The sequence below is a fragment of the Spirulina sp. LEGE 11439 genome (genome assembly GCF_059821285.1).
Genome location: NZ_JCAMRX010000027.1, coordinates 1 through 54,090, shown reverse-complemented (window position 1 = coordinate 54,090; position 54,090 = coordinate 1). Strand labels below are relative to the sequence as shown.

The following is a 54,090-nucleotide window of genomic DNA, read 5'->3' as shown; positions in this document are numbered from 1 at the left end:
GGAACTTTATTTCTTGTTGCTTTAAGCATCAGTTAAGTTTTTAATTTCTCGCAGCATATATTTACCAAAAGCAACACAATCGGAGATATTCAAATGTATACCACCACCAACGAAAACGGCATTCTCAACAACTACTCCAACGAACCGGAAATGTACTATGCCGAGTACCCCAGTCCCGAACAGCAACAACGCTACTCTCTCTTAGGCGGCATCGCCTTTCTCTTCGTCGGAACTTTATTTCTTGTTGCTTTAAGCATCAGTTAAGTTTTTAATTTCTCGCAGCGCAATTTCCAAGGGCATTTCTGCCCTTTTTTTATTGAAAGTGCGATCGCAGTCGTAGGTTATACCAAATTCTTTAAACACTAACCACAGATCGCAAGATTCAAAATCAATAATTTTAAAGAGAAATGATCTGACCCAAAACAGAGAGTTGCTTTTTGTATTAGGAGTAGTAAAGTTCGCGATCGCCGTAGCGATCGCGAGTCATCCCCGTCTAATCAAATCCAGTCATTAATTCTCCTCAGCTTCAACATCAACCGCCTTTTGTTCGATCGCGGCGGCTGTTTTCTGCCGATCTAACTTAAAGTAGAGAACCCCCAAAGGCGGCAAACACAAATCTAGAGAATAAGGCTTATCGTGGAACGACCATTCCTCCGCCCATTTACCGCCTAAATTCCCCATATTGCTGCCGCCATACTTCCCAGCATCACTGTTAAACAACTCCGTATAATATCCTTCCTCATAAACGCCAATACGATAATGGCTGTGAGGTTGCGGAGTAAAGTTGCAAACGCAGATGAGATAATCTTCGGGATCGCGACTGCGACGGATGAAGGAAACAACGCTATGACGACTATCGCTGCAATCGATCCATTCAAAACCCTCTTCCTCGTAATCCTTCTGATACAAAGCTGGCTGGCTCTTGTACATGGCATTGGCATCACAGAAAAACCGTTTGAGTTTTTGGTGAGGCTCGTGTTGCAACAGATGCCAATCCAGATCCCCCCAAATATCCCACTCATCCCACTGACCGAACTCCATGCTCATAAACATAGTTTTCTTACCGGGGTGAGCGAACATATAAGAAAATAGAGCGCGGACGTTGGCAAACTTTTGCCACTCATCCCCCGGCATCTTGCCGAGAGTGCTGCTCTTACAATGAACGACCTCATCGTGAGACAGCGCCAACATATAGTTCTCGCTGTGGTTGTACCACATACTGAAAGTGATATTGTTCTGATGGAATTGGCGGAACCACGGATCCATGTTGAAATAATCCAACATATCGTGCATCCAACCCATATTCCATTTCAGGTTGAAACCCAACCCTCCCACATAAGTCGGCCAAGACACCATCGGCCAGTCCGTGGACTCTTCTGCAATGGAGAGAATACCGGGATAGTAGCTGTAGAGAACGCTGTTCACCTGACAGATAAAATCTCGCGCTTCGAGGTGTTCGTGACCGCCGTATTTATTCGCCGTCCATTCGCCATCCTTCCGGAAATAGTTGCGATAGAGCATTGAGGCGACTGCATCCACTCGAATTCCGTCGATATGGTATTTATCGAACCAGAATAGGGCATTGGAAACGAGGAAATTGCGAACTTCATTACGTCCATAATTAAAAACGAGAGTTCCCCATTCCTTATGTTCCCCAATACGGGGATCTTCGTATTCGTAGAGGTGGGTGCCATCAAAACGAGCGAGGCCGTGACCGTCTTTGGGGAAGTGACCGGGAACCCAGTCCACCAAGACTCCAATGCCATTTTTATGACACTCATCGACAAAATACATGAAATCTTCTGGGGAACCATAACGAGAAGTGGGTGCAAAATATCCCGTTACTTGATAGCCCCAAGAGCCATCAAAAGGATGTTCGGCAACAGGAAGCAGTTCAATGTGAGTGTAGCCCAACTCTTTCACGTAAGGAATGAGACGTTGGGATAGCTCGTAATAGGTCAGGTATCGCGCTCCTTCCTTCTGTTCGTTTGCTTGAATGGAAGGACCTTCTCCCTCGAGATAGCGAGCGGGATGTTTCATGGCTTCGTGCATCCAAGATCCCAAATGAACTTCATAGACCGAAATGGGTTCGTTTAGAGTATCGGCATTGCGGCGCTTTTCCATCCAGTCTGCATCGTTCCACTGATAACGATCTAAGTCAGCCACTATCGAAGCGGTTTTGGGTCTGACTTCTTGCCAAAAACCATAGGGATCGCTCTTTTCGTAGATATGTCCGTCCCAGTTTTTGATTTCGTATTTGTAATGGTCGCCGGCTTTTAAGCCCGGAATAAAGATATCCCACGTCCCGCCATCGAGTTTCCGCATCTGATGATAGCGACCGTCCCACTTGTTAAAGTCTCCTAACACGGAAACGTTACGACTATTGGGAGCCCAAACCGAAAAATAAACGCCTTTGATGCCATTTTGTTCCATGGGATGTGCTCCCATCTTTTCGTAAACGCGGTGATGGTTGCCTTCGCCAAAGAGGTGCAAGTCCAAACCGGTCAGAACTGGAGATTTAAAGGCGTAGGGGTCGTGAATGACGCGCTCGTGTCCTCCTTCGTGAATGCGGAGTTGATAATGAGATAGTTCTTCGGTGTCGATTTTGCACTCGAAAAAATTGGGGTGATGAACTGCCTGCATGAGATATTCTTGGCGCTCGTCGGGGCAAATCACCCAAGCTTTTTCTGCGTTGGGGAGATAGGCGCGGACAACCCAACTTTGCACTTTCCCGTTTTGTTCGAGGGGATGGGGTCCGAGGACTTCAAAGGGGTCTTGATGCTGATTCCAAACGATTTTGTTAACTTGTTCTGGGGCAATCATGTTGGCTTCTATAATAAGGGCTGTTTATCTCAAAGGAGTCGGGTTGGTCGAGAACGCCTTTTGTTTCGATGTTTATTAATATATTGTAATATTTCGACAATTTGCGAAAATTCTCGAATTTTGACTGGATAAAGAGAAATCGGTGCGATCGCATCTCTATTTTCTGCAAGGGTAAAATTTAAGGGAAAGGGGAGTGCGATCGCGCCTTCTTCAGGAGAAAGCTGTATTTTTCCTCTGTGAGTTCAACTCCCGAACGGTTGCTTCGATGCTAGTCTTTAAAAGGGTGTTTATCGTCTATTAGCCGCCCATTATTCAGTTATCGTTCTGGGGAAATGCGGTGATCGTCATAACCTTGTTGCATCCTAGTAAATCTGCCCCGGTTCAAAGTTGGGTGTTTGAGTCCGAGACAGACATTACCCTCGGGCGCGGAAGCAAAAATGATGTTGTTTTGTATAGTGCCGTGGTCTCTCGTCGCCACGCGAAGTTACAACAGATTGACGCGATCGCGGAACGGGATCTCGCTGCCGACAATTCCCATTGGGAAATCGTTAATTTTGGCGCGAATGGCACTTATGTTGATGGAAATGTACTGACAAAAGAAAGGGAAACGATTCCCGTCTATGATGGTACGATCGTGCGCCTTGGAGAAACCGGTCCGAGAATTCGCATTCGTCTCGGTGCAGTCGATCCCAGTACCCTCGGTAAAGTTGTCAGACGGCGGCCTATCTCTACACATTCCGAACCTTCCCCAGAACAAAAAGCGCGCAGTACATTTTTAAGAGCAAAGTCCGAATCTAAACCCCCTGATTCAACAACGAATGTTGAGTAAGCGCTTGAGAGTAACTTACTTTGTAAAGGTTGTTTATTAAAAAAATAAAAAGAAAGGTAGTGAAGCTATCAAGAGAGGTAATGATTTACAGTTAGATACTGTAAATTTGTTTCTACTTGAGTTACTTTATGAGTCACACTTCTTTATCTGAAGTCGATCCAGATGTTTTTGCTCTGGTCAATCGGGAAAACGAACGCCAAAGAAATAGTCTTGAGTTAACTGCGGCTGCGAACTTTGTCAGTCAGGCTATTTTGGAAGCAACGGGATCGATTTTCACGAATAAGGTAGCAGAAGGATATCCCGGTCGTCGCTATTTTAGCGGTTGCGAGAATATTGATAAATTAGAAAACTTAGCGATCGCCCGGGCCAAGGAATTATTTGGGGCGGCTCACGCTAATCTCGAACCCTATACGGGGTCGCAAGCGAATCAAGCGGTTTATCTTGCCGTTCTCAAACCGGGCGATCGCATCCTCGGAATGTCTCTCGGTCATGGAGGACATCTCAGCCACGGGGCAAAATTCACCATGACAGGAAAGCAATATGACTGTCATTTTTACCAAGTCGATCCCGAAACAGAACGTCTTGACTACGATCGCATTCTCACTCAAGCCCAAGAAATTCAGCCTCAACTCATCATCGCCGGGGCGAGTTCCTATCCTCGCAAGATTGATTTCCAACGCTTTCGGGAAATTGCAGATGAGGTAGGTGCGTTGTTGTTAGCGGATATTGCTCATATTGTCGGCTTAGTGGCCACCGGATTGCATCCTTCTCCCCTTCCTTATGCTCACTTTGTCACCACCAGTACCCAGAAAACCTTACGCGGCCCCCGTAGCGGCATGATTCTGCTGGGGGAACACTCCGCCGCAAAATTTGCTCGCAAGATCGATAGTGCAGTCTTTCCGGGGATGCAAGGAGCCGTTCACGTTCATGCGATCGCCGCTAAAGCCGTGATGCTCAAAGAAGCCATGTCCCCAGAGTTTACCCTCTATCAACGTCAAACTCTAGAGAATTGTCAAATCTTAGCAGAAAATCTCACAGCACAAGGATTTCGCCTTGTTTCGGGAGGGACAGATAACCATCTCATGCTCATCGATCTAAGTCCTCAAGGGATTACCGGGAAAGAAGCCGAAGAGCGCCTTGCTCATGTGGGTATTACCGTCAACAAAAATTTACTACCCTACGATACTCAAAAACCGACAGTCTGTAGCGGCATTCGGGTAGGGACTGCCGCACTAACAACCCGAGGTTTTACAGGTCAAGAAATATTGAGCATTGCCGATCTTTTCGCTAAAGTATTGCAAAACGAACCGACCCTTAGCACGATCGCAGAGGTTCGCGAAGAAGTTGCTCGCTTGTGTCGCCTTCATCCTCACATCGATTCAATTTATCCAGAAGATGAAGCAAGATTCACCCTTGAATCGTAGTACCAACTTCACAGTTAATTCTTTTTCTTAATAACCAACGATCCGTACATTTTGAATATTAAGGTACAAGTATTTCCATGACCGCAACAGCCAATCCCGATCGCGCCACAGAACGCGCCAGAGTCCATTATAACAGCGAAAATGCTCGTTATCTCTATGAAATTGCCATTGGCAGCGATACCTTAAATTTGGGGTCTTATGAGGACGATCCCGATCGCCCGATCGCCGATGCCATGGCAAAAACCACAGAATGGATGGCAACGCAAGTCCAGCATCTCAACGCCGATTTTCGCGCTCTTGACCTCGGCTCGGGTTACGGACCGGCAGCCCGGCATTTAGCCAAAAAATATGGCTGTCACGTCACTTGTCTCAATATTAGTGAAGAGCAAAATCAGGAAAATGAGCGGCGCAATCGCGAACAGAATTTAGACAGTCTCATCGAAATTATCCCGGGCAACTTTAAAGCAATTCCTTGTGAGGATGCTCGTTTTGACCTCGTTTGGTCTCAAGATGCTCTCTTCCACACCGACGGGCAAGATCGAGTCATGGAAGAAGCCTATCGAGTCCTCAAACCGGGCGGACAACTCCTCTTTATGGATATTCTCCAAGCAGATGATTGTCCCGATGGCGCATTGCAAGATTCTTTGGGACGAGTCAACATTCATCACCAACGGATCGGATCGTTCCAATCCTATCAGACGAAAGCAGAAAGTTTGGGTTTTGAAACGCTAAATATTATCGATAAATCCGAGCAGTTATGTCTTCATTACACCAAATTGAGAGACTCTGTAGTGACTCATTATGAGGAACTCAGTCAAAAATGCACGGCCGAGTTTTTAGAAGGTACGAAAAAGGGCTTGTATCAATGGGTAGAATCGGCGGAAAAAGGTCTGTTTAAATGGGGATTATTCCATTTTCGCCGTCCTTAAGATTGTAAAAAGCCGATTGCATTGTTTCGAGGAATAAACATTAAGTATGAATGCTGAAAAAATTGTTCAAATTCATGACGATCTTAAATATCAATATAATAACGATATTGCGGACATCTTTGAAGACTACCTACAGACAGATTATCGAAGAGCAGCAGTAGATTTGTTTGTGGCAGCTATTGGTAATGTGAAAGATCAACGTATTCTCGAGATATCTTGCGGAACTGGACCCATCGCACGAAGACTCAAACAGATTTGTCCATCGGCGAAAGTAGTTGGCAGCGATATTAGCAGTGGGATGATTGCTAAGGCAAAAGAAATTGAAAGGGCGGCCTCCTTGGGAATTCAATATGTTCTCAAGGATGCAATAACTCAAGGATGCGTCGATGGCGGCAACTTCGATGTTATAGTTGCCCATTGCTTATTCTGCTATGCCAAAGACAAGACAGAACTGAAAAGTATGGCACAAAACGCTTATGATAACCTCTGCCTTGGAGGTCGTTTGGTTTTTGCGGTCAATAATGACTTATGGACTCGAACCAGTATAAAACGTCCCTACAGAGCGGGGGTTTCGATCTTTCAGACTCCAACGAGCGGTCGCGACCCGGCCGACACTCAAGAGAGCGAACAGTGCATCTGTCGGGTGGAACTGCCAGATGGACGGAGGGAAAGCTCTTGGCATTATCACTGGGAAGAGCAGACCTGCATGCAAATATTGGAAAGCGTCGGGTTTTCTCGAGTTGTCCGAGAACCTTTTACACTGGAACTTGTATCGACTTCTAAGCGGTTCGATCCCGGGTATACCTCCTTTGTGGATTTTCCCTTCTCGACGATTCTCCGTGCATGGCGACCAGAACATTGAAATCAAACTATTGCTTGAGTGCGGGGTAAATAATGAACAATCAAGAAATTGTTAAAATTCATCGCGATCGCGTCTTTTTCTCTTGGGTTCCCCAACAAAATGTCAAAAATCCGATTGTTATGGATCGGGCAGAAGGGGTGTATTTTTGGGACAAAGACGGCAAGCGCTACTTGGATTTTTCCAGTCAGTACGTCAATATGAACATTGGCCACGCTCACCCCAAAGTGGTTGCGGCCATTAAAGATCAAGCCGATCGCCTTGCCTTCGCTCATCCGGGGACAGCCACGGAAATTCGTGCAGCCACCGCCGCTAAATTAGCAGAAATTACCCCGGGAGATTTGAGCAAAGTCTTCTTTACCCTGAGCGGTGCCGAAGCGATCGATAATGCCATTAAAATCGCCAGAATGTATACGGGACGACAGAAAATTGTCACCCGCTATCGCAGCTATCACGGGGCGACCCTCGGGGCGGCCATTGCTGGGGGAGACCCGAGACGGTGGCCCCACGAACCGACCATTAGCGGCATCGTGCGAGTTCACGATCCCTACGCTTATCGCTGTCCCTTCGGTTACGCACCCGAAGGAAATCCCCAAGTTTATATCGATCATGTCATTCAAACCATTGAGTTTGAGGGGCCGGAAAATGTCGCCGCGATCCTGATGGAGACGATTACCGGATTCAACGGCGCAATTATTCCCCCCGATGGCTATTGGCAGGCTTTACGGGAGTATGCCGATCGCCACGGAATCTTACTCATTTGCGACGAAGTGATTGCAGGGTTTGGTCGCACGGGGAAAATGTTTGCGATCGAACATTATGGAGTCGTTCCCGATATTATGGCAATGGCAAAAGGCCTCACCTGTGGCTATGTTCCTATGGGTGCGGTCATGGTTCGTCAACCCATTGCCGATTACTTTGAAACCCATGCTTTTGCCTGTGGCTTAACCTTTAGCGGCAATCCTTTGGGTTGCGCGACGGCTTTAGCAACCATGCAGGTGTATGAGGAAGAGAATCTGGTCGAAAATAGCCGGATAATGGGCGATCGCATGGCGGAAAAAATGCAGGAGATGAAACGCAAACATCCCTCCGTTGGAGATGTTCGCAGCTTGGGACTTTATGGCGCGATCGAATGCGTCAAGAACCGAGAAACGCGAGAACCCTTGGCACCGTGGAACGCTAAACCCGAGGAAATGCAGGTGATGGGTAAAGTCGCCGCTCGTCTGCGAGAATTGGGGTTACATGGTCTCGTGCGCTGGAATCTCGTGTTTGTTTCTCCGCCACTGTGTATCAATGAGGAACAGCTTGAAGAAGGGTTTGCCATCATTGATGAGGCATTAAATATTACCGATGAAGCCTACGAAGGCTGATATTAATTAGCAGAGAGTTCTCATGAAAATTGGCTTTATTGGTTTAGGAAATATGGGGAGTGGCATGGTTGCCAATTTACTCCAGAATGGGTTTGTTGTTGCCGTACACGACATCCAACCCGAAAAAGCAGAAACCTTAATTGCAGCCGGAGCAATTTGGCGCAACTCTCTCCCAGAGGTTGTCAAGGATGTAGATGTTGTCATGACCAGTCTTCCCGGACCGAAACAGTTAGACGCTGTGATGTTGGGGGATGCAGGGGTTATCGCTCATGCTCGTCCCGGTACAATTTGGCTCGATACGGGAACGAATTCCGTTGACATTATGGACAGGATTTCCGCCTTGGCTGAAAAACAGGAAATTTCTGCCATTGCTGCTCCGGTTTCTGGGGGAGCAACAGGCGCTCAAAATGGTACGCTTTCGATGTTTGTCGGGGGAGATGCGGAAATTTTTGTCCAAATTGAGGGGATATTGCAAGCGATCGGCTCGCAAATTTATTATGTTGGCTCTCTTTCCCAAGCGATTTTGGCGAAGTTGTTGATTAATTATCTTTGTTTTATCAATACTAAGGCTCTCGGAGAGGTCTTATCTTTGGGAAGCGAAGCGGGTATCGATGCCAAACAACTCACGGGTATGATTCAAGCGGGTTCGGGGAGTAGCTGGGTTGCAGAAAAGTTGCTGCCTTCGATTTTAGAGGGGAATCCCGGCCCGGCATTTACGTTGAATTTGGCTCATAAAGATGCCTGTTTGATTGATGAACTCAATACGACTTTTAAGACTCCCCTCGAATTCTCCGAGAGACTGTGTGAATTGTTGCAACAGGCTTGCGAGACTTATGGGGGAGAGCAAAGTTTTACGCAGATGATGAATTTGTAGCAGAAAGAAACAATGAATGAGAGTAACTCGGCGATCGCACTTTCTCAAAGAGAGAAAATTGCTCGAGTCCAAAGCGATCGGGAAAAACTATTGGTCTATTGGAGTGATGGTCATTGCAGTACCTTTCACTATCTTTGGCTGCGAGATAACTGTTACTGCCCTGCTTGTGGCGATCCCAGACGAGGGGAAAAGTACATTCGCCTCGTTGATATTCCGGTGGATATCGAACCGCGATCGGTTGATTGGCATCAGGGTAATGTCCTAGAAATTCACTGGAAACCCAATAATCATAAAAGTGTTTACGATGCTGGTTGGTTGCGTCAGCACTGCTATTCTGCACAGGAAAGAGTACATCGCCAACACCGGCACATTCTTTGGGATCGAGATATTTCAGCCAATCTACCGCAGGTTACTGGCAAAGAGGTTCAGAATGGGGACGGGGGGATGCTGCAATTACTCAAACATCTGAGAGATTATGGTATTTGTTTTGTGCGTAATTTGTCCCCCGATCCGGGTCAATTAGAATCCTTTGCTCAGTTATTTGGTCCCCTGTTGGAGACGAATTATGGGCGTATTTTTGAGATTATTGCCGATCTAAAAGAGAGTCAAAAAAGTGTTGCGAATTCGAGTAGAGATTTGCTTCCGCACACGGATGATGCTTATCAAGATGCCCCCCCGGGAATTATTTTTTTCCATTGTCTGATGGCAAGAGAGGAGGGTGGCGGTCAGTCTATTTTTGTGGATGGTTTTCGTATCGCTGAGGAACTACGTCTGCAAGATGCGGCGGCATTTGAGCTACTCTGTCGGTATGAGGTTTCTTTCCGCAAATATTACCGCGATCGCATCGATATGCGATCGCGTTATCCGATTTTCAGTCTCGATAGTTGCGGTCATTTACAATCAGTTCGCATTAATAATCTCTTTGCGGCTCCTTTGGATTTACCCGAGGCAGCGATCGCGCCGTTTTATGCAGCTTACCGAAAACTAATGCAGCTTTATACCGATACGAGGTTTGGGTTGCAATATAGCCTGCAACCCGGGGATCTCGTCATGTTTGATAATTCTCGCATTCTCCACGGACGCAGTGCGATCGCCAAGCAAAACCAATATCGCCATCTGCGCTACTGTTCTGTAGATCGCGACTATTTTCGGAGTTTGTATCGGCTGCTCGAGCAAAAACTCAGCGATCGGGAATAGGTTTTAAATCAGGAATTGCTTGACGGAGTTTGGTAAAAGACCAAGCCCCCTCACGCAAAAGTTGAGCCGGCGATCCCGTAAAATCAACGAGAGTAGAAGGCTGTTGTTCGGGATTGGGTCCCCCATCCAAAACCAGTGGTACTCGTTCTCCCAATTGTGCGGCAACTTCTGAAGCCGTGTCTTGAGTTTTCATTCCTGATACATTAGCACTGGTCACGGCGAGGGGATGACCGACTCGACGGACTAATTCTAAACAGAGTGGATGATTGGGAATTCTCACCGCAACGGTATCTTTACCGGATGTGACAAACAAAGGAACAATTTCCGTTTTTGGGAAAATTCCCGACATGGCTCCCGGCCAAATTTTGCGGAGGGATTCTAGGTTTTTTTCGGGGATTTCGCGGGTGACTTGTTGCAGTTGTGCAAAAGTGGCAACATAAATAATGAGGGGTTTATCGCGCGATCGCGATTTGACCTCAAAAATCTTTTTAATCCCTGATTCCTTCGCAATACTGGCTCCAATTCCATAAATTGTATCGGTGGGAAAGACAACAACATCCCCTTGTTTTAGCAAAGTAACGGCTTGGTCGATCGCGATTTCACTCTCTATTGATAAAATTTGCGTCATAATTCTTTTTTCGATCTCAATTGTTAGAATCGTCTCGATTATTTTATCCGATATAAACTCGAAATAAAAATGATTTAATTTTCCTCTAAACTTTGCTCTTCTTTGATTTTTACTTCACTCTGACTCAGTGTTGCCAAGTATACGCCAAGCAAAATCAAAATGAATGCCAAGATATTAAATAAACTTAATGTTTCTGATAAGATTTCCCAAGCTAGAAATGCTGTCAGTGCGGGATGGAGAAGTAAAATCGTGGCGACTAATCCTGAAGATAATTTTTGTAGACTATATGTTAATAAAAATTTAGCAAAAATTTCAATTGTTCCCATGACCATCACAATGAGCCAGACTCCTCCAGAGTGAGGAAACAAGTCATCACCCATAATTATTAAAATCGGGAATAAGAGAATAGTTTTTAACGGGAAAGTCCATGTTGTGATAGTGTTGATGCTTAATTGAGTTTCTAGTTTTTCTAAAACTAATATATAGCCTCCCCACAACAGAGCAGAAATTAAGGCTAATCCATCGCCTTGTAATTGGTCGAGAGAAATAGAGAAATCATGGGCAGTGAGGGCAATCGAGCCACAAATTGCGATCGCCATTCCAAGCAGAAATTGGCGATCGAACTTCTGACCCAAGAATATCGCTCCAACTAAGGTAATAAACAAGGGAGTTAAACTGTGTAAAACTTCCGAGTTAGCCGCACTGGTTTGCGTTAATGACCAAGCATAAAGGAGTTGTTGACTGACAGAAAAGACTCCAAGCAGGAGCAAAAGTAATAATACATTTCGCTTCCGAGGAAAATTAAGAGCAAGAGAATGTCCAGACCCTTTCTTTTTGAGATTCCAGATTCCATTTCCAGAGAGCAACATTGTCCCTGCGATCCAAGAACGATTGAATACTATAGTATTGGCATCAATTTCATGTTCGCCAATTTTAATTAAAATCGGCACGCAAGCAAAGATAATTAAGACTGGAAATAAAGCGGCTAAGGCTATTACCATTTGCTTTCTGAGCATTAATGGCGATGTTAATTCTAATTGTTCGGTCACAGTGACATTCAGTGAAGACGATTGTTAAAAACGGCCAAGTAATGATAGTCAAGTAATGATAGCCAAGTAGGGATTAAAGCGCGATCGTTTCATCGTCGTTTCCGCCATCCAGTAACTCATCAAGCATTGATAAGTCCGCGACGGGGGCTTCTGGTTCTTGGACGGTGTCATCATTACTATTAGCTGTGGGAGGATAATCCCCAGCAATCACCGTATCATCTTCACTACCAATATTCATGAGAGAATTTTCTGGGGCCGCAAGGGTATCATCTTCATTACCAACATAGGCAACTTTGGATTGAGGCTCGGCAAGGGTCGGAGCATTAGGACTCATGGCAATATCCGCCGCCCTCGGTTCATTCCATTCGCTCGGGAGGAGGGGCTGGCCTTCAGCAATTTCGATCTGAACTTGGGCTTCGGAGTCGGGATAGCCCATTTCATGAGCCAAGAGTTCGGATGTTAGGGTTTGGCTATAATCGTGAAATTCCTGTCGAGAAAAGAAAGCGTTATTTTCTTTAGCTTGACGAACTTGTACGTCGTCTAATTCGACTCCCGATAAACAGGCTTTATGCAGGTTTGTTCCTTCTAAATTTGCACCTTTCAAATTGGCACCAGTGAGATCGGCCTCTTCTAAATTAACTTGACTTAAGTTACAGTGGGCAAGATTGGCATCGGCGAGGGTGGCTCGATGGAGATTTGCTCCCGAGAGATTGGCTCGGGTCAGGTTGGCACGACTGAGATCCGCTAGAGTGAGATCGGCTTCTGATAAATTTACTTCACATAATACTGCACCGCTTAAATAGGCTCCAATGAGTTGCCCTTCTTGTAAATTGCTCCGCGTCCAAAAGTAATTGGGAGATAAAGCCTCAATGCGAACGATCGCACGCCAAAGGCGATCGGCTTCAAAGGTTTCGGGATAGTCGGGTTTGCCGCAAGGATAAAAAGGCAGGTTTATACGACGGGCGATCGCACTCAAGAGCAGAAAAACATTGAGTCCGACCGCCGCATCGATTTGATTGACGTTGAGGGGGTTCGCTAAGGTTTGCAGGCGCTCTCGGGTTTGTTGAGGGAGTCCTTCATCCAACCAACGCCCTTGACAAAAAGATTGATAAAACAAATACAGGCGATCGAAGAGAAGTGCGAAATAATAGTCTCGTTGCTGCTTTTTGCGATCGCGAAACAAACATTCTACGATGAGGGTTTCAATCGATCGTGATAAAACCCCATAGCCCAACCAAGTATAAAGATGCTCGGCGATCGCTCTCGGAGAGTCTAAGAGTGCTGTTTCTTCGCCATAGCGATCGCGTTGTTTTTGGGTCAGTACGCGCAACAGTTTGGCCAGTGCCGAAGCCATCAAATAATCCCCCAAACTGTCATGGGAAAAAGTAATGGCAGAGAGGGATTTATTAAAAGCAAAAAATAAAGGATGAAGGCTTGAAGCGGGAGAATAAAAATCGATGACTTGTTCTTCATTTTCTGTCTCGAGGGTCGAGAGCGCGCGGTTGCCCGTTTGTAGGAGTGCGAGAGCCAACTCTTCTAAAGGATGAAGATGGGTTAACGGATGAACGATAAAAGATAAATGTTTATTTTTGTCATCTTTCCTTCTCCTCTCTCCCATTGATAACTGCTCATTGCTCATTGATAATTGAAACAGTTCTTCGTACATTTCAAAGCGAGCGCGAGCAGGCTTTTTCTCGAAGAGTTCTGGGGATAATTTGCCATCCCGATGCAATAAACCCAGTAAGAATAAAGTTAAGGGAAGATGGGCGAGTTTGGCATTTTCTAAAACTTCCTGTCGTCGGTGAAACAGTCCTTTTTCTTTCAAACAGCGAAAATAGCGGTAGGAAATTCCTTGGGATTGTAATTTCGACCATTGCTTGAACCATTGTTTGAGGGCTTCGCGCTCGAAAGGTGCAAGGCGAATGCGCTGCAAGTGACTGTGCAACGGGAAAAGATTGCCCAAGCGATCGCTGCGAATGGTGGCATCTAAGACCGTTGAGGAGGTCGCGAGGACAATTTTATGGCGAATGGGTTCTTTACCGTGTAAAACTCGCAAATGAAAGGTGAGAAGTTGTTCGAGAAAAGCGCGAACTTGCCAGATGCGCCGAGGCGATCGCGGCAATTTATCCAATCCATCTAAAATCAACAGACAGGGAGGGGCATCGGGGGAGAGCCAGCCGTCCCATTGTTGAAAGCGTCCGAGGGGGAAGGCACTATCAAGGGTTTCCCAGAGGGTTTGCCCCAAACGGGCGGACTGTAAGGGGATAATAATGGGCAGCCAATTGGGATAGACTTCTCGTGCTAGTCGTGCCGCCCACATCCGACAAAAACTGGTTTTGCCGCTTCCGGTTTCTCCTTCAATCACGGCGATAGTTTCGCGATCGCTCAGTTGAGTATCGGCCCAAGTTTCTAGATCGAGGGTCGTTTCTTCTTGGGAAGCAACACCTTCTCGGACGACAATTCCTTGCAGGGGAATATAAATATCGGGGAGAGAAAATAATTCTCCCAATAAGGGTTCGTTTAAAGTTGTCGAGAGTTGCGCCCGATAATATTCTCGTTGGGGATTGAGCTTCTCGAGTTTTTCGCTCGTTTTTGCTGAATTTCCGCGCCCATTTTGCTCGTGGGGAACATTGCGAGGGCGGCCTAACCCAACAAAAGTATGAAGGGGAGACAAGGCGGCTGCATTTTCCGCGACGACGGTGAGGAGATGTCCGGGTAAGCTGCGGGTTAAGCGATGCACGAGGAAAGAAACCTCGCGATCGCTCGCCCCATTAGCTAATAACCACGCCCCGCAAACTCGATTCATTTGTTTGACTAAAAATGACTCTGCCAAGGTGGAAAGGGCCTGCTCTGCCTGAGATTCGCTCAGTTTTCCGGGGCGGAGAGTCTTCAGCAATCCTTGCAGGGCGGGATCGCTTAACGGTGCGTCGATCTCTTCCCCCAGAGAGACTTTAGCGCGACACAACCAAGCGCGGTTGGTACGAGATTCTTGCTCGAGCAGGACTTCGAGGGCATTGAGATAAGCCACTTGAAACGCCAACCACGTCCCTTCCGATCGCTTGAGGGGCTTTTTCTGTTGTAATAATTGCAGTAATTCTACGGTCAGGCGGGCGAGGGGGCGTGCTGTTGCCAAACTTCCCACTAAAGGGAGTTCTAAAACATCCGCCAGAGAACAAAGGGAAAAGGGAGTCAAGCTCTTGACTTCCATATCTCGGGCGATCCGAAATGCCACTGCAGAAACGCTGACTCCCGATAACAGGAGTTGTTTGAGGGGGATTTGGCGATCGCTTAGCCACTGTCGGAGGCTCAGACTCATGGGGGATTGACGGATGAAGGATGACGGATGCAAGAGAAAGGATGAATTTCTTCTCTCTTCCTATCTTATCTGACTAATAACTAATAACTGACTATTATTTTTTTAATTAATCTCTTCGAGCAGAATTGTTTGGAGTCAGTTGAGTTCATTAGAAGTCATAAAATAACGATTGTCAAATCCCCTTTCCTTTGGAGAGAGGAGAGAATAGCCCGCAACAGATACCCGAGGAAAGTCCTCATAGCGATGAATCGCGGGACTTGGGGAAATCCCAAGAGCGATCGCGAGCCTCATACCGTGTTTGCCGATCTTCTAAGTCTTGTTTTCTGCTGAATTTTTCTCTTTTTTTTGTGCAGAAAGTGAGGATGATTCAAGGGAAATGAAAGATTAGAACGTTTAGCAATGATGCGATTCTCTTCCGGAGATGCTACGCGAATAAGAATCAATCTTCGCTTTCCTTCTCTGAATTTTTCTAATCAAAAACAACCGTCCGATTACCATAAACTAAAACTCGATGCTGAAGATGCAAGCGGATTGCCTTAGCCAGTACAATCCTTTCTAAATCTTTTCCTTCTCGGATGAGATCTTTGACTTCATCTCGGTGTGATACTCTCACGACATTTTGTTCGATAATGGGTCCAGCATCTAAATTTTCGGTGACATAATGAGCCGTTGCACCAATAATTTTAACGCCTCTTGCATAAGCTTTATGATAAGGCTTTGCACCAATAAAAGCGGGTAAAAAGGAATGATGAATATTAATAATTTGCGGGAATTTCTGCATGAAATTTGGACTTAAAACCTGCATATACTTAGCTAAGATTGCCAGATCGATCTGGTATTCTGCAAGAATTTCTAATTGCTTGGCTTCTTGTTCGATTTTGTTTTCTTTGGTTATGGGAATATAGTAAAAATCAATACCAAATTGTTCGGCAATTGGGCGTAGTTTTTCATGATTACTAATAATCACTGAAATTTGTGCTGTAAATTCTTTTGCTTTTTGACGCAGGATCAGATCGTATAAACAATGATCTTGGCGACTCGCGAAAATCGCTAAACGAGGAACAATATCGGAAAAATGAAGTTCCCAATTCCCTTCTAAGGGTTGAGCGATCGCATTAAATGCAGTACCAATTAATTCTCGAGGTAAATTAAATCCTTCCAGTTGCCATTCAATACGGGATAAAAATAAGCCTGTGGTAAAATCAGTATGGTGATCTGCATGAACAATATTTCCCCCATTCGCATAAATAAAGTTGGCAATTTTAGCAACTAATCCTTGTCGATCGGGCAAAGAAATGAGTAAGGTCGCTGTTGCAGGGTCGGTCATTGCTTTAAGTTTAAGTCAATTCTAGATAACAAAATGCTTGGGACTGCACGCGCTTTATAAAACTTAGATTATCCTAGCAATTTCTGAAGCAGGGATTCGCATTCAATGGCGATCGCATTTCCCGAAATTCATTTTTAAGATAAAATTAGGCGAGCAACTTCAAGTCTTTGCAATAATGATCGAACATATTGTCCTGTTTCAATGGCAGGAAAATGCCTCTCCTGAAGCCATTACTGCCGCGATCGCGGGTTTGCAAGCCCTCAAAGGCAAAATTCCTGTGATTGTCGATCTTTCCTGCGGGGAAAACTTCTGCGATCGCGCTCGAGGCTATACTCATGGTTTAACGATCAGATTTCGCGATCGCGCCAGTTTAGAAGTCTATCAACCCCATCCCCTCCATCAAGATGTCGTCAACAAGTTAATTAAACCCATTGTTGCCGAAGTTTTGGCAGTCGATTACGAGTTTTAATGGGTTTACAACTCATAAGGATTATCATCGCTTAAAAAGGCAAGTAGTGTCATTGTTTCTGGCTGTTCTTGCAGCCATGACCGAATGCGTTGTGCTTCCTCATAAGTTTCTTTACCAAATTTATTAACATACATTGAATCCAACATTTCTCGAACTTCTTCATCACGAATTTTCTTTTGCCATGATTTCGTAAATATATAATGAACTTCATCGTGTAAATTGCGCTCTTTCAACGCATCCCACTCATTCTTATCAAACCAAACTCCATTGCAACTACTACAATGATCCAAAAAGAAATCAACCCCGTGACCGACTTTATATTTAATTAAAATTCGCTGGCATTGCGGACATAATTTTGCTTTAGTATTGTCCTTAATATCGAAAGACACTTCCGGCTCTTTTTGCGGAAGAGTATCGCCATGTTTATCTAACCATTGTTGATAGTCTTCTGAAGAAATCCAATTGCCTTCACATTGAGGACAATTCTTAGCGAGGAGATATTCTTCTAAATTAACGGATTGTAACGCTTGGGTTCTGCAAACTGGACATTTCATTTGGGTTTTCCTCAAAATAGGTCATATTGCTCAAACAGGACTTTGGGATTGTTGTTTCTGCCTTCTAGTATAAAAGAAGAAGAGGGCAAAAGAATCTTCTGAATTTTTGCCAAGTATTGATATGCTGTACGATGAAACAATCGCTCGAGAGGGATAAGCATTCGTGCTAGTTAATCTATCATTTCTCTTTTCCAAACCAACGGGAATCACAAACTATGCTCGCAATCTTTACCCCCATTTAAAATCTCTCGAACCGATTCTTTTGAGTGCCGAAGAAATTTCGGGATACGATTGCTATCCCATTCCGGGGAGTTTGACTCCAGAATATGGGACTCGCGGCCACATTTTACGGTTGTTGTGGACGCAATTTCGCCTGCCGGCAATTTATCGCAAACTGCGATCGCGCCTCCTCTTTTCCCCCGTCCCTGAAGCCCCACTTTACAGTCGGTGTCGCTTCATTGTTATGGTACACGACCTCATCCCCCTGCGTTTCCCCAATCGGAAATCGCGCCTCAACTATTATCACCGTTATGCTCTACCTAAAGTTGTTTCTCAAGCTCGACATATTATTTGTAATTCCGTCGCCACTGCCAACGATCTAATTGATTTTTGCGATATTTCTGCGAACAAAATTACTCCGATTCCTCTCGCTTACGATCGCCAAAATTTTCGCCCTCTCGAACTTATTCCCCGGCGCGGCCGTCCTTATTTCCTTTACTTGGGACGACAAGACCCCTATAAAAATATAGAACGCCTCCTACAAGCCTTTGCTGCACTGCCCAACTGTAAAGATTACGAATTGTGGCTGGCAGGACCCACAGACGAGCGTTATACCCCCCTCTGGCAAGAATTAGCACGGGAATTAGACGTGCGCGAAGAAGTTAAATTTATGGAATACGTCCCCTACGAAAAACTGCCGATTTTGCTCAATGGCGCGATCGCCCTTGTTTTCCCGTCACTGTGGGAAGGTTTTGGTTTACCCTTGTTAGAAGCAATGGCCTGCGGAACCGCCGTCATTACCTCCAATCTTTCTTCCCTTCCCGAAGTTACGGGAGAAGCAGCCCTCTTGGTCGATCCTTATGACATCGAAGAAATTGCGATCGCCATGAATACAATGGTTTCGGATCTTGCCCTCAGAGATAATTTAAGTGAATTAGGCTTACTGCGTGCCAGTGAATTTAGCTGGGCAAAAACAGGAGAAAGAACTGTCGAAGTTCTGCAACAATTCTTATAAGAGATGAGAAGAAAGGAAAACCTTGATAATTAGGAAGAATTCGTCAATAATTGATAACTGATAACTGATAACTGAAATAATGCTTCCACTACCCGATCGCCGTCCGAAAAAACTCTCTCTAGGCCCCCTAGAACAAGAAATTCTGCAAATTCTCTGGGATTTTAATTGTGCGACAGTCAAAGATATTCACGAGCGTATTTTAAGCGACCCCGATCGCGAATTAGCCTACACTTCTGTGACAACAGTTCTCTCGCGTTTGGAAAAGAAAGGTTGGGTCAAAAGCGAAAAGCGAGGCCGGGCATTTTATTGGACTCCGTTAGTTTCCTGTCAAGAAGCGAAAGTTTTGCATTCCCACGATCGCCTCAATAATTTTCTCGCCATCAGCAACCCCGATATTGTTGCCGCCTTTGCCGATAGTCTTGATGCTAGTAGCGTCGAACAAATCGAAGCGATCGCGTCTCGCTTGCGTGCAGTTCGTCAAAAGAGAGAGGAGAAAAAGTGATGCACTTATATTTGATTTTTATCGCTTTGAGTTGCGCCCTCGCCTTGCGTTTGAGTTGGCAAGGAAACTCGGAAACTTGGCGCAAGCGGTGGCATTCGGCATTATTCGCCTTTTTGTTACCTCCACTTTTATTATTAATGACTGCCGTGGCGATCATTTGTATGGGCGATGGTGGAGAAATGATCGGCATGGAAACGGGAAAATTGAGTTATTATCTCGCGATCGCTTATCTGGGTTTTGTTTTGTACTCCGGTTTACAAGGATTAAGAAACGCACAAAAGTCTCTCAAGGCCATTCATTCTTATCCAAAAATTACCTTACAAATCGAGCAGCAAAAATTCCCCGCACGCTTATTAGAAGATTCTGGATTATATAGCGCTCAAATTGGCTTTCTTCAACCCGAATTAGTAGTTAGTCAGGGTTTACTCGATAATCTCGATGGAGAGCATTTAGAAGCCGTTTTAACCCACGAACAAGCACACCTTTATTACCGCGATACTTTTGTTTTTTTCTGGCTGGGATGGTTGCGACGAGTAACTTTTTGCTTGCCCAATACAGAAGCCTTATGGCAAGAACTTTTAGCCTTGCGAGAATTACGTGCCGATCGCTTAGCTTGTCAAAAAGTTGATGGCTTAGTATTAGCAGAATCTTTATTGCTGACTGTCAGCGCTCCTTTCCGAGAGTTGGCAAGTCTGACCGCCGAATTTAACCATCCTTCCTCTTGCGATCGCTTGCAAGAAAGAGTCGATGCGCTCCTCTGTGAAACCGATCGCGACGTAAAATTGGCTTGGGTAGACTGGAGTGGATTTGCGATCGCTCTATTTCCCCTTATTTTCATCCCATTTCATTATTAATTGGTCAATGCCCCATTCCCAATTCACTGTAACAAGGGTAAGATAATTTCAAATTCGCTACCTTCTCCCGACTGGGATTTAAAATTAAATATGCCGCCATGTTTGGCCGTAATAATTTGATAGCTAACTGCTAAACTGGTCTCTTTCGCTGCCCGCATTTCTACGGAAAAAGATTCAAGAATTTGTTCTTGTTGTTCTTGAGTCATACCGATGCCATTATCTTTAACTCGAATTGAAATAAACCTTTCTTCAATTGCTCTATTTCCTTCGGAAGAACGAGAGATGATTTTTGTTTCAATCTCAATTTTGGGTGGGTTTTGGATTAAATAACCGCGATCGAATTCTTGTTTCCATTTTTGCGTGGCAGCACCATCGAGCAAGGCATCAGCAGCATTGATTAAAATATTCGTAAAAACTTGCGTCAGCTTGCCGATATAACAAACAACAGGCGGTAAATGTCCATAATTTCGCACGATTTGAATATCGCTGCCGAGACGACTTTTTAAGAGTAAAATAATACCATCCAAGCAAGCATGAATATCTGCCGGCTTGGGATAAACTTCATCAACATGACAAAAATTTTGCAAACTCATGGCGAGATCGCGCAATCGTTTTGCCCCAGTGGCAATACTTTCGACTGCTTGAGGAAAATCTTTTTTTAAATAGGAAATTTCAATAGCTTCGCGCAATTCTTCAACATTTTGAGAAATCATTCTATTATTTTGTTCGTAAGCAGCGAGTAACTCTAATAAATCTTGACTATAGCCAGAAATATGAGTCAAATTTCCCCAAATAAATCCCACTGGATCGAGAATTTCATGGGCAATGCCATCCACTAAACGTCCCAAACTGGCCATTTTTTCAGTTTGAATCATTTGTGCCTGAGAACGTTCGTAACGAACTTGAGCCTCAATACCGCGAATTTGCCATGAGACTAAACTGAGTTGTCCAAAATCTAAAATTCTGTATTGAGAAGCGGAGAGTTCAACGACAATGGGATCGGCAATAATGCGTGGCGATCGCTTTAATGCTTTTTGCATTGCCGTTAAAATGTGCATATCGCCGGGTAAAATTAAAATATCGGCATTATTATGGCCCCAAAACACACTTAAGGGTTGATCCAAAAAAAAGCCCATTCCTTGAGGAAGTAATAAATATTCTAATAACTGACGACGAGAAACGATTCCTACTAATTCTTCGCCATCTGTTAAAATTACTCCCGGAAGTCGAGGGTTTTGGGCAATGAGATCTGCAAGTTCTACCCCCAAACAAGAAACCGCGATCGTGCTATCGTATAAGGGGAGTTCTTCGAGTGTTGTATCGAGATTGAGATCTCGACCCATTCTGGGAGAATGAGAAGATTTTTCAGAACCAAATTCGTTCTGCATTCGGTAAATTTAAAAATTTCTACAATATGGTTTATTTTAAAAGTTAGTCGAAATTGCTTGTACCGGACAAGTCGGAATGCACTGTTCGCAAACCACGCATCGAGAACGATGAAATTGTAGTTTAAAGGTTTCTGGTGCGAGGGTCAATGCCGTAGTAGGACAAACCCCCGTACATAATCCGCAGTCAATGCAGCTTTCCTCATCAATGAGAATTTCGCGACTGGCAAGAGAGACTTCAATATCTTGCGATCGCATCCATTCGAGAGCCGCTTCGATCGCATCGATATCTCCTAAAAGATCGAGGACTAATTTACCGATTTGGTTGGGGGCAACTTGCGCTCGAATAATGTTCGCAGCAACATTAAAATCTTTGGCTAGTCGATAAGTTACTGGCATTTGCACGGCGCGTTTGGGGAAGATTAAAGTTACTCGTTTTTTCATGAGTGCTGATTGGTGGGGGTTATTTGCTAGAGTATGGAGAAGATACCGACCGATATCTCGTAATTAACTGTTATGAAAAACCGTCTGGGAAAGATTGCGATCGCTTTAGTTGCATTTGTTTTGAGTTTTACATTGTTCTTTGCCTTCCAAACAGACAGAAACGATGCGTCTCTCGACAGTCAAGCTCAAGCAGCTGTGCCGTTAGCGATCGCCTTACAAAATGATAAACCGTCACTCATGGAATTTTATGCGGACTGGTGTACCAGTTGCCAAGTAATGGCCAAAGATTTACAGTCAATTAAGCACGAGTATGGGAATGCTGTTAATTTTGTTATGCTCAATGTGGATAATACAAAATGGTTGCCAGAAATACTGCACTATCGAGTTGATGGGATTCCTCATTTTGTCTATTTAGATCGGCAAGGAAAGAAAGTTGGCGAATCCCTCGGAGAGCAACCTCGTTCTATTTTAGAAGCCGACTTACAAGCATTAATTGCCGATGTTTCGCTTCCTTATGCTCAAACAACTGGTAAAGTTTCTCAGTTTGAGGCCAAGATTAAACCGAGTACCTCTCCAGAAGATCCTCGCAGTCACGGCAGTCAAGTTCAATGAACAATGAAACGAGAAGCTTGCAGTTAGGAAAAAGATATGTATGAATTTGATTGAATTGTTTTGCGATCGCGCTCTGAAACAGCCTCATTTTCCGGCTATTATCGATTGCGATCGCAGACATTCTCGGATTACTACTTTTGGCGAGATTGAATCTTTTTCTCAATGTCTGGCGAGGTTATTTCATCAAAAGGGATTAAAACCAGGAGATGGAGTCTTAATTCTTTATCCTCTTTCGGTAGAATTATATATTATTCTGGCGGCGGTATTTCGCCTCGGTTTAGTGGCAATATTTCTCGATCCTTCTGCGGGTAGAAAACATATCGATCGCTGTTGTCAACTCTATCCGCTTCAAGTTTTAATTGCTAGCACAAAAGCACATTTATTGCAAGTTTTCTACGCAAGTTTGCGGCAAATTCCTCTCAAAATTAGTCTCGGCTGTCCGATGCCTCAAACGATTTCATGGCAGCAAATTAAGCGTTTATCTCCTTACCCCAATATTTATCCTTGTTCTCAAGAGACCTCGGCTTTATTAACCTTTACCAGTGGCAGTACGGGACAGCCGAAAGTAGCCCTACGATCGCACGGTTTACTCTCCGCTCAATATCAAATTTTAGCGCGAACCTTGCAATTGCGACCGGCTGAATTAGAACTTTCTACACTGCCTATTTTTATTTTGGCTAATCTTGCTGCTGGGTTAACCAGTTTGATTCCCGATGTAGATTTACGCTTTCCGGGGAAAATTAGAGCCGATCGCGTCATCCAGCAAATCCAAAAATATCATCCTTCTCGCTTAGTTGCATCTCCTGCATTCTTAGAATGTTTGCTGAATTGGTGTTGCGATCGCGATTTAATGTTACCGCAAATTAAAAAAATTTTTGTCGGGGGTGCGCCAGTAATGCCCCATATCCTTTCTCAGCTTAAAAATGTTTTCCCTCAAGCTCAGATTACTGTAGTATACGGCTCGACGGAAGCCGAACCGATTGCTTCAATTTCCGATGCAGAAATCCTTTGCGAAGATTGGCAAAAAATGCGATCGGGTCGAGGGTTATTGGTGGGAAAACCCGTTCCCGAAATTCAGTTACAACTTTATTCGCGATCGGAACAACAGATATCATTTCTCGATGAAAATGAGTTTAAAAATCGCTGTTTGCCTCGAGAAGAAATTGGCGAAATTATCGTCAGAGGGAATCATGTCTTATCAAAATATTTACACGAGAATGAAGATAAAACGAATAAAATTCACGTCGATCGTACAGTGTGGCATTGCACGGGAGATATGGGATACTGCGATGAATGGGGGCGCTTGTGGTTGTTAGGATCGCGAGCGGGTTGTATTCGCGATCGCTTTGGTATTCTTTATCCTTTCGCCGTTGAATGCGTGGTTAATTCTTATCCTGAAGTGAAGCGATCGGCGGTCATTTCTTGGCAAGGAAAACGAGTCTTGTTCATTGAATTAAATCCCAATCAGAAACAATTCAATTTAAAATCTTGGCAGCATTCTCTTGATTTTGCCAAAATTGCCATCATACAAATCTGTTCGCAAATTCCAGTAGACAAGCGACATAATGCCAAAATTGATTATTCTCGCCTTTATCAAACTACAATCATAAAAAATGCTTATATTCTCGATAAATTTGAGTAATGAATGAGAATAGAATTGAAAGTGTTATTATTGTTGCGATACACAGAAAATTATTCTCTCTTCCTAGGAGATTTGGAAATGCGTTGTTTGCGTCAATCTAGTGCGATCGCTTCTCTCTGTACCGCTATTCTCCTCCTCGCATCAGGTTGTGGCGCGAGCAAAGTTGCCCAATGCAATAGCGTCATCGAAATTGCTAATGGTGCCGTAGAAGAAGCCAGAAAACTCACAAATGAGGGAGACACAAACGAACCGCAAGCGATGCTGCAAGCCGCCGATGCAATGGAGCAAGCCTCTCGCGATATGCAAACATTAGAATTAGAAGATGAAACTCTCCTGCAATTCCGCACGGGATTCATAAAAATGTACACCGATACATCTACCGCAACTCGCACTTTTGTAGATGCCTTTGAAAAGAAAGATCGCCCAGGTGCCGAAGCTGCTCTTGCTGAATTACAACGCGCCACCCAACCCGAACAAGAATTAGTCAACAGCATTAACGGTTATTGTCAAGGAAGCAATTGAATCAGTCACCAGTCACCAGTACGGACGTTGCGTGCAACGTCCGTACATTAGTTATCAGTCACCAATTAACGGTTAATACGCAATTAAAGCTGTTACCAAAAGCGAAACCGAGACTTCTCAGGGCTGTAATTCGTGTCAAGGTACGGTATAGACCAATTCGCAATTGACGATCGTTAGAGAATTGGTCTAGCCGTTGTTTATTGACTTGTTCGATGATGAAAGTATCCCTGTTTTTCTGTTTAACTTTGCTGGTCGTTGGGATGGGTGGGGCGACTTCTCTCGCGATCGCGCAAACTTCCCCTCGATCTGCCTCCAAGCAACTGCGTGCCGATAATAGAAAGCCAGACCCCTCTGCACCCACAGGAGGTCTATTTGCTCCCTCAGAGGAAGGAGAACCCCGTATTTTTCCCCTCAAGCATACGGAAGTTAAGGCAAAGGTATCGGGAAATGTTTCCCGTGTTGAAGTCACGCAAACTTTTGAAAATCCCTTTAATGACCCTTTAGAGGCGATTTACATCTTTCCTTTGCCCGATGAGGCCGCTGTGGATGATATGGAAATCAAGATCGGCGATCGTATTATCAAGGGAGATATTAAAAAACGAGAAGAAGCGAGAGAAATTTACGAACAAGCACGACGGGAGGGACGAACTGCCGGACTTCTCGAACAAGAACGCGCTAACATATTTACTCAATCTCTCGCGAATATTAAACCCGGGGAAAAAATCGATGTCACTATTCGCTATACCGATAGTCTCGCATTTGAAGGAGGTGATTACGAATTTGTGTTCCCAATGGTCGTAGGACCGCGTTATATTCCCGGGACTCCCATTGATGCCAATGCACCCCCTAGGGATCCCAGCCGAGAAAATTGGGGACAAGATACCGATCGCGTTCCCGATGCCTCTCGCATTACCCCGCCCGTGTTACCTCCCGGCACGCGATCGGGTCACGACATTGGCGTAACAGTGGAATTGGCTGCTGGCGGCTTGGTGCAAAATGTACGCTCTCCTTCTCACAAAATCATTAGCAATCGTCGCGGCGAAATCATTGAGGTTAAATTAAACCGAGAAGATACGATTCCTAACAAAGATTTAATTTTACGCTATCAAGTGTCGGGGAAAGAAACCCAAGCCACGGTACTCACTCAAAACGATGAAAAAGGTGGACATTTTGCTCTTTATCTCGTTCCGGCGATCGAATACAAAACCAATGAAATCGTCCCGAAAGATTTGGTATTCCTCATCGATACTTCTGGATCTCAACGCGGAGAACCGATCGCGAAATCCAAAGAATTAATGCGGCGCTTTATTAATGGTTTGAATCCCGATGATACCTTTACGGTGATTGATTTTGCCAATACAGCCCAAGCCCTTTCTCCTAACCCTTTAGCCAATACCAAAAGAAACCGCGATCGCGCTTTAAACTATGTCGAAAATTTAGAGGGAAACGGCGGTACACAACTCCTTAATGGCATTAATGCGGTATTAAAGTACCCGCCAGCCCTCGCCGGACGCTTGCGGAGTGTCGTCTTGCTCACCGATGGCTATATTGGCAATGACAACGAAATTATCGCTCGGGTGCAAAGCGAATTAAAATACGGTAATCGCCTGTATAGTTTTGGGGTCGGTAGTTCCGTCAATCGTTTTTTGCTCGATCGCCTTGCTGAAGTCGGACGAGGAACAATGCAGGTAGTGCGCCAAGACGAACCCAGTCAAGAAGCCGCCGAGAAGTTTTTCCAACAAATCAACAATCCCGTTCTCACGAATGTTCGCATTCGTTGGCAAGGGGAAGGAAGCCGCCCCGATATTTATCCCCAATTTATCCCCGATTTATTTGTCAACCAACCGTTAGTTTTATTCGGGCGCAAAAGCGATCGCGCCAACGGAAAATTAAGCGTGACGGGAATTAGCGCAGGGGGACGGCGCTATAACGAAGTCATTGACGTGAATTTTGAGAATGAAGGCAATCTGGCGATCGCGCAACTGTGGGGACGGGCGCGAATTAAGGAACTGATGTTAAAAATGACGGGAGGCGAAACGCGATCGGGGGTCGAAGCCGTCACGAATACCGCCCTCGCCTATCGTTTGCTGTCCCAATATACCGCCTTTGTTGCCGTCAGCGAAGAAGTTCGCGTCGATCCCGATGGGAGGCGGCACAGGGTCGATGTTCCTGTAGAATTACCCGAAGGCGTAAGCTATGAGGGTATTTTTGGGAACGTGGATGAGGAAACCGATCTGCAAGGGCGAAGGAGAGCCGTCAATCGTCCCTCTTCCGTCCCTCCAGCATCTCCTCGTCTTGTTAATCCGGCTTCACCTTCCTTATCCGCACAACCTTCTCGAAGAGTTCAAGGAAGGGGAACGAGAGGTGATACTGTTTTACCTCCCACAGAAACAGAAGCCGATATCAACGATCGCACCCCTCTCACTGGAGAAGAACGAGCAGAATCTCAACTTGCTTTGCGTTTAGAAGTGATTGAAGCTGACGGATTCGATCGCGCTACGATTGATGCTTTAAACCAATATCTTCGCAATATTTCCATTCCTAATGGAGTCAGTGGCGAATTGATATTTGAATTGCGACTGCGGAATGGGCGTGTCGAACGGGCTATCTTTGATGATGTGGCATCTCGGGTGACCGAAGAAACTCTTGTTAAGGCAATTCGCGATCGCTTGCTAACATGGCAACATCCCCAAAACGCAAGCGGTATCTACGAAATTAAATTGCACGTGCGTTAAAGCGTTGTAGGAATGTTCGCTTGAACGTTCCTACCCATAAATTTTTGGATAATCGTTGTTCATTGCCGATCGGATTTTGGTAAAAAGAAAAGTTGATGATTCATAGAAACCGTGGGTTTTTGAGTAATAGAGTTTCAGCCGCGATCGCATCGATAGGCTTAGAAAATAAATATCCCTGTCCGTAATCGCATTTGAGCTGTCGTAACTGGAGCAGTTGCCCTCGGGTTTCAATACCTTCTGCAACCACGGTAATTTCTAGGGTTCGAGCCAGTTCTAACACCGTTTTGATAATCGTTAAACTTTCCGATTCACTGCCGAGTCCGCGCACAAAAGACTTGTCAATTTTTAACAAACTGAGAGGGAAGCGATGCAATCGGCTCAAAGAAGAGTGACCGATACCAAAATCATCTAAACTCAGCTTAACTCCCAATCCTTGTAACTGCTGCAAGACTGCGATCGCATCTTCTTCATTGGCCGTCAAACTGCTTTCGGTCAGTTCTAATTTTAAACAGTGGCTGTCGAGTCCGGTAACCTCGAGTACGGAACGAACTTGCGTGACTAATTCCGGTTGTAATAATTGAGTCGGCGAGAGATTGACCGCGATGATTAAAGCCTCGCGATCGCAAAACTGACTTTGCCAAGTTTGCAATTGATAACAGGCTTTATAAAGAACCCATTGCCCTAGCAAATCGATTAAACCCGTTTCCTCGGCTAAGGGAATAAACTCGATCGGTGCCACTAAACCCCGTTGAGGATGCTGCCACCGCACCAAGGCTTCAAAACCAATAATACGACCCGTCTCGAGATTGACAATCGGTTGATAGTGGAGGCGAAATTCTTGTTCCAATCGGGATTCAATCCCCCCGAGGGCTTGCCGAAAATCACTTTCCAACTGCCACAGGGCGATCGCAGACTGATGCAATTTCGGGTTAAAAACAGTGTAGTGTCTCTTGCCTTGCAATTTGGCCTGATACATGGCAACCCGAGCGTGACTCAATAACCCTTCTGGAGAGTCGGTAGATTCCCAAGATAAGGCAATCCCAATACTAATGCGACTGAAGGCTTGCTGATGTTCCAAGACAAATGTTGTTTGCAAGCATTCGTCAATGGTGCGAGCTAAAAACGTGACCGTTGCGCTGCTGGCAGGGTGAGGATAAAAAATGAGGAATTCATCTTGACCCCAACGCCCTAACAGGCATTGCTCGAATAATGAACCTTTGAGGATATTCTGCAAGCGATCGCTGACAGCTACCAGTAAGCGATCGCTCGAATTTTGACCTTCGCAAGCTTTCATGTCACCAAAGCGATCGAGATTGAGAACTAAAAGGGCATAGTTTTCTTTTTGCTTCGCTCGACTTCGTTGCAATTGTTGCAAAAACTGAGAACGTTCTGGCAGCCCTGTCAAAGAATCGTACTGAATTGCCCGCACCACAATCGCGCGAATTTGCACCAAGCGCTGGAATAGAGTCGCGAGAACGGTAATTCCCAAGAGGGAAATCGGGGTGACGATGGGGAAGAGATATCCCCCATAAAATCCGACCCCACACAATAAACCCCAACTCACGATCGCTCCAATTCCCCAAATAATTTGCCGGCTCATGCGCTGAGGAATGAGATAAAAACTGAGAAGAATGGCAGCCAATCCATAAATCGACCAAGCCGCGATCGCATTGGGGGGATGCAGGGAGTGAAAAAAACGATGTCTGAGTAGATTATCGACAATTGCCGCATGTAGGTACACTCCACTCGCAGGAGGATTGATATCATAAGGCGTTTTCAACGGATCGAAGCCTAATGCGGTGGCTCCTACCAGTACGACCTTATCAGTAAAGACTGCCTCGGGAATTTTGCCTTGAATGGCATCGGCGAGGGAATATTCTGCCGCAGTCTTCATGCTCCCCGGCCAATCGATCCAGAGGGGGCGATCGAGTTGAGGTAAGGTTAGCTCCAAAGATTCAATGTCAGCGATCGTTAGCCCCAGACTGAGAAAGCCCTGCACTTGTGGGTCAATGGCTTGACTCTTGCCGGACAAGAGAGCGACGTGACCTTCCGCGATCGCGGCTTGACGTAATGGGTGCGGAGAATGCAGTAATTGCCCGTTGCGATCCCACGCAACGGGCAAGATGACGGGAAGACCTTGCTTCATGGCTCGGGCAAAAATGCGATCGTCTCGCGTTTCTTGGGGCATCAACACGTCAAAAATGACGGCTTTGGGCTGCGATCGCTCTAAAATATCGAGTAATTTGGCATAGTGCGATCGCGACCAAGAGAAAGTTTCTAATTCTTCAATGGCTTTTTCGTCAATTCCCACGATAACGATGCGATCGTCCCAACTTCGGGAGCCGCGCAAGCGAAATAACAAGATATTGGCTTGCTCTTCCAAGGGCGCAATAAATCCTGCGATTTGTACCCCGCCAACAATTGAAAGAGCAGCAATTCCGCTCAAAAAACGCTGCCATACCGGGATTCCCAATTCCCTTCCCCAACAGAAGTTGCTTTGGAACTGCTTAAAAAATGCCTGCCAATTCATAGAGGGATTGCATTTGAGAAAAGAGAAAGCCAACTCTAACTCGAGTCAAATTAAGATTCTCCCATTCTGACACGCTATGCTGACTTTGTTCGCAGGAAAGGAGTTTTGCAAACTCAAAACGAACTCTCTGAACGATAATGCGAATCCCTTTTTCGTGTTTTGCAAGCAAAACTTACGCTTTGAACAGAGAAAAAATATGAAGACGTAACAGAATCTTGGGGATTGATTCTCTCTGTCCCACAGAGAAAATTAACTGCACAAACAGCATTTACAATTTTCTCCATTTGCATCGCAACACTGACAGCACCGCGTTGCGAAACTCTGATTCTCTGAGACCTCTAAACTATTTAATTGTCCGAGGAAAGAGACGGCAATTAAAACGGTCAAAAAAACTTTAGCTTTGAACACCAGTAGTACCCCTGAATAATGCACCCTTTAATTGATTGAGATGAGCAAGACTTCGATCGCTCGAGAAAAATAATCTCGAGCTATTTTATTTTTCTGTTTATTTTTCTCTTGCTAGAGATTATCTTACGCCCCAAATTTTAACCATTCCATCCCGACTTCCACTGAAAATACGTTGGCCGTCGGGAGCGATCGCCACGGAAATTACGGACTCTAAATGACCTTTAAGATGATATTGCAATCGTTTTGTTCTTAAATCCCAAATATTAATAGTTTTATCGCGACTGCCACTAAACAGAGTTTGTTCGTCCGGACTTAAACACAAATCATTGACTGCTCCGAGATGGCCGATCAAGCGATATTTTAATTGTTCGGTGGAAAGATCCCAAATATTAATAGTTTTATCGCGACTGCAACTGAAGAGGGTTTGGCGATCGCGACTCCAACACAGTCCGCTAATATGTTCTCGGTGGGCGAGAAAATGCCGAAACAATTGTCCGCTTTTCAGTTCCCAGACTTGAATGGTGCCATCGGCATTCCCACTGGCGACAAACTGCCCTTTCGCGTCAATGGCGAGGGTTTCAATAGAGTTGGCCGCACCGACAAGGGTTCGTACTAGCTGCCCGGTGGTCATATCCCAAAGGTTGAGGGTACAACCGATCCCGCCGCTAATGGCAATTTTGCTGTCGGGAGTGAGGACAAGAGATTTCACAAAATTCGCGCGACCGGTCATGGTTCGCAGCAGGCACCCGGTTTTTAAATGCCAAATATTAATGGTGCGATCGCGACTGCCACTGGCGATCGCGTCGCCTTTGCTGGCAATGGCCGCAGAGGAAACCCAGTCAGAATGACCGATTAACGAATTCTTTGGCTCTCCGCTCGCGGCATCCCAAATCCGTAATGTTTTATCTTGACTGCTACTAACTAAAGTGTTTCCATCTGGACTTATTACCAAATCTGTCACTTCCGAAAGGTGAGCTTTTATGGTAAAAAGACTGGTGAAGAGTTGCCAAGGATTATAAGCTCGCAATGCCAGCAGAACTCTCAAATCCGAGCGATTTTGTTCCTTGAGGTAGCGACGTAACAAACAATAGGCAGCCCAGCACACGGGTTTGGAGGGATCGTTTAAGGCCGCGATCGCCAGATCGATCCCGATAGAACCATATTGCAGCACGTCGGCTAAGGCCGATAATCGCACATTTTCGTCTGCACTCTCTAGGCGAACTTTCAGCCCTTGGACTCCTCCTAAAACCGCACTGCCTCGGGGGAGAGAGGACTGTCCGCCGAGAATGGCATCATAGGGTTTAAGGCGACGTTTGGGCATGATGAGAGAGGTTTTTCACATTACCAAGAGACTTGCGATCGCTCTTTGATAATGCGTTTGTAAGTGGTTTCGGTTTGCCGGGCCAAGTTTTCCCAATGAAAGCGCGAGTATAAATCCTCATGGGCATTATCGATCAGCCATTGAGCGTATCCCGGATTTTTCAGGACTTCGAGAATACCCCAAGCGAGGGAGTCGGGATTATTGGTTTGGGTGACGATGCCGGTTTGGGTATGGCGCACCACTTCGGGTAAACCCCCCGTATCAGATACGACTACAGGAACGCGGGCGGCAAAACTTTCTAAGACGACAATACCAAATGGTTCGTACAAGCTGGGAAAAACGGCACAATTGGCAATGGTTTGAAAGCGATCGAGATCCGCATCGGACATGAAACCGGTAAAGTAACAATTGTCCCAAATTCCCATATCCCATGCTTGTTTTTTCAGGCGATCGGTATTGCCGCCGCCAATAATGACAAATTTAACATGACCCCCCATTTCCCGTAACACCCTCGGAGCGGCGGCAAGGAAAACGGAAACTCCTTTTTCGTAACTCATGCGCCCTAAATAGTAAACAATTTTTTCGCGATCTTCTGCGAAACTGCGACGAAAATGGGTGAGATCTAAATTAGCATCTCGTTCTTTTTTTTGCGGGCGAATGCCGTTATAAACAATGTCAATTTTATCTTGAGGAGTCCCGAAGGCGCGTCCGAGTTCTGCTTGCATATAATTTGTGCAAACAATCACCCGCCATGCCTCATAAATGAGATTGTATTCTTTGCCGTGAATGTAGCGGTGGGTATCGTTATAGAGACCGTTATACCGTCCGTATTCCGTGGCGTGAATGGTGGCAGCGAGGGGCAGTTTAAATTTGTGTTTGAGGGCGATCGCGGCATCTCCTACCAACCAATCGTGAGCGTGAATGAGATCGAATGGCCCTTTATCTCGCAATAATTGACCGCCATAGATGCCCATACTTTCATTCATATTGACCACCCAATGAAAAAAATCATTTCCGGGGGGGACGGTAACGCGATGAAGAAAAATTCCCTCGACCATTTCATTGTAGGGAGTCGAGCCAAACTCTACGGTAATCAGGTGAATTTCGTGACCCAAGCCGACTAATTCTGGATACAATTCGGCGACATGACGGGCAATACCGCCGACAATACGGGGAGGAAATTCCCAAGCTAATACTAAAATCCTCATTGATTATCTAATTTTTAATGTCTTGTATGCTGGAGCAGAACTCAGTGAAACCAACCCCTTTTCCTTGGCAAACTCATGTTTGTTTCGGAAAATTGATAAATTTTGAGAAAAAAGCATTTCTCGCTTTTCTTTAGTCTATAAAAATATTATTGTTACACATTGTTAAGCCATGCAAAAAATTAATGAAAATGTTGTCTTGGTCTCTCTTCTTCTTCGAGAGCGATCGCTCAAATTCCGTATTTTGCCACCACGCGATCGCCGATAAATCCAACTAAAGGTTGAAAAATTGAGAGCGATTCCTCCTTTCCGAGGGCTAAGCAAGGAAAGGGACGAGAGCCATAATTTTTGCCTATTTCTAAAGGAAAAGGATAATTAGGTTCGAGATGAACGAATGCGCCTCCTGCCCCTTGTACAATTGCCCAGACTGCGGCAATATCCCAAATTTTGGGAGTTGCTTCTACGCCGCCAATGGAGGCACCGCAAGCCACGAGGGCGAGGTTATAACTGGCAACACCGATGGAGCGAAATTTACAGGGAAAGGGGTTTTTGAGAATATCCAAACTGCGGGCGCAGAAATTGAATAAATGATTGAAACTGGGGGCATCGGGACTGGTCTGAATGGCTTTGCCGTTGAGATAAGCACCTTTGGGCATGATTAACCCGGTCTGACCGGACCAATAGCCGTAAAAGACTTGACGCAGGGGAGGAAAATTGAGAAAGCCAAAGACGGGAATCCCACGATAGAGCAGACCCAAGGACATTCCCCAGATGGGAATCCCTCGGGTAAAGTTGGTGGTTCCGTCGATGGGGTCTATCACCCAACACCAGTCATTACTGGGAAGAATATGAGTGGTTTCTTCGGTGAGGATACCGTGATGAGGAAAAGTTTGCCCGATCGCATTGCGAATCTGGAGATCGCACCAGCGATCGGATGCAGTGACCAAACTGCCGTCGCTTTTACGTTCGGCGATCGCATGGCCAAAATCCCGCATTAAGCGATCGCTCAATTGTTCGGTAATCGTTTTACAAAAATCTAAAATTCGAGACCAAAATTCTGCCATTAATTTATTTTTCCCATGACCGATTACCCATTTCCCATCGACGGGTTGTGGTGAATCTTGCCCATCAATCATAATACCAAAAGGGTTAAGGGGAAAGACAGGGCAGAATTGGGGATTGACAAAAACTCAAAAACTCGGCATCATTACAGAATGAACATTCAATCGGAAGACAAAAAGCAACGTATTTTGGATGCAACGATGGCGCTGATCGCCGAAAACGGTCTTCATGCTACACCAATGTCCCAGATTAGCAAACGCTCTAAAGTGTCAGCCGGAACAATTTACCATTACTTCTCAAACAAAGATGCACTCATCAATCATCTCTATCTCGAGCTAAAAAAAGAGATGATTGATGCAACTTTTCGCGGTTACGATCTTCAAACCCCCTATCAAGAAAGGTTTTTGTTGATCTGGCGAAATGCTTTTAACTACCTGATATCCAGACCGATGCACTTATCTTTCCTCGAGCAATGTTCGATTTCTCCCCTTATCTCGCCAGAGGTAAAAGAAGCAAGTAACCGATACTTTGCAACTTTACTTGGATTTGTGACAGAGGGCATCGAATTGGGTCATCTCAAGAAAATGGATATTCAGCTTATCTTCTCGCTGATATACGGAAGCATTGTGAACACGGCGAAACTTCAATGGTCTGGCGAACTGGCGATCGCAGACGAACATCGCGAAGCAGCCGCTTTATACTGTTGGGACGGACTGAAAGCTAACTAATTTTTTTCTCCGTTTCCGAATGAATGTTCATTCTAAAAAAGCCAATTTTAAGGAGTTAACAATGAGCCAGAAAACCATTCTCATTACCGGAGCATCATCGGGCATTGGCAAAGCAACCGCCATCAAATTTCAGGCTGAAGGGTGGAATGTCATTGCCACCATGCGAAAACCAGAAGTCGAAACCGAGTTAAAGCAATTAGATAATGTGCGGGTCACTCGTCTGGATGTGACGGACTCTGAGGCGATCGCCACAGCCGTGACTGATGCGATCGAACATTTTGGCAAAATCGACGTGCTTTTGAACAACGCTGGGTATGGTGCATACGGCCCCCTCGAAGCGTTCTCAATGGAAAAAATCCGCCGTCAGTTCGATACTAACGTCATTGGCTTGCTGGAAACGACTAAAGCCGTTCTCCCTCATTTCCGCCAGCAAAAAAGCGGCACGATCGTCAATGTTTCCTCCATTGGTGGCAAAGTGGCTTATCCTCTCGGCAGCCTCTATCACGGCACCAAGTTTGCCGTCGAGGGGATATCCGAGGCACTACAATATGAACTCGCCCCGATCGGCATTAAGGTCAAACTCATCGAACCCGGCGCAATTAAAACCGATTTTGGCGGTCGGTCTTTCGATTTCACCAATGACGAAACAATGGCAGAGTATCAAGGGACGGTGCAATCCGTGATGGGGGCGATGGAATTCTTTGTTTCGCGGCAATCCCTACCGGATGAGGTTGCAAACATTATTTGGGATGCCGTTAACGACGGCACGAGTAAGTTGCGCTATCCGGCGGCTGGTGGTAGCGAAACAATTCTGGCAAACCGCGCCGCACTCGATGATGAGGCATTTTTTCAAGGCATGAAACAGCAGTTCAACTTTTAGAACTAACGCAAAAATCGGCATCGATATATCGAGCCACTCGGCTATTTTGTGGCTCGCTTAGAATGAATGTTCGCTCTGATTTTTAAAGCATTATCAATTTTCTGGCAATAAGTGAGGCAAAGATCATGAAATATTCAGCATTAGGTAACACGGGACTTTACGTTTCGCAACTGACCTTAGGAACGATGACTTTTGACCAAAAGGAAGGATCCTTCGGGCAATTAATGGGCGGTACAGGTCAGGAGTTGGCCACGAGAATGGTAGATTTAGCGATCGAAGCAGGTATCAATCTTTTTGATACCGCCAACATCTATGGTATGGGGGAGTCTGAAGTTATCTTAGGTAAGGCATTGGGAGATCGGCGTAAAAATGTACTTATTGCGACCAAATATTTCAACCCCATGAGCGCCCAACCCAATGCTGTAGGAACCGGCCGTTTGTCAGCCATGCGGGAGGTTGAGGATAGCCTCCGACGGCTTGGCACGGATTGGATTGACCTGTACCAAGTTCACAGTTTCGACGTAACGACCCCCTTAGAAGAAACCTTACGCGCCCTCGATACTCTCGTTCAACAAGGCAAAGTTCGTTATATTGGCCTGTCCAACTTTGCCGCTTGGCAGATTGTCAAAGCCGACGGCATCGCCCGACAGTTAGGTATAGAACGATTTTGTTCAGTGCAGGCTTACTATTCGCTGGTGGGGCGGGAATTGGAACGAGAAATCGTTCCGGCTGCCTTGGATCTGGGTTTGGGGATTCTCGTCTGGAGTCCTTTGGCTGGTGGTTTTCTGACGGGCAAATACACTCGCGAAACCTCTGATGGTCGGCGTACAAAACTAAAGTTTCCACCGATTGACGAAGAGCGCGGCTTTGATATTGTGAATACCTTGGGAGAAATAGCCGATCGCCACAATGTCTCGATACCGCAAATTGCTCTGGCATGGCTGTTACACAAACCGGGCGTAACCAGTATCATTGTTGGCGCTCGTAAAGAAGAACAGTTAGTGGATAATCTAAAATCTGTGGATATTGCCCTTTCAGCAGAAGAGATGACTTGTCTTGACGAGGTGAGCCAACTTGCCCCCGAGTACCCTCATTGGATGCCACCCATGCAGCGTGGCGAAGATTTGGCGAGTCGGCTTGACGATTTGGAGGCAGCCGGGAACTAATTGCTGCACTTTTTCTCAAAATTGGCCAAGATCGACTTGAATGAGCGATCGCCTCGGTGGGAGGACTTTGACCAAAATAACTGTTCGATCGATATTAAATCAAGGAGATAATGATGGGAAATACCGCATTAGTAACGGGTGCCTCAAGTGGCATTGGTGCCGAACTCGCTCGTTTGCATGCAGCCAAAGGAGGAGACCTCGTATTGGTTGCCCGTCGTGAAGAGGCGCTGAATCAATTGAAAGCGGAGTTAGAGAAAGCGCATGGCATTAAAGCCACAGTCATCGTCGCCGATCTCGCACAACCCGACTCTGCCGAAAAAATATTTGCCGCAACGGAAGCAGACGGGATTCAAATTGAGATTCTGATGAATAATGCCGGGTTTGGCGGTCACGGCAAATTTCACGAACGCGATCTTGCTAAAGACCAAGCTATGATGCAGGTCAATATGGTCTCGTTGGTCAATCTCACTCATCTATACTTGCAGGGGATGGTCGATCGCAATTCTGGGAAGATTCTGCACGTGGCATCCACCGCAGGTTTCCTACCGGGACCACTACAGGCAGTTTATTATGCGACAAAAGCCTTTGTGGTCTCCTTTTCTCAGGCGATCGCTCAAGAGCTTGCCGATACGAATGTTACCTCAACAGCACTTTGTCCGGGTGCCGTTGCTACGGGCTTTGTGGCGGCGGGAGATCTCGAAGGCAACTCGTTGTGGGATAAAGCAGCCTCTCCCGAGTCCGTTGCCCGATGCGGGTATGAGGCGATGATGAAAGGCAAACTCGTCAAAATTAACGAGCGATCGCTCAGTTTCCTGTTAAATTGGATATTACCTTTTCTGCCCAGAAAAATCGTGTTGAAAATGTCGCAACGGTCTATGGAAAAAAGCAAGTAGTCTCCTCTTCAAGGAGAGTATAGTCCTCTTTAATCCCAACACTTGCAATGTCAAACCTTGACGCAAATAAATCAAAGTCAATAAGATTTGGTCTTCCACAACTAACTTTTTTTTTCGTTCCTCCGCCTCGGCGAATTAATCTTATCTTTTTCTCTTCTTGTTTTTGCTGGTCTAGATTTTTTTCCGATTTTTTGAGGAGACTTGAACTTATTTAGGAACTTCTTGATAAATCTGATTCACATTTTAACAACTTTTGTTGATTCGCAGTCTGGACAGTTAGGACTATCATTTTTTCTTGTTGCCTTAGTGTTGTGTCTATATCTTCAAATGTTTTCAGTTTGTCAGATGGTGTATTTTGGTGTAGAATTCTAGCGATCGTTTTCGCGTGTTCTTCTATCTTTTCTTGGTCTTCTGGACTCAAGTTCATTTTGCTCATACTCTTTTCAGTTGATTTTTTTTCTTTTACCACTATTTGAGTATTTGTGCAAAACTGAGATGCACCCATCAAAACGTTTTGCTTTCAACGAAAATATTTTAGAATTATTTATTCACTGGTTCGACCTTGACTCCACTTTAATTAAATTGTATCCAACTATTGTCAGCTATTGACCTACGGTTCTCTTGTTTCTTAATTTTGTCCGGAGTATTGCTTGTATCAAGTATAAAAAAATTAAAACAAAAAGAATTATCTAAATAATAAAAAATCATTTCCAATTGCAAAACTCTCAACCCTTCACTCTTTACTCTTCACTTTTTACTCTCTCATGAACGGTTTAATTGTCATTTGTGGCGCAACAGCAACAGGAAAGTCAGGTTTGGCAATCACTTTGGCACAATATCAACAGTCTCTAATTATTAGTGCGGATTCTCGGCAAGTTTACCGGGAGTTCGATATCGGTACTGCAAAGCCTGCTCTAGCAGAACAAAAACTTGTTCCTCACGCTCTCATCGACGTTTGCGATCCAACAGAAATTCTCACTCTGGCTGAATATCAGGAACAAGCGCAAGTAGCGATCGTGGAGTCCCTCAAGATTCCTTTTCTCGTGGGGGGAACCGGACTGTATATTAAAGCAATCGCTAAAGGGTTAAAAATCCCTCGCGTCTCTCCTCATTTCCAATTGCGAGAAAGTTTAGCAACCCTCGGACAAACTCAACTGCATCAGTTTCTGCGCCAAGTCGATGCGATCGCTGCCGAAAAAATCCATCCCCATGATAATATCCGCACTTTAAGAGCCTTAGAAGTATTTTATGTGACTGGAAAACCAATCTCCAGCCAACAAGGAGAAAATCCTCCCAACTATCCTATTTTACAAATTGGTTTGGACTGCGATCGCGATCGCCTCAAAACCCGAATTATCCAACGCACCGAACAAATGCTCGATATAGGATTAGTCGCGGAAGTTGAGAAACTCGGGCATAAATATGGTTGGGATTTACCATTATTAGCAACATTGGGATATGCAGAAATCAAACAATATCTCGCGGGGGAAATTTCCCTCGCCAAAGCTAAAGATTTAACCATTTTGCATACTTGCCAATTTGCCAAACGTCAGCGCATTTGGTTTCGTGCTTATCCAGAAATTGAATGGTTTGACGCACTCAGTTCTAATTTATGCGATCTCGTCCAACAGAGAATTCAAGCATGGATAACAGATAATAACTTTCTTCAGGGTAAACGCATCTAGATAGTCCTACAGATGTAAGGATATGATATTTTGAAGTCAAAATAAAGGAGAGAAAACTATGCCCCACTGTTCAGACTGCGAATCAACAAAAGTTGTTAAAAATGGACGTATTCATAATGGTAAACAGAATTATAAATGTAAGGAGTGCAAGCGACAGTTTGTAGAAAATCCTCAACAGAAACGGATTTCTCAAGAGACGAAAGATTTGATTAATAAACTTTTGCTTGAAAAGATTCCTTGAGCTGGTATTGCAAGGGTTTGCGATGTTTCAGAAACTTGGTTACAAGGTTATGTGAATCAGATTTATCAAGAAGTTCTTAAATAAGTTCAAGTCTCCTCAAAAAAAAAGTACATCTAATTATTCAGTGTGATGAAATGTGGTCATTTGTGGGAAAAAAAGGCAACAAACAATGGATTTGGCTGGCTATTGATGTGGATACTCGTGAGATTGTTGGGGTTTATGTTGGGGATCGCTCTGAAAAAAGTGCAAGAGAACTTTGGCGATCGCTACCCGGAATTTATCATCTTTTTTGCTTGGTTGGATATGGCGAGGCAACTTGCTCCTTCCGGGAACGCTCCGCGAACGGCCATCCCCCAAGCGCAATGTGCGATAGCTTATACTGATTTTTGGCATGCCTATGCCCTCGTATTCCCTCTGAGACTTAAAACCAAGGTGTTGACAAGTACGCTCTAATCTTAGGCGAATGCCGCCCAAGCCTGCGAATAAATCGATAAATTGAATGGTTTTGGTCATCTTTAGCAATTTTTCAGCATAACAAGATATCGCGCGAGTAATTTCTCTCTCCGTCAGAAAAAAGACTTACTGAAAAATTTTGCAAAATATCCGGATGGTCTCTGAGAGAGGAGAAAAGAGTAATGGTAGATGCACCCTGATTGGCGATCCCTAATTCATCAAACGATGGTTTAGGGATTTTTTTTGACCGATCGTAAACCACAGCGATTGCTATGAAATTAAGCGAGATTGTGCTTTTCTTCCCATTGTCTTTGTCGTTCTTGTTGGCGCGATCGCTTTTCTTCGCTTAAATTTTCAAAACAATAAGGACAAGAAATTCCCGCTTCATAATAGTTTGATGTTTTATCTGCTTCAGAAATAGGATGACCGCAACTGCGACACATTTCATGATTTCCTTGTTTTAATCTGTGTCCGACAGCAACGCGATCGTCAAAAACAAAGCATTCTCCTTCCCATAAACTCTCTTCTGGGGGAATTTCTTCTAAATATTTAAGAATACCGCCTTTGAGATGATAAACCTCGGAAAATCCTTGTTGCAAGAGATAAGAAGTTGCTTTTTCGCAACGAATTCCCCCGGTGCAAAACATGGCAATCTTGGGCTGTTTTTCAGGATCGAGATGGGTGCGAACGTAGTCGGGAAACTCCTGAAAAGATTGGGTTTGGGGATTTTCTGCCCCTTTGAAAGTACCGATGCTAACCTCATAATCATTGCGAGTGTCAATCACCTTGACTTCAGGATCGTCAATTAACGCATTCCATTCCTGCGGATCGATATAAGTCCCCACACAATCGCTCGGGTTTGCCTCGGTAACGCCCAAAGTAACAATTTCCTGTTTTAATTTCACTTTTAACCGTGCAAATGGTTGCGTTTCAGTCTCAGATTCCTTGTACTCCAAATCGGCAAAACGAAAGTCCGATCGCAAAAACACCAAAACAGTATCGATCGCCTCGCGAGATCCGGCGATCGTCCCGTTTATACCCTCTACAGCCAGCAAAATAGTTCCTTTAATCCCTTCTTGCTGACAAAAGGAAAAAATTTCGGTTTGTTTCTCTCGATAATCTGACAGAGGAACAAACTTGTAAAAAGTAGCAATAACAAGAGTCATGGCAGTTTCTGGGCAATATACAATCGCGGATGCAAAAAATATTTTGTTTTTTCGACACGAATGGCGAATATTGTGTATAATAGCAAAAGTGCTTTTAAATAGCAGCTAATAAGGGGGTATAGCTCAGTTGGTAGAGCGCCTGCTTTGCAAGCAGGATGTCAGCGGTTCGAGTCCGCTTACCTCCATTGATTTTGAATACTTACACAACAACCCTTTCTAAGGATTACTCAATACCTAGTCATTTTTGCCTTACTCAATTCTAATCATTAAAGGTAAAGAGTGATGAAGTTTGCCCTTTGAGTTTTCATGGGATTGCCTTATGATTTTCGCTAAAAAAATAACCCGTACCAATGGCGCATAGCGGGCGATCGCATAGCGAAATGATTCCTTACATTTCGTTCCGTAGCGAGGGCATATCAAGCTTGGTTCATCCGTCAAGGTCAAGCCTACGGTTGCCCCTTCAGGTCAAATCCTGACTGATGTCCCTATGAGCCTGTCTCTCGGATTTTTGCGAACGAAAGGAAAAGGAATGTTTAGGGGGAGATACCGCACAACGGTACAACAGCACAGCTACCCCTACCTGCACAGCAAGCGTTACACAATATGAGATAAGCAAAAAAACACCCCTAGTATTACACCATATAAATTATGACAGGTTAAATTGAGGATATAATCGCTCCAGTTTCACCAAGGTAAGCTTATCTAAATTTGGTAGTGAAAATAACTGAAAAAAAGACGAGGATATAATGGGTAGGGAAAAAGCAGAAAAATCGAATAAAATTAGAGAAATATAAATTGAACGTCAATAATCGCTATGGCTAAAGGTTTTCAAACTCAAATTAAATCAGAACAGAAAAAAAGCAATCTTTAATAGTAGAATCTTTTGAAGATATCCAAGAAAAGTTATTAAGCTATGTTGAAGAAGTTGAAGACCCACGAGTCAATCGGACTCAAAAACATCTTCTCAAAGATATTTTGACGATCGCGATACTGGCAGCGATCGCGGGAGCAGAAGGTTGGGAAGATATCGAAAATTATGGAATTAGCAAATATTCGTGGTTGAAAGAATTTTTAGAACTGCCGAATGACATTCCTTCAAATGATACATTCAGACGGGTATTTGAACGGATTAAACCGGGAGAATTAGAGCAAGTTAGAAATAGATTCACCAATTGACGGGGAGTCTAGACAGGGTAAACGCATCTAATTTGGTATAAGTTGCAACAGCAAACAAAAACATTATCGGGTCTACCGAACATGATATGTAGAAAAAGTCAGAAATAGTACAAAAAAAGAGAGAAAGAAAAAATCGATAAATGCTTTTGTGAATATTGACAAAGAGATAAAAAAATGATTATCTAGAATTGGAAAAACACATAAAATATAGCACAAAAAGAAAATGAACGAAAAAGACCCTAAAAATTTTATAGAAAATATATTGAATGTAGAAGGAATTGTCGTTAAAAATCACAAAATTGTATCGGGAAAAAGAGCAAATATGCTTTGCTTAAAAATGAAAAAGACTTGAAAGAAGAAGAAAAAGAGAAATTAGAAGAAATCCAAAAAGAAATACCCAAGTTAGGAAGAATGCAAGAATTAAAAGAGGAATTCAGAGAAGTATTTGAGAGTCATCAAAATTGGATAGAAGGTCTATTGGCACTTGCCGATTGGTTAAAAAAAGCAGCAGAATATTATGTAGAAAGTTGTGGAACTATCCGAAGATGGATTGGAGAAATCATTGCTTATTTTGACTATCGAACTACTCAAGGAGTAGTGGAAGGAATTAACAATAAATTGAAATTAATTAAGCGTTCGAGGGATGGCGAGGTTTCCTCGCCATATCCAATCGACCAAGACAAACGAAAAGGATACGGCTTTAGAAACTTTGATAATTTTAAAATCAGAGTTGGGTTGGATTCATTTTTCTCAACTTAGTTCTACATACTAGGTTCGGTAGACCCAAATTTTGAGTTTTTGGATAAACTCTTAAAGTGATTTTTAATGATTCAACAAATTCTCGACAGTTTTTAAATCTTCCGCATTTAGCTCTGTTTGAATATCATGCGAAAGGTCTGATATTGTAAATTGTATCTCGTTTTGTTTGGCGTGTTAAATGTTTTGATTTTTACACGCTCGATACAATTGCCTTTTGCTTGCTGTATGCCTCGCAAAAAAAACAGAAACATTGAAACGAGCAAATCCGTCTATCATTTAATTAGTCCTGCTCTCCTTGCCCTCCTCAATACCTGCCATGTCTTCTGTGTTTCAGGAATTTCAACTCTCCATCACACCTCTGGGAAACGACGATTATCTGGTACGCACCGAGAAAGTCGCCCCCGGAGTTCCTCTCGCAGAAGAACACTTGCACTGGCCGGTGAACAGATGGCTCGATCGCGCCAAGCAACTCATGAACGATCCCATCCTCAATCTTATGCAGGGAGATGGATCCCCTCAAGATGACTTTCTCTTCATTACCGGACAACTGAACAAAAATTCAACCCAAGAAGCAACCCTCGACCTAGCTAGTTTGGGACAGCAGCTTTACGAAGGACTTTTTCAAGGCAGCTTGCGGGATAGTTGGATCGCCGCCCAAAGTATTGCCCACAACCATCGTTCCCTCCTACGCCTGCGCTTGGGAATTAAAGGCTCTCGCCTTTCTCGCATCCCTTGGGAAGTCCTCCACGCCAACCATAACGAATTGGGAGAATCCCTCTTTCAGCCCCTCGCCACGGGTACCGATATCGCCTTTTCTCGCTATCAAATTGGTAGTCCTTTTGCCGCGAATGCCCGAGAACTAACGAGTCAAAAAGAACAACCCTTGCGAATTTTAATGGCGATCGCAGAACCCGATGACCAAGACGGCCTCGCTTTACAACAAGAAGCGCTACATCTCAAATCCGAACTAGAACGCAACGCCCGAGAAGGCTTTCCCCCGTTGGAATTGACAATACTCAAACAACCCGATCGCGAAGAATTAACCCAAGCCTTAGAACAAGGTCACTATCAAGTTTTTCATTATGCCGGTCACAGTGATTTAGGCGAGTCGGGAGGCGATGTTTATTTGGTCAGCCAGAAAACAGGATTGACCGAACGCCTCTATGGGGAAGATTTAGGGGGTTTATTGGCTAATAATGGCATTCAATTGGCGGTTTTTAATTCCTGTCGTAGTGCGGATACGGCTTTAGATGAAGCCAAAGAGGAGGGAGAAGCTGGCGATCGCAATCTGGCCAGAACCTTAGTTAAACGAGGTATCCCTGCCGTGTTGGCCATGGCGGAACGGATTCCGGATGAAGTAGCTCTCACTTTAACCCGGCTTCTCTATCGCAACCTCGTTTGCAGTTATCCCATCGATTTGAGCCTCTCTCGGGCACGACAGGGTTTAATCTCAGCTTACGGTTCCAATCAGTTGTACTGGGCGTTACCCGTTCTCTATCTTCATCCCGAGTTTGATGGGATTTTAGTGACAGGTCAAGCTCAAACCGAAGGATTCGATCCGTTGGATTTTTACGATCTCGAAGAAATGCCCATGACAGGAGAAACAGCATGGTTAGAGGACGATTTAGCCGACGATTTTGAGGATGATGACGATTATCTCATGCCGTCTTCTCCTAATGGAACCAGTGCAGCATCCCAACGCGTCAACGATCGCATCCCTGTTGAAGAAGTTACAGAAGAGGAAGCTAGTTTTGTTCGCGATATTTTAAGCGAGTTTACAGAAGAGAAGGGGGAAGAAAGAACGGTTCAAAGTCAGTCACCGTCACCCGTTCCTCCGCCACCAATTGAAGAAAAGCCCCAACAATCTACAACTCAGCGCAAGGAGAAGAAAAATCCCCTGAAGATTGCACTATTGGCTGGACTGGGGGCGATCGCGATCGCGGGAAGCGGTTTGGGGTTTTGGTCTGTTTACAATACTTACTTCAATACGAATCGTATCGACGCAATAAGGAATGGGGAAAAGCCTCTCGATTTAGAGAATTTAGACCTTCAAGATGTCGGTACAGATCGTGTCACCAGTTTGGCGATCGAGCAGTTTAGTGAGGGGAATTTAGACGCGGGATCGACGGCAGTACAGGCTTTACTCGATCGCAATGCCCTTCCTTTTGCCGAATCTGCCTTAGCCGTCATTCCAGCCGCACAACTCGACGAACCGGAAATTAGTTTTTTGCGCGGGCGGTTGGCATGGCAAGCCACTCTTACCGGAGACAACACTTATCATATCACTGATGCTCGTCGTTATTGGGAGGTCGCAGCCAAAGGTAAACCCGATGCGATCGCCTATAAAAATGCCCTAGGATTTGCTTACTATGCAGAAGGGCAAACAAATCGCGCCAACCAAGTTTGGTATGATGCTCTCGAATTAAGCGACACGCAAGGGGAAAATCTTGATTTGTTGCAAAATTCCGATCTTCTCAATACCTACGCAGGGTTAGCATTGGGACTGCAAAAACTCTCGACAGAAGCAACACCCGACCAAGCTCAAATCCTTGCCGATAAAGCCCGGAAATTGCGACAAACCGTTATGAATGCAGCCCCTCTTCAATTTCAGGCACAAGGATTAAGTCAGAATTGGTTGTGGTCGGAACAAGCCATTCAAGATTGGCAGCAATTATAGCGATCGCCGGAAATTGCGTTTCCCACCCCTTGACATTTTTCCCATTGAGTCTAGATAATGAGAGTTTGTGAAAACTGTCGTATAAGAGCGAGACCTTTGGCAAACGTTATTGTTATTGGTGCCCAGTGGGGAGACGAAGGAAAAGGCAAGATTACCGATTTGTTGAGTCGATCGGCGGATGTGGTCGTGCGTTACCAAGGTGGGGTAAATGCGGGACATACAGTAGTCGTTCGCGATCGCACCTTTAAACTCCATTTAATTCCCTCGGGCATTCTCTACCCGAATACAGAATGTATCATCGGTTCCGGCACGGTGATCGACCCGCAAGTGTTGCTCGAGGAAATCGACCAACTTGAAGCCTTGGGCATTTCGAGCAAAAATCTCTATATCTCCCAAACAGCCCACGTAACAATGCCCTACCACCGCCTCATCGATCAAGCATCGGAAGAGAAGCGGGGAAAACACAAAATTGGCACCACCAAACGAGGGATCGGACCCACCTATGCCGATAAATCAGAACGTGCGGGAATTCGCGTGATCGATCTATTGGATGCGGAAGGATTGTCAGATTTGTTAACGCGATCGGTGAAAGCCAAAAATGAAGTTTTAGAAAAACTTTATGGTTTAGAGCCGCTTAAAGCGAAAGAAATTATCGAACAATACTTAAAATATGCCGATCGTTTGCGTCCTCATGTTGTCGATAGCTCTCTTAAAATAGACGGTTCAGTGAGAAATCGCAAAAACATTCTCTTTGAAGGGGCGCAAGGCACACTTTTAGATTTAGATCACGGTACCTATCCTTACGTCACCTCTTCCAATCCCATTTCTGGCGGTGCCTGCGTCGGTGCGGGAGTCGGTCCCACCATTATCGATCGCGTCATTGGCGTGGCCAAAGCCTACACGACCCGTGTTGGCGAAGGTCCCTTTCCCACGGAATTACACGATGAGATCGGCACATTATTAGGCGATCGCGGGGCAGAATTCGGCACCACCACCGGTCGCCGTCGCCGTTGCGGTTGGTTTGATGCGGTCATCGGTCGCTATGCCGTGCGAATTAATGGGTTAGACTGTTTGGCCATTACCAAACTCGATGTCTTGGATAGTTTGGAGGAAATCAAAGTTTGCGTCGCTTATAACATGGATGGCGAAAAATGCCACCATCTCCCGACCAGTACCTCCCAGTTTGCCAAATGCCAACCCATTTATGAAACCTTACCGGGATGGAAACAATCAACAGAAGATTGTCGAAGTTTAGAAGACTTACCCAAACCCGCATTAGACTATCTCAAGTTTCTTGCTGATTTAATGGAAGTCCCGATCGCGATCGTTTCCCTTGGAGCCAGTCGCGACCAAACTATTATCGTTGAAGACCCCATCCACGGCCCCAAACGAGCTTTACTTACAACCAATAATTCATAACTAACATCAAGAAATCATGTCAATAACGATTGAATGTCAAAAAAGACCGGAAATGATTAAATCAAGAGCCTTGCGTCGCGAAGGCTTAATTCCCGCCAATTTATACGGTCACGACGGTGCAAACTCCGTGCATCTCGTTGTGAAGCAGAAAGAAGCAGAAATACTCTTGCGTCAAGCTGCTGTGAATAAAACCATAGTTGATGTCAATATTCCCGAGCTATCTTGGCAGGGAACTACCGTCATTAGAGAAGTTCAAACCCATCCTTGGAAAGGCAGTATCTATCATCTGAGTTTTTTCGCGGTTGACCAACCCGAAAGTTAAATTCATAAGGAGAAAAGAAAAGAGGCGTATAAAGATGCGCCTCTTTTTAACGATGTTTCTCTTTCCTACTTCTTTTGCAAATCAATCGTTATCCTTTGGCAAGGTTGGACAACCATGAAAAAATACAATGTCTACGGTATTGGCAATGCTCTCGTTGATATGGAGTTTGAAGTTTCTCCAGAGCAATTAAAAGAATTTAAAATTGATAAAGGCGTAATGACTTTAGTAGATGAATTGCGTCATTGGGATTTAGTCGATCGCTTAAAAACACTCCCCTCTAAAAAAAGTTGTGGTGGCTCTGCGGCGAATACAATGGTGGCGTTAAGTCAATTGGGAGGTCAAGGATTTTATTCTTGTAAAGTGGCTGCTGATGAAACCGGATCTTTCTTTTTAGAGGATTTATTGCGCTGTGGAGTTGAGACCAATTTACAGCACCAACATCGTGAGAGTGGTATTACGGGAAAATGCTTGGTTTTAGTGACTCCCGATGCCGATCGCACAATGAATACGTTTTTAGGGATTACGGGAAATTTTTCCACAGATGAGTTAGTCGCAGAAGAATTAAAAAACTCAGAGTATTTATATATTGAAGGCTATTTAATGCCTTCGCCAACCGGAAAAGAAGCGGCTATTCGCGCCCGAGAAATGGCGGAGGAAGCCGGAGTTAAAACCAGCCTTTCTCTTTCCGATCCCAACATGGCCGAATTTTTCAAAGAGGGATTATTAAAAGTTATTGGCTCGGGTGTAGATTTCATTTTTGCCAATGAAAGCGAAGTGTTAAAACTGGCTGAAACCGATAATATTAGTGATGGGATTGCCTATCTCAAAACCCTGACTCAATGTTTTGCCATGACGCGAGGGAGTCAAGGATCTATCATTTTTGATGGCGAAAACACCATCGAAATTGCCCCTGTGTCTGTAGAAGCGATCGATACGGTTGGTGCGGGAGATATGTATGCAGGTGCATTTTTATATGGAATTACCCACGGAATGAGTTTCAGCGAAGCAGGAAATTTAGCTTCTCGTGCTGCCGCAAAAATTGTTAGCCGCTTTGGCCCTCGTATGGAAACTGAGGCGTTACAATCTTTATTAACAAATTAATGCGTTTGCTGGGCTATATCTCATGTTTAAAAATGGCATTTCTACGGGCTTAATGTTGTGGCTATTTTTCCTCATTGCTTTGGTTTTGTTAGGATATCCCATACCATTTACTATTATAGTTGGTGCGATCGGGGGCTTAGCGGGAGGTGCGATCGTAACTTGGTGGCACAGTAAGGATAATCCTCCCATCCAACCAGTGTCAGAAGAGCATGAAAATATTTCCCTCAGAAAACCACATCGCATGGGGATTGTGGAAGCCCAGAGGCACAGAAAAATCAGAGAAAAAAGAACGCCAAAAGGTCAGGTTTTTGCCATGCAACAATTAAGGACGAGGTTGAGGCGATCGCTCCGTAGGAGATAAAGTGATGAGTTATTGTCGATCGCAGGAATAATAAACAACAAAAACATGAGAAAAGCGAAACCTTTTTTAAAATGGGCTGGAGGAAAAACACAACTTATTGCTGAAATTCAATCTATTTTATCTCAGAAATTCGATCGCGATCGCTCTTTTACTTATATTGAACCTTTTATCGGCGGAGGTGCTTTACTTTTTTATATTCTCAATAATTTTCCCAATTTAGAAAAAGCAATTATTAACGATATCAATCTCGATCTCATTCGTTCGTACCAAAGTATAAAAGAAAATCACCAAGAAATTATCGATTCTCTGGCGAAAATAGAGAGACATTATCGCAATTTTGCTAATGATACTCAAAAAAAAGGTTTTTATCTTCAGAAACGAATAGAGTTTAATCAAAATACAGTAACGGATCGAATCTCAAAAACAACGCTACTTATCTTTCTCAATCGGACTTGTTTTAATGGCTTATACCGCGTTAATCAAAAAGGTGAATTTAATGTTCCTTTTGGGAGACATAAAAAGCCTAAAATCTGCGATCGCGACAATATTTTTGCTGTTCATCAATATTTACAAAACGTTGAAATTTTAAATGGTGATTTTGAAGAAACTTTAAGTTCGGCAAGCAAGAATACTTTATTTTATTTAGATCCGCCTTATAAACCACTTAATACAACCTCTGGATTTACAGCATATAGTAAGGAGAATTTTGGCGATCGCGATCAGTTGCGACTCAAAGAATTTTGCGATAAAGTGACCCAAAGAGGAGGATATTTCATCCTCAGTAACTCAGATGTTCAAAATAGCGATCGCGATCGTTCCTTTTTTGATATTTTGTATGCTGATTATAAAATCAAAAGAGTAAAAGCAAAACGAAATATTAACTCAAAAGGAGATAGTCGAGGTGAAATTTCCGAAATTCTAATTTTCAACTTCTAGAGTAACTCCAAACAACAAACAACAATGAATTATTGGTTATTAAAATCAGAACCTAGCGATTATAGTATTACCGATTTAGAATGCGATCGCAGAGAAATTTGGGATGGCGTGCGAAATTATCAAGCCCGCAACTTTCTCCGTGAAATGCAGCCCGGAGATATAACATTTTTCTACCATTCTAATACCAACCCCCCCCGGAATTGTGGGATTAGCACAAGTAATTCGCGGTAATATCATCGATCCGACACAATTCGATCCCAATGACAAACATTACGATCCCAAAGCAACTCCAGAGAATCCACGTTGGCAAACTGTAGAAATTGAATTTGTCGAAACATTTCCACGGATAGTTTCTCTTACTGAATTAAAAGCACACTTTTCAGGAGATGAGTTTCTCGTTGTCAAGCGAGGAAATCGCTTGTCGGTTATGCCTGTCACTGCAACTGTTGCTCAAACAATCTTAGAATGGATTCGTTAAAGTTCACAACCAATCAGCAAAATATTAACTTTCTGGAAACCAGTCGATTAAATCTTCAGGAGTGGTAAATTCCCAGATTGCATCTCCTAGACTTTCTAAACCTTGGGAATCCAAATTTTCAATTAAATCAATAGCTTCTGAACTTAACTCTCCAAAACGTCGCTGAAGCTGTCGTAATAATAAACCTTTTTCTCCTTCAATTTTACCTTCCTCTCGACCTTCCTCTCGACCTTCCTCTCGACCTTCCTCTCGACCTTCCTCTCGACCTTCCTCTCGACCTTCCTCTCGACCTTCCTCTCGACCTTCCTCTCGACCTTCCTCTCGACCTTCCTCTCGACCTTCCTCTCGACCTTCCTCTCGACCTTCCTCTCGACCTTCCTCTCGACCTTCCTCTCGACCTTCTTCTCGTGCTTCTCTTTTCGCAAAAATCATTTCTCCTTGGCGATCGCGCAAAAACGTTTCCTGTTTATGTAACCTATCAAGTTCTTCCATTGTTAAACTGGCTTGGTTGGCAATATTTAAGGCTTTATCAATCTGAGGGATCTGTTTCATATTGTTGGGGATAATTTCTAGATTCGGTGCTTCTTTGATAAAGTAAATCCATTTATCAGTAATTGTTTCTAATTCATCGAGTTTTTTCTTGAATTTTGGCAGTTCGACAAATACCAGTTTTAATTCTTTTTCCTGATACGAAATATTTTCGGCTTCTTCTTGGAAATGAAAGCGAGTAATTGTTTTTTTCGTATTGGCAAAGAGTTTAAAGTCAGTAATCGTTAAAGCGATGACAGGATCGAGAAAAGAATACCCTTGACCTGATTTAAGTTGATTGACATAGGTTTTACACAGGTTATAAACGACTCGTTTTTCAAATGCCTCCACATTCCAAACTTGCATTTCAATAATGACATGAGTATTATCTGCTAATATTGCTTTGACATCTAAATAACTATCTTTGAGATCGACGGTATTGCCAGCACTATAAGGATCGAGAATATCTAAATCTTGAATGATATCGCGATCCGAATAAATCATAGAATTGAGAAAAGAAATAAGAATATCTTTACTCTCATTAGAACCGAATATTTTTTTGAAAGCAAAATCAGTTTTAGGGCTAATAAATCTCATCTTCAAATCTCCAACAATCGAAAAAAATAAATAGCAAAAACTAGGTATTAATAAAATAAGTTAAGACATCATGTTCGATTCCTTTTAACTTCAGCGCTTTAAATTTTTCCTTTTCGTCTGATGGCAAATAATCGGCAACGGTTGTCGATACTAAAATTCTACCGGGTTGGGCAGCTTCTTGGAGGCGCGAGGCAATATTTACAGAAGGACCGATCGCGGTATAGTCGGAACGATGCTCGCTGCCAAACATCCCCACTACCGCTCGACCTTGATGAATGCCGCAGCGAAACTGTACGAGAGGGACATTATCAATACCAACGATACCTTGTTTTTTCCAGCGATCGTTTAACTCATCTAAAACTCGATACATTCCTTTTGCTGTCTTGACCGATCGCCGGACTTGTTCTTCTGGGGAACAATCTTGAGGCGCACCAAACAGGGCAATGATCGCATCTCCCATAAATTTATCTACCGTCCCGCCATACTCGAAAACGACTTCCGTCATGGTTTGGAGATATTCATTTAAAACTCGAGCAATTCCTTGAGATTGTAATTGATTCGACAATTGTGTAAATCCGACGATATCGCTAAACAAAATTGTCACCAAGCGTGGCTCGGGTTCTAATCCTAATGTCATTTCTCCCTTGGCAGCTTTCTCGACCATTTCCGGGGGTAAAAAGCGTTGTAAAATGGCTTCTGTCAAATACGCATTCAATTCCTTAACGCGCTCTTCATTCGCCTTCAGGGAGAGTAAATTGCGAGTGCTGGCGAGTAATTCGCGATCGTTAAAAGGTTTGGCTAAATACGCATCTGCTCCTTGCTCCGTCCCTTCAAGGCGGCTGCTTTCATCTGCTTTCGCTGTGAGTAAAATAATCGGCGTACCTCGCAATTCCTCGTTATTTCGCACCATTTTCACCAAATCCAATCCGGATACCTTGGGCATCATCACATCGCTGACGATCAACTGAGGATGGCGTTCTTCGACCATGCGATACCCTTCTGCTCCATTGCGTGCCGTACAAACGCGATATCCTGCCGATCGCAACACCGAGGAAACATAGCTGCGTAAGTCCGGATTGTCATCAACGACTAAAACCAAGCGATCGCCTGGTTGAAAATCCAGATTGGGATTCTCGCTATTTTCGGGGATATCCACGGGGGCGATCGCTTCAATCGCTCGGTTTTCTTCTGCCTCGAGTAACTCTGCTTCCAAATCGGCCAACTCTACCGCCGATCGCGCCGATTGAATTTCCAGGGGCAGATCGAGAACCAGATCTGAAGGTAAATGGCTCGTTCCTTCGTACAAAAATACAGTAAAAGTAGTTCCTGCGATTTCCCCTTCTCGTTCTTCCCCCTGTTTAACCGAACTGACAGATACTTCTCCGCCATGCAGTTCGACAATTTCCTTCACCAGTGCCAACCCCAACCCCGTGCCTTCATAAGACCGATTCACCGATCCTTCTGCCTGTCGGAAGCGCTCGAATAAATGAACGAGTTGAGATGCAGAAATACCAATCCCTGAATCACTAACTTGCAAGCAAATGCGATCTCCTAAAGATTTCAGCGCAATCGTAATTTTCCCTTCCGCATCGGTGAATTTCATCGCATTGGAGAGAAGATTATAAAGCACCTTGTCAAACTTTTCCCCATCAAGATAAATCAAATCTGTTGCCTCGAGTTGGGTTTCTAAATGCAGTCCTTTGCGCTGACAATAAGGGCGAAAGGTCTCTACGATTTGCAAGGTAAATTCTGCCAAATTGCAGGGACGAAAACTCGGTTGCATTCGTCCCGCATCCAAGCGTTGCAAGTCGAGAAGTTGATTGACCAGACGCAGGAGGCGGCGGGAATTTCGCAGGGCAATTTGGGCGCGATCGAAAGGAAGCGCTTCTTGACGATCGATCGCGGATTCCAATGGACCGATCATCAAAGTTAACGGCGTGCGAAATTCGTGAGAAATATTCTGAAAAAACTCGGTTTTTTGCCGATCCGATTCCATGAGGCGCTCCGCTTGCTGGCGGGTTTGTTGGAAAAGGCGGGACTGCTGTACCGCGATCGCTGCTTGAGAGGCGACGGCTTGAGCCAAGTCGATATCGGCGTGAGACCAGCGACGAGGCTTGCTGCTTTGCCGAAGGGTAATGCTGCCAATAATGCGATCGTCCACGAGTAACGGTACCACTAATAAAGCGCGAGCCGGCGATCGTAGAGGTAAATCTACTCCCTTAATCTCTTCAATATTATTCCTCATATCCATCACAACAACCGGCTCTCGCGTTTTGAGCAACTCTTGCAACACAGGATTGCCCGAAATTGGAGCCACAGATTGAGGCAGAAAAGAACGATTGGTACTTGTTTGTTGTTCTCTGTCAACTGGTGACTGGTGACTGGTGACTGGTGACTGGTGACTGGTGACTGGTGACTGG

At 44.5% G+C, this 54,090-nt stretch carries 44 protein-coding genes, 1 tRNA gene and 5 pseudogenes; 33 read left to right on the top strand and 17 right to left on the bottom strand.

The features are described from left to right. The first annotated feature begins 93 nt into the window (after nt 1–93). The gene (gene psb34, locus AC6RV6_RS17725) at nt 94–264 is read left to right on the top strand and encodes a photosystem II assembly protein Psb34 (RefSeq protein ID WP_500242202.1); all 171 of its coding nucleotides are present in this window, start codon (nt 94–96) and stop codon (nt 262–264) included. A 246-nt stretch (nt 265–510) separates the two neighbouring features. Here the strand turns inward: psb34 and glgB are convergent, their stop codons facing one another. Next, complete coding sequence (gene glgB / locus AC6RV6_RS17720; RefSeq protein WP_500242201.1) at nt 511–2,823, bottom strand: 1,4-alpha-glucan branching enzyme; 2,313 nt, start codon at nt 2,821–2,823, stop codon at nt 511–513. 337 nt (nt 2,824–3,160) lie between these two features. Here glgB and AC6RV6_RS17715 point away from each other — a divergent pair, with 337 nt between their 5' ends. From AC6RV6_RS17715 to AC6RV6_RS17685, 7 genes are all read left to right on the top strand, one after another. Next, entirely contained in the window at nt 3,161–3,652 is a 492-nt protein-coding gene (locus AC6RV6_RS17715) for an FHA domain-containing protein (protein WP_500242200.1), read from the top strand. Between the two features lie 128 nt (nt 3,653–3,780). Then, entirely contained in the window at nt 3,781–5,076 is a 1,296-nt protein-coding gene (glyA, locus tag AC6RV6_RS17710) for a serine hydroxymethyltransferase (protein ID WP_500242199.1), read from the top strand. 77 nt (nt 5,077–5,153) lie between these two features. Beyond that, complete coding sequence (locus AC6RV6_RS17705) at nt 5,154–6,005, top strand: methyltransferase domain-containing protein (RefSeq protein ID WP_500242198.1); 852 nt, start codon at nt 5,154–5,156, stop codon at nt 6,003–6,005. A gap of 46 nt (nt 6,006–6,051) precedes the next feature. Continuing rightward, a complete protein-coding gene (locus tag AC6RV6_RS17700; RefSeq protein ID WP_500242197.1) occupies nt 6,052–6,867 on the top strand; it encodes a class I SAM-dependent DNA methyltransferase in 816 nt (271 codons plus the stop codon). Nucleotides 6,868–6,899: 32 nt separating this feature from the next. Further along, a complete protein-coding gene (locus AC6RV6_RS17695) occupies nt 6,900–8,234 on the top strand; it encodes an aminotransferase class III-fold pyridoxal phosphate-dependent enzyme (RefSeq protein ID WP_500242196.1) in 1,335 nt (444 codons plus the stop codon). Between the two features lie 22 nt (nt 8,235–8,256). Then, nucleotides 8,257–9,108 (top strand): NAD(P)-dependent oxidoreductase, encoded by an 852-nt coding sequence (locus AC6RV6_RS17690; RefSeq protein WP_500242195.1) that lies wholly within the window; start codon nt 8,257–8,259, stop codon nt 9,106–9,108. A gap of 12 nt (nt 9,109–9,120) precedes the next feature. After that, the gene (locus AC6RV6_RS17685) at nt 9,121–10,305 is read left to right on the top strand and encodes a TauD/TfdA family dioxygenase (protein ID WP_500242194.1); all 1,185 of its coding nucleotides are present in this window, start codon (nt 9,121–9,123) and stop codon (nt 10,303–10,305) included. Here the strand turns inward: AC6RV6_RS17685 and AC6RV6_RS17680 are convergent. The 4 genes from AC6RV6_RS17680 to purU all read right to left on the bottom strand — a co-directional run bounded on the left by AC6RV6_RS17680 (nt 10,289) and on the right by purU (nt 16,625). Continuing rightward, the gene (locus AC6RV6_RS17680; protein WP_500242193.1) at nt 10,289–10,933 is read right to left on the bottom strand and encodes an L-threonylcarbamoyladenylate synthase; all 645 of its coding nucleotides are present in this window, start codon (nt 10,931–10,933) and stop codon (nt 10,289–10,291) included. The genes AC6RV6_RS17685 and AC6RV6_RS17680 overlap by 17 nt on opposite strands. 74 nt (nt 10,934–11,007) lie before the next feature. Further along, a complete protein-coding gene (locus AC6RV6_RS17675) occupies nt 11,008–11,982 on the bottom strand; it encodes a DMT family transporter (RefSeq protein WP_500242192.1) in 975 nt (324 codons plus the stop codon). Nucleotides 11,983–12,055: 73 nt separating this feature from the next. Next, complete coding sequence (locus AC6RV6_RS17670; RefSeq protein WP_500242191.1) at nt 12,056–15,298, bottom strand: pentapeptide repeat-containing protein; 3,243 nt, start codon at nt 15,296–15,298, stop codon at nt 12,056–12,058. 469 nt (nt 15,299–15,767) lie between these two features. Then, the gene (purU, locus tag AC6RV6_RS17665; protein ID WP_500242190.1) at nt 15,768–16,625 is read right to left on the bottom strand and encodes a formyltetrahydrofolate deformylase; all 858 of its coding nucleotides are present in this window, start codon (nt 16,623–16,625) and stop codon (nt 15,768–15,770) included. Nucleotides 16,626–16,800: 175 nt separating this feature from the next. On the opposite strand from purU, the gene AC6RV6_RS17660 reads away from it, so the two are divergent. After that, on the top strand, nt 16,801–17,094 hold the full coding sequence (locus AC6RV6_RS17660; RefSeq protein WP_500242189.1) for a Dabb family protein: 294 nt from the start codon (nt 16,801–16,803) through the stop codon (nt 17,092–17,094). Between the two features lie 5 nt (nt 17,095–17,099). Here AC6RV6_RS17660 and AC6RV6_RS17655 read toward each other — a convergent pair whose 3' ends face one another. Continuing rightward, a complete protein-coding gene (locus AC6RV6_RS17655) occupies nt 17,100–17,648 on the bottom strand; it encodes a zf-TFIIB domain-containing protein (protein ID WP_500242188.1) in 549 nt (182 codons plus the stop codon). Nucleotides 17,649–17,811: 163 nt separating this feature from the next. Between AC6RV6_RS17655 and AC6RV6_RS17650 the strand changes: the two genes are divergently transcribed. From AC6RV6_RS17650 to AC6RV6_RS17640, 3 genes are all read left to right on the top strand, one after another. Beyond that, nucleotides 17,812–18,882, top strand: a complete 1,071-nt coding sequence (locus AC6RV6_RS17650; RefSeq protein WP_500242187.1) for a glycosyltransferase family 4 protein — start codon at nt 17,812–17,814, stop codon at nt 18,880–18,882. Nucleotides 18,883–18,961: 79 nt separating this feature from the next. Next, on the top strand, nt 18,962–19,384 hold the full coding sequence (locus tag AC6RV6_RS17645; protein ID WP_500242186.1) for a BlaI/MecI/CopY family transcriptional regulator: 423 nt from the start codon (nt 18,962–18,964) through the stop codon (nt 19,382–19,384). Further along, nucleotides 19,384–20,238 carry a M56 family metallopeptidase gene (locus tag AC6RV6_RS17640; RefSeq protein WP_500242185.1) on the top strand — a complete coding sequence of 285 codons (855 nt, stop codon included), beginning with the start codon at nt 19,384–19,386 and terminating at the stop codon, nt 20,236–20,238. Before AC6RV6_RS17645 ends, AC6RV6_RS17640 begins: the two co-directional genes overlap by 1 nt. A 23-nt stretch (nt 20,239–20,261) precedes the next feature. On the opposite strand, the gene AC6RV6_RS17635 is transcribed toward AC6RV6_RS17640, so the two are convergent. Then, on the bottom strand, nt 20,262–21,626 hold the full coding sequence (locus AC6RV6_RS17635) for a sensor histidine kinase (protein WP_500242184.1): 1,365 nt from the start codon (nt 21,624–21,626) through the stop codon (nt 20,262–20,264). 36 nt (nt 21,627–21,662) lie between these two features. After that, complete coding sequence (locus AC6RV6_RS17630) at nt 21,663–22,067, bottom strand: NIL domain-containing protein (protein ID WP_500242183.1); 405 nt, start codon at nt 22,065–22,067, stop codon at nt 21,663–21,665. Nucleotides 22,068–22,139: 72 nt separating this feature from the next. Between AC6RV6_RS17630 and AC6RV6_RS17625 the strand changes: the two genes are divergently transcribed. The 4 genes from AC6RV6_RS17625 to AC6RV6_RS17610 all read left to right on the top strand — a co-directional run bounded on the left by AC6RV6_RS17625 (nt 22,140) and on the right by AC6RV6_RS17610 (nt 27,578). Next, complete coding sequence (locus AC6RV6_RS17625; RefSeq protein ID WP_500242182.1) at nt 22,140–22,679, top strand: thioredoxin family protein; 540 nt, start codon at nt 22,140–22,142, stop codon at nt 22,677–22,679. Nucleotides 22,680–22,719: 40 nt separating this feature from the next. Next, nucleotides 22,720–24,321: an AMP-binding protein gene (locus AC6RV6_RS17620; protein ID WP_500242181.1), complete on the top strand. Its 1,602-nt coding sequence runs from the start codon at nt 22,720–22,722 to the stop codon at nt 24,319–24,321. A 3-nt stretch (nt 24,322–24,324) separates the two neighbouring features. Beyond that, the gene (locus AC6RV6_RS17615; RefSeq protein ID WP_500242180.1) at nt 24,325–24,843 is read left to right on the top strand and encodes a hypothetical protein; all 519 of its coding nucleotides are present in this window, start codon (nt 24,325–24,327) and stop codon (nt 24,841–24,843) included. A gap of 215 nt (nt 24,844–25,058) precedes the next feature. Further along, on the top strand, nt 25,059–27,578 hold the full coding sequence (locus AC6RV6_RS17610; protein WP_500242226.1) for a VIT domain-containing protein: 2,520 nt from the start codon (nt 25,059–25,061) through the stop codon (nt 27,576–27,578). A 100-nt stretch (nt 27,579–27,678) separates the two neighbouring features. On the opposite strand, the gene AC6RV6_RS17605 is transcribed toward AC6RV6_RS17610, so the two are convergent. The 4 genes from AC6RV6_RS17605 to AC6RV6_RS17590 all read right to left on the bottom strand — a co-directional run bounded on the left by AC6RV6_RS17605 (nt 27,679) and on the right by AC6RV6_RS17590 (nt 34,106). After that, the gene (locus AC6RV6_RS17605; protein ID WP_500242179.1) at nt 27,679–30,051 is read right to left on the bottom strand and encodes a putative bifunctional diguanylate cyclase/phosphodiesterase; all 2,373 of its coding nucleotides are present in this window, start codon (nt 30,049–30,051) and stop codon (nt 27,679–27,681) included. A gap of 583 nt (nt 30,052–30,634) precedes the next feature. Beyond that, entirely contained in the window at nt 30,635–31,837 is a 1,203-nt protein-coding gene (locus tag AC6RV6_RS17600; protein WP_500242178.1) for a WD40 repeat domain-containing protein, read from the bottom strand. 20 nt (nt 31,838–31,857) lie between these two features. Continuing rightward, nucleotides 31,858–33,045 carry a glycosyltransferase family 4 protein gene (locus AC6RV6_RS17595; protein WP_500242177.1) on the bottom strand — a complete coding sequence of 396 codons (1,188 nt, stop codon included), beginning with the start codon at nt 33,043–33,045 and terminating at the stop codon, nt 31,858–31,860. A 227-nt stretch (nt 33,046–33,272) separates the two neighbouring features. Next, nucleotides 33,273–34,106, bottom strand: coding sequence for an inositol monophosphatase family protein (locus AC6RV6_RS17590; protein WP_500242225.1), 834 nt, complete (start codon nt 34,104–34,106; stop codon nt 33,273–33,275). Nucleotides 34,107–34,256: 150 nt separating this feature from the next. On the opposite strand from AC6RV6_RS17590, the gene AC6RV6_RS17585 reads away from it, so the two are divergent. The 4 genes from AC6RV6_RS17585 (at nt 34,257) to AC6RV6_RS17570 (ending at nt 37,771) form a co-directional block, all read left to right on the top strand. Further along, a complete protein-coding gene (locus AC6RV6_RS17585) occupies nt 34,257–34,832 on the top strand; it encodes a TetR/AcrR family transcriptional regulator (RefSeq protein WP_500242176.1) in 576 nt (191 codons plus the stop codon). Between the two features lie 61 nt (nt 34,833–34,893). Beyond that, complete coding sequence (locus AC6RV6_RS17580; protein WP_500242175.1) at nt 34,894–35,712, top strand: SDR family oxidoreductase; 819 nt, start codon at nt 34,894–34,896, stop codon at nt 35,710–35,712. Between the two features lie 125 nt (nt 35,713–35,837). Beyond that, complete coding sequence (locus AC6RV6_RS17575; RefSeq protein WP_500242174.1) at nt 35,838–36,878, top strand: aldo/keto reductase; 1,041 nt, start codon at nt 35,838–35,840, stop codon at nt 36,876–36,878. Nucleotides 36,879–36,991: 113 nt separating this feature from the next. Next, nucleotides 36,992–37,771 carry an SDR family NAD(P)-dependent oxidoreductase gene (locus AC6RV6_RS17570; protein ID WP_500242224.1) on the top strand — a complete coding sequence of 260 codons (780 nt, stop codon included), beginning with the start codon at nt 36,992–36,994 and terminating at the stop codon, nt 37,769–37,771. On the opposite strand, the gene AC6RV6_RS17565 is transcribed toward AC6RV6_RS17570, so the two are convergent. Continuing rightward, nucleotides 37,706–37,870, bottom strand: a complete 165-nt coding sequence (locus tag AC6RV6_RS17565) for a hypothetical protein (RefSeq protein WP_500242173.1) — start codon at nt 37,868–37,870, stop codon at nt 37,706–37,708. The genes AC6RV6_RS17570 and AC6RV6_RS17565 overlap by 66 nt on opposite strands. Before the next feature lie 112 nt (nt 37,871–37,982). After that, nucleotides 37,983–38,276: a hypothetical protein gene (locus tag AC6RV6_RS17560; protein ID WP_500242172.1), complete on the bottom strand. Its 294-nt coding sequence runs from the start codon at nt 38,274–38,276 to the stop codon at nt 37,983–37,985. 259 nt (nt 38,277–38,535) lie between these two features. On the opposite strand from AC6RV6_RS17560, the gene miaA reads away from it, so the two are divergent. Further along, nucleotides 38,536–39,456: a tRNA (adenosine(37)-N6)-dimethylallyltransferase MiaA gene (gene miaA / locus AC6RV6_RS17555; protein WP_500242171.1), complete on the top strand. Its 921-nt coding sequence runs from the start codon at nt 38,536–38,538 to the stop codon at nt 39,454–39,456. Nucleotides 39,457–39,514: 58 nt separating this feature from the next. Further along, nucleotides 39,515–40,111 (top strand): annotated as a pseudogene (locus AC6RV6_RS17550) (IS1 family transposase); the annotation flags it as partial. A 317-nt stretch (nt 40,112–40,428) separates the two neighbouring features. Here AC6RV6_RS17550 and trhO read toward each other — a convergent pair. Continuing rightward, nucleotides 40,429–41,316: an oxygen-dependent tRNA uridine(34) hydroxylase TrhO gene (trhO, locus tag AC6RV6_RS17545; protein ID WP_500242170.1), complete on the bottom strand. Its 888-nt coding sequence runs from the start codon at nt 41,314–41,316 to the stop codon at nt 40,429–40,431. Nucleotides 41,317–41,428: 112 nt separating this feature from the next. Here trhO and AC6RV6_RS17540 point away from each other — a divergent pair. From AC6RV6_RS17540 to AC6RV6_RS17490, 11 genes and pseudogenes are all read left to right on the top strand, one after another. Beyond that, a tRNA-Ala gene (locus tag AC6RV6_RS17540) sits at nt 41,429–41,501 on the top strand. A gap of 629 nt (nt 41,502–42,130) precedes the next feature. Continuing rightward, a pseudogene (locus AC6RV6_RS17535) lies at nt 42,131–42,468 on the top strand (transposase family protein); the annotation flags it as partial. A gap of 247 nt (nt 42,469–42,715) precedes the next feature. Beyond that, on the top strand, nt 42,716–42,844 hold the full coding sequence (locus AC6RV6_RS17530) for a hypothetical protein (RefSeq protein ID WP_500242169.1): 129 nt from the start codon (nt 42,716–42,718) through the stop codon (nt 42,842–42,844). Continuing rightward, nucleotides 42,802–43,251, top strand: a pseudogene (locus tag AC6RV6_RS17525) (ISL3 family transposase); the annotation flags it as partial. The gene AC6RV6_RS17530 and the pseudogene AC6RV6_RS17525, both read left to right, overlap by 43 nt. A 316-nt stretch (nt 43,252–43,567) precedes the next feature. Continuing rightward, nucleotides 43,568–45,928 (top strand): CHAT domain-containing protein, encoded by a 2,361-nt coding sequence (locus AC6RV6_RS17520; RefSeq protein ID WP_500242168.1) that lies wholly within the window; start codon nt 43,568–43,570, stop codon nt 45,926–45,928. A 96-nt stretch (nt 45,929–46,024) separates the two neighbouring features. Continuing rightward, a complete protein-coding gene (locus AC6RV6_RS17515; protein WP_500242167.1) occupies nt 46,025–47,347 on the top strand; it encodes an adenylosuccinate synthase in 1,323 nt (440 codons plus the stop codon). A gap of 16 nt (nt 47,348–47,363) precedes the next feature. Further along, nucleotides 47,364–47,651 (top strand): annotated as a pseudogene (rplY, locus tag AC6RV6_RS17510) (50S ribosomal protein L25); the annotation flags it as partial. A 132-nt stretch (nt 47,652–47,783) separates the two neighbouring features. Beyond that, a complete protein-coding gene (locus AC6RV6_RS17505) occupies nt 47,784–48,770 on the top strand; it encodes an adenosine kinase (RefSeq protein WP_500242166.1) in 987 nt (328 codons plus the stop codon). A 22-nt stretch (nt 48,771–48,792) separates the two neighbouring features. Continuing rightward, the gene (locus AC6RV6_RS17500; protein WP_500242165.1) at nt 48,793–49,131 is read left to right on the top strand and encodes a hypothetical protein; all 339 of its coding nucleotides are present in this window, start codon (nt 48,793–48,795) and stop codon (nt 49,129–49,131) included. Between the two features lie 18 nt (nt 49,132–49,149). After that, complete coding sequence (locus tag AC6RV6_RS17495) at nt 49,150–50,067, top strand: DNA adenine methylase (protein WP_500242223.1); 918 nt, start codon at nt 49,150–49,152, stop codon at nt 50,065–50,067. A gap of 24 nt (nt 50,068–50,091) precedes the next feature. Beyond that, nucleotides 50,092–50,545 (top strand): annotated as a pseudogene (locus AC6RV6_RS17490) (EVE domain-containing protein). Nucleotides 50,546–50,569: 24 nt separating this feature from the next. Here the strand turns inward: AC6RV6_RS17490 and AC6RV6_RS17485 are convergent. Both AC6RV6_RS17485 and AC6RV6_RS17480 read right to left on the bottom strand, forming a co-directional pair. Next, nucleotides 50,570–51,670, bottom strand: a complete 1,101-nt coding sequence (locus AC6RV6_RS17485) for an Rpn family recombination-promoting nuclease/putative transposase (protein WP_500242164.1) — start codon at nt 51,668–51,670, stop codon at nt 50,570–50,572. Between the two features lie 40 nt (nt 51,671–51,710). Next, nucleotides 51,711–54,090 (bottom strand): response regulator (locus tag AC6RV6_RS17480; RefSeq protein WP_500242163.1); only part of this gene is annotated, 2,380 nt, incomplete at its 5' end.

Coding starts and splice junctions, on each gene's coding strand:
- AC6RV6_RS17600 (WP_500242178.1), bottom strand. CDS start 31,837: ATGCCCAAACGTCGCCTTAAACCCTATGATGCCATTCTCGGCGGACAG.
- glgB (WP_500242201.1), bottom strand. CDS start 2,823: ATGATTGCCCCAGAACAAGTTAACAAAATCGTTTGGAATCAGCATCAA.
- AC6RV6_RS17680 (WP_500242193.1), bottom strand. CDS start 10,933: ATGACGCAAATTTTATCAATAGAGAGTGAAATCGCGATCGACCAAGCC.
- AC6RV6_RS17485 (WP_500242164.1), bottom strand. CDS start 51,670: ATGAGATTTATTAGCCCTAAAACTGATTTTGCTTTCAAAAAAATATTC.
- miaA (WP_500242171.1), top strand. CDS start 38,536: ATGAACGGTTTAATTGTCATTTGTGGCGCAACAGCAACAGGAAAGTCA.
- AC6RV6_RS17530 (WP_500242169.1), top strand. CDS start 42,716: ATGAACGAAAAAGACCCTAAAAATTTTATAGAAAATATATTGAATGTA.
- AC6RV6_RS17520 (WP_500242168.1), top strand. CDS start 43,568: ATGTCTTCTGTGTTTCAGGAATTTCAACTCTCCATCACACCTCTGGGA.
- AC6RV6_RS17620 (WP_500242181.1), top strand. CDS start 22,720: ATGAATTTGATTGAATTGTTTTGCGATCGCGCTCTGAAACAGCCTCAT.
- AC6RV6_RS17615 (WP_500242180.1), top strand. CDS start 24,325: ATGAGAATAGAATTGAAAGTGTTATTATTGTTGCGATACACAGAAAAT.
- AC6RV6_RS17610 (WP_500242226.1), top strand. CDS start 25,059: ATGAAAGTATCCCTGTTTTTCTGTTTAACTTTGCTGGTCGTTGGGATG.
- AC6RV6_RS17590 (WP_500242225.1), bottom strand. CDS start 34,106: ATGGCAGAATTTTGGTCTCGAATTTTAGATTTTTGTAAAACGATTACC.
- AC6RV6_RS17700 (WP_500242197.1), top strand. CDS start 6,052: ATGAATGCTGAAAAAATTGTTCAAATTCATGACGATCTTAAATATCAA.
- purU (WP_500242190.1), bottom strand. CDS start 16,625: ATGACCGACCCTGCAACAGCGACCTTACTCATTTCTTTGCCCGATCGA.
- AC6RV6_RS17505 (WP_500242166.1), top strand. CDS start 47,784: ATGAAAAAATACAATGTCTACGGTATTGGCAATGCTCTCGTTGATATG.
- psb34 (WP_500242202.1), top strand. CDS start 94: ATGTATACCACCACCAACGAAAACGGCATTCTCAACAACTACTCCAAC.
- AC6RV6_RS17655 (WP_500242188.1), bottom strand. CDS start 17,648: ATGAAATGTCCAGTTTGCAGAACCCAAGCGTTACAATCCGTTAATTTA.
- AC6RV6_RS17570 (WP_500242224.1), top strand. CDS start 36,992: ATGGGAAATACCGCATTAGTAACGGGTGCCTCAAGTGGCATTGGTGCC.
- AC6RV6_RS17630 (WP_500242183.1), bottom strand. CDS start 22,067: ATGAAAAAACGAGTAACTTTAATCTTCCCCAAACGCGCCGTGCAAATG.
- AC6RV6_RS17560 (WP_500242172.1), bottom strand. CDS start 38,276: ATGGGTGCATCTCAGTTTTGCACAAATACTCAAATAGTGGTAAAAGAA.
- AC6RV6_RS17585 (WP_500242176.1), top strand. CDS start 34,257: ATGAACATTCAATCGGAAGACAAAAAGCAACGTATTTTGGATGCAACG.
- glyA (WP_500242199.1), top strand. CDS start 3,781: ATGAGTCACACTTCTTTATCTGAAGTCGATCCAGATGTTTTTGCTCTG.
- AC6RV6_RS17500 (WP_500242165.1), top strand. CDS start 48,793: ATGTTTAAAAATGGCATTTCTACGGGCTTAATGTTGTGGCTATTTTTC.
- AC6RV6_RS17660 (WP_500242189.1), top strand. CDS start 16,801: ATGATCGAACATATTGTCCTGTTTCAATGGCAGGAAAATGCCTCTCCT.
- AC6RV6_RS17685 (WP_500242194.1), top strand. CDS start 9,121: ATGAATGAGAGTAACTCGGCGATCGCACTTTCTCAAAGAGAGAAAATT.
- AC6RV6_RS17575 (WP_500242174.1), top strand. CDS start 35,838: ATGAAATATTCAGCATTAGGTAACACGGGACTTTACGTTTCGCAACTG.
- trhO (WP_500242170.1), bottom strand. CDS start 41,316: ATGACTCTTGTTATTGCTACTTTTTACAAGTTTGTTCCTCTGTCAGAT.
- AC6RV6_RS17645 (WP_500242186.1), top strand. CDS start 18,962: ATGCTTCCACTACCCGATCGCCGTCCGAAAAAACTCTCTCTAGGCCCC.
- AC6RV6_RS17690 (WP_500242195.1), top strand. CDS start 8,257: ATGAAAATTGGCTTTATTGGTTTAGGAAATATGGGGAGTGGCATGGTT.
- AC6RV6_RS17695 (WP_500242196.1), top strand. CDS start 6,900: ATGAACAATCAAGAAATTGTTAAAATTCATCGCGATCGCGTCTTTTTC.
- AC6RV6_RS17670 (WP_500242191.1), bottom strand. CDS start 15,298: ATGAGTCTGAGCCTCCGACAGTGGCTAAGCGATCGCCAAATCCCCCTC.
- AC6RV6_RS17635 (WP_500242184.1), bottom strand. CDS start 21,626: ATGCAGAACGAATTTGGTTCTGAAAAATCTTCTCATTCTCCCAGAATG.
- AC6RV6_RS17595 (WP_500242177.1), bottom strand. CDS start 33,045: ATGAGGATTTTAGTATTAGCTTGGGAATTTCCTCCCCGTATTGTCGGC.
- AC6RV6_RS17705 (WP_500242198.1), top strand. CDS start 5,154: ATGACCGCAACAGCCAATCCCGATCGCGCCACAGAACGCGCCAGAGTC.
- AC6RV6_RS17580 (WP_500242175.1), top strand. CDS start 34,894: ATGAGCCAGAAAACCATTCTCATTACCGGAGCATCATCGGGCATTGGC.
- AC6RV6_RS17640 (WP_500242185.1), top strand. CDS start 19,384: ATGCACTTATATTTGATTTTTATCGCTTTGAGTTGCGCCCTCGCCTTG.
- AC6RV6_RS17625 (WP_500242182.1), top strand. CDS start 22,140: ATGAAAAACCGTCTGGGAAAGATTGCGATCGCTTTAGTTGCATTTGTT.